The 55,151-nt window shown below is 67.9% G+C and carries 53 protein-coding genes, 1 tRNA gene and 3 pseudogenes (1 of these 57 cut by a window edge); 38 read left to right on the top strand and 19 right to left on the bottom strand.

From position 1 onward, the window contains the following. The 7 genes from nusA to C1I89_RS23205 form a co-directional block, all read left to right on the top strand. Positions 1 to 1,119: the 3' portion of a transcription termination factor NusA gene (nusA, locus tag C1I89_RS23235; RefSeq protein WP_102774819.1), read on the top strand. 360 nt of this gene lie to the left of the window's left edge; the window shows 1,119 of its 1,479 coding nt (coding positions 361-1,479); its start codon lies beyond the left edge, outside the window; the stop codon is at positions 1,117 to 1,119. Positions 1,120 to 1,215: 96 nt separating this feature from the next. Beyond that, positions 1,216 to 4,260, top strand: a complete 3,045-nt coding sequence (infB, locus tag C1I89_RS23230) for a translation initiation factor IF-2 (protein ID WP_102774818.1) — start codon at positions 1,216 to 1,218, stop codon at positions 4,258 to 4,260. 24 nt (positions 4,261 to 4,284) lie between these two features. Beyond that, complete coding sequence (rbfA, locus tag C1I89_RS23225) at positions 4,285 to 4,686, top strand: 30S ribosome-binding factor RbfA (protein WP_102774817.1); 402 nt, start codon at positions 4,285 to 4,287, stop codon at positions 4,684 to 4,686. A 37-nt stretch (positions 4,687 to 4,723) separates the two neighbouring features. After that, positions 4,724 to 5,473 (top strand): tRNA pseudouridine(55) synthase TruB, encoded by a 750-nt coding sequence (truB, locus tag C1I89_RS23220; protein ID WP_102774816.1) that lies wholly within the window; start codon positions 4,724 to 4,726, stop codon positions 5,471 to 5,473. Next, positions 5,470 to 7,293 carry a translational GTPase TypA gene (gene typA / locus C1I89_RS23215; RefSeq protein ID WP_102774815.1) on the top strand — a complete coding sequence of 608 codons (1,824 nt, stop codon included), beginning with the start codon at positions 5,470 to 5,472 and terminating at the stop codon, positions 7,291 to 7,293. The genes truB and typA overlap by 4 nt, the downstream gene beginning before the upstream one ends. Before the next feature lie 171 nt (positions 7,294 to 7,464). Then, positions 7,465 to 7,755, top strand: coding sequence for a hypothetical protein (locus C1I89_RS23210; protein ID WP_102774814.1), 291 nt, complete (start codon positions 7,465 to 7,467; stop codon positions 7,753 to 7,755). Positions 7,756 to 7,759: 4 nt separating this feature from the next. Continuing rightward, complete coding sequence (locus tag C1I89_RS23205) at positions 7,760 to 8,347, top strand: DUF6036 family nucleotidyltransferase (RefSeq protein WP_102774813.1); 588 nt, start codon at positions 7,760 to 7,762, stop codon at positions 8,345 to 8,347. On the opposite strand, the gene cynR is transcribed toward C1I89_RS23205, so the two are convergent. After that, entirely contained in the window at positions 8,344 to 9,252 is a 909-nt protein-coding gene (gene cynR / locus C1I89_RS23200; protein WP_102774812.1) for a transcriptional regulator CynR, read from the bottom strand. The genes C1I89_RS23205 and cynR overlap by 4 nt on opposite strands. 153 nt (positions 9,253 to 9,405) lie before the next feature. Then, the gene (locus C1I89_RS23195) at positions 9,406 to 10,347 is read right to left on the bottom strand and encodes a LysR family transcriptional regulator (protein ID WP_102774811.1); all 942 of its coding nucleotides are present in this window, start codon (positions 10,345 to 10,347) and stop codon (positions 9,406 to 9,408) included. A 119-nt stretch (positions 10,348 to 10,466) separates the two neighbouring features. On the opposite strand from C1I89_RS23195, the gene C1I89_RS23190 reads away from it, so the two are divergent. Together C1I89_RS23190 and C1I89_RS23185 are read left to right on the top strand one after the other, a co-directional pair. Beyond that, positions 10,467 to 11,450, top strand: coding sequence for a Bug family tripartite tricarboxylate transporter substrate binding protein (locus C1I89_RS23190; protein WP_102774810.1), 984 nt, complete (start codon positions 10,467 to 10,469; stop codon positions 11,448 to 11,450). Positions 11,451 to 11,490: 40 nt separating this feature from the next. Further along, entirely contained in the window at positions 11,491 to 12,915 is a 1,425-nt protein-coding gene (locus tag C1I89_RS23185) for a M20 family metallopeptidase (protein WP_102774809.1), read from the top strand. A 33-nt stretch (positions 12,916 to 12,948) separates the two neighbouring features. On the opposite strand, the gene C1I89_RS23180 is transcribed toward C1I89_RS23185, so the two are convergent. Beyond that, the gene (locus tag C1I89_RS23180; protein ID WP_102774808.1) at positions 12,949 to 13,575 is read right to left on the bottom strand and encodes a TIGR00730 family Rossman fold protein; all 627 of its coding nucleotides are present in this window, start codon (positions 13,573 to 13,575) and stop codon (positions 12,949 to 12,951) included. Between the two features lie 64 nt (positions 13,576 to 13,639). Here C1I89_RS23180 and polA point away from each other — a divergent pair, with 64 nt between their 5' ends. From polA to C1I89_RS23165, 3 genes are all read left to right on the top strand, one after another. After that, positions 13,640 to 16,357: a DNA polymerase I gene (gene polA, locus C1I89_RS23175; protein WP_102774807.1), complete on the top strand. Its 2,718-nt coding sequence runs from the start codon at positions 13,640 to 13,642 to the stop codon at positions 16,355 to 16,357. A 111-nt stretch (positions 16,358 to 16,468) separates the two neighbouring features. After that, positions 16,469 to 17,308, top strand: coding sequence for a ZIP family metal transporter (locus C1I89_RS23170; protein WP_102774806.1), 840 nt, complete (start codon positions 16,469 to 16,471; stop codon positions 17,306 to 17,308). Between the two features lie 49 nt (positions 17,309 to 17,357). Next, a complete protein-coding gene (locus tag C1I89_RS23165; protein WP_102774805.1) occupies positions 17,358 to 18,149 on the top strand; it encodes a dienelactone hydrolase family protein in 792 nt (263 codons plus the stop codon). Between the two features lie 155 nt (positions 18,150 to 18,304). On the opposite strand, the gene C1I89_RS23160 is transcribed toward C1I89_RS23165, so the two are convergent. After that, a complete protein-coding gene (locus C1I89_RS23160; protein WP_102774804.1) occupies positions 18,305 to 19,966 on the bottom strand; it encodes a Na/Pi cotransporter family protein in 1,662 nt (553 codons plus the stop codon). A 178-nt stretch (positions 19,967 to 20,144) separates the two neighbouring features. Here C1I89_RS23160 and C1I89_RS23155 point away from each other — a divergent pair, with 178 nt between their 5' ends. Then, positions 20,145 to 21,536 (top strand): L-serine ammonia-lyase, encoded by a 1,392-nt coding sequence (locus C1I89_RS23155; protein WP_102774803.1) that lies wholly within the window; start codon positions 20,145 to 20,147, stop codon positions 21,534 to 21,536. Between the two features lie 65 nt (positions 21,537 to 21,601). Here C1I89_RS23155 and htpX read toward each other — a convergent pair whose 3' ends face one another. Next, complete coding sequence (gene htpX, locus C1I89_RS23150; RefSeq protein ID WP_102774802.1) at positions 21,602 to 22,483, bottom strand: protease HtpX; 882 nt, start codon at positions 22,481 to 22,483, stop codon at positions 21,602 to 21,604. Between the two features lie 151 nt (positions 22,484 to 22,634). Here htpX and C1I89_RS23145 point away from each other — a divergent pair, with 151 nt between their 5' ends. Both C1I89_RS23145 and C1I89_RS23140 read left to right on the top strand, forming a co-directional pair. Then, on the top strand, positions 22,635 to 23,489 hold the full coding sequence (locus C1I89_RS23145) for a DMT family transporter (protein ID WP_102774801.1): 855 nt from the start codon (positions 22,635 to 22,637) through the stop codon (positions 23,487 to 23,489). Between the two features lie 40 nt (positions 23,490 to 23,529). After that, positions 23,530 to 24,381 carry a sulfurtransferase gene (locus tag C1I89_RS23140; protein WP_102774800.1) on the top strand — a complete coding sequence of 284 codons (852 nt, stop codon included), beginning with the start codon at positions 23,530 to 23,532 and terminating at the stop codon, positions 24,379 to 24,381. Between the two features lie 37 nt (positions 24,382 to 24,418). On the opposite strand, the gene C1I89_RS23135 is transcribed toward C1I89_RS23140, so the two are convergent. Together C1I89_RS23135 and C1I89_RS23130 are read right to left on the bottom strand one after the other, a co-directional pair. Continuing rightward, positions 24,419 to 24,988 (bottom strand): phosphonate degradation HD-domain oxygenase, encoded by a 570-nt coding sequence (locus tag C1I89_RS23135; protein ID WP_102774799.1) that lies wholly within the window; start codon positions 24,986 to 24,988, stop codon positions 24,419 to 24,421. A 54-nt stretch (positions 24,989 to 25,042) separates the two neighbouring features. Beyond that, on the bottom strand, positions 25,043 to 25,906 hold the full coding sequence (locus tag C1I89_RS23130; protein ID WP_102774798.1) for a LysR family transcriptional regulator: 864 nt from the start codon (positions 25,904 to 25,906) through the stop codon (positions 25,043 to 25,045). Between the two features lie 173 nt (positions 25,907 to 26,079). Here C1I89_RS23130 and C1I89_RS23125 point away from each other — a divergent pair, with 173 nt between their 5' ends. The 5 genes from C1I89_RS23125 (at position 26,080) to C1I89_RS23105 (ending at position 32,064) form a co-directional block, all read left to right on the top strand. Then, a complete protein-coding gene (locus C1I89_RS23125) occupies positions 26,080 to 27,153 on the top strand; it encodes a putative 2-aminoethylphosphonate ABC transporter ATP-binding protein (protein ID WP_102774797.1) in 1,074 nt (357 codons plus the stop codon). Between the two features lie 7 nt (positions 27,154 to 27,160). Next, entirely contained in the window at positions 27,161 to 28,912 is a 1,752-nt protein-coding gene (locus C1I89_RS23120; RefSeq protein ID WP_102774796.1) for a putative 2-aminoethylphosphonate ABC transporter permease subunit, read from the top strand. Between the two features lie 25 nt (positions 28,913 to 28,937). After that, entirely contained in the window at positions 28,938 to 29,759 is an 822-nt protein-coding gene (gene phnX, locus C1I89_RS23115) for a phosphonoacetaldehyde hydrolase (protein WP_440130660.1), read from the top strand. Between the two features lie 94 nt (positions 29,760 to 29,853). After that, positions 29,854 to 30,876 (top strand): putative 2-aminoethylphosphonate ABC transporter substrate-binding protein, encoded by a 1,023-nt coding sequence (locus tag C1I89_RS23110; RefSeq protein ID WP_102774794.1) that lies wholly within the window; start codon positions 29,854 to 29,856, stop codon positions 30,874 to 30,876. A gap of 57 nt (positions 30,877 to 30,933) precedes the next feature. Beyond that, on the top strand, positions 30,934 to 32,064 hold the full coding sequence (locus C1I89_RS23105; RefSeq protein WP_102774793.1) for a TIGR03364 family FAD-dependent oxidoreductase: 1,131 nt from the start codon (positions 30,934 to 30,936) through the stop codon (positions 32,062 to 32,064). 75 nt (positions 32,065 to 32,139) lie between these two features. Here the strand turns inward: C1I89_RS23105 and C1I89_RS23100 are convergent, their stop codons facing one another. The 3 genes from C1I89_RS23100 to C1I89_RS23090 form a co-directional block, all read right to left on the bottom strand. Then, positions 32,140 to 33,288: an aromatic ring-hydroxylating oxygenase subunit alpha gene (locus C1I89_RS23100; RefSeq protein ID WP_102774792.1), complete on the bottom strand. Its 1,149-nt coding sequence runs from the start codon at positions 33,286 to 33,288 to the stop codon at positions 32,140 to 32,142. 299 nt (positions 33,289 to 33,587) lie between these two features. Further along, positions 33,588 to 34,598 (bottom strand): acyltransferase, encoded by a 1,011-nt coding sequence (locus tag C1I89_RS23095; RefSeq protein ID WP_102774791.1) that lies wholly within the window; start codon positions 34,596 to 34,598, stop codon positions 33,588 to 33,590. 113 nt (positions 34,599 to 34,711) lie between these two features. Next, entirely contained in the window at positions 34,712 to 35,680 is a 969-nt protein-coding gene (locus C1I89_RS23090; RefSeq protein ID WP_102774790.1) for a Bug family tripartite tricarboxylate transporter substrate binding protein, read from the bottom strand. A 140-nt stretch (positions 35,681 to 35,820) separates the two neighbouring features. On the opposite strand from C1I89_RS23090, the gene C1I89_RS23085 reads away from it, so the two are divergent. The 13 genes and pseudogenes from C1I89_RS23085 (at position 35,821) to C1I89_RS23025 (ending at position 46,064) form a co-directional block, all read left to right on the top strand. After that, positions 35,821 to 36,675 carry an IclR family transcriptional regulator gene (locus C1I89_RS23085; protein WP_102774789.1) on the top strand — a complete coding sequence of 285 codons (855 nt, stop codon included), beginning with the start codon at positions 35,821 to 35,823 and terminating at the stop codon, positions 36,673 to 36,675. A gap of 77 nt (positions 36,676 to 36,752) precedes the next feature. Continuing rightward, positions 36,753 to 37,019 carry an exodeoxyribonuclease VII small subunit gene (locus C1I89_RS23080; protein ID WP_102774788.1) on the top strand — a complete coding sequence of 89 codons (267 nt, stop codon included), beginning with the start codon at positions 36,753 to 36,755 and terminating at the stop codon, positions 37,017 to 37,019. Between the two features lie 6 nt (positions 37,020 to 37,025). Further along, a pseudogene (locus tag C1I89_RS23075) lies at positions 37,026 to 37,895 on the top strand (polyprenyl synthetase family protein); the annotation flags it as partial. Beyond that, positions 37,895 to 38,125: pseudogene (locus C1I89_RS35780) on the top strand (polyprenyl synthetase family protein); the annotation flags it as partial. The pseudogenes C1I89_RS23075 and C1I89_RS35780, both read left to right, overlap by 1 nt. A gap of 53 nt (positions 38,126 to 38,178) precedes the next feature. Beyond that, entirely contained in the window at positions 38,179 to 40,041 is a 1,863-nt protein-coding gene (gene dxs, locus C1I89_RS23065) for a 1-deoxy-D-xylulose-5-phosphate synthase (RefSeq protein WP_102774787.1), read from the top strand. 189 nt (positions 40,042 to 40,230) lie between these two features. Then, a complete protein-coding gene (folE2, locus tag C1I89_RS23060; RefSeq protein WP_102774786.1) occupies positions 40,231 to 41,028 on the top strand; it encodes a GTP cyclohydrolase FolE2 in 798 nt (265 codons plus the stop codon). Between the two features lie 7 nt (positions 41,029 to 41,035). Continuing rightward, positions 41,036 to 41,950 carry a DUF817 domain-containing protein gene (locus C1I89_RS23055; protein ID WP_102774785.1) on the top strand — a complete coding sequence of 305 codons (915 nt, stop codon included), beginning with the start codon at positions 41,036 to 41,038 and terminating at the stop codon, positions 41,948 to 41,950. A gap of 225 nt (positions 41,951 to 42,175) precedes the next feature. Beyond that, the gene (gene rpsF, locus C1I89_RS23050) at positions 42,176 to 42,550 is read left to right on the top strand and encodes a 30S ribosomal protein S6 (RefSeq protein ID WP_102774784.1); all 375 of its coding nucleotides are present in this window, start codon (positions 42,176 to 42,178) and stop codon (positions 42,548 to 42,550) included. Between the two features lie 51 nt (positions 42,551 to 42,601). Continuing rightward, positions 42,602 to 42,925 (top strand): primosomal replication protein N, encoded by a 324-nt coding sequence (gene priB, locus C1I89_RS23045; RefSeq protein WP_102774783.1) that lies wholly within the window; start codon positions 42,602 to 42,604, stop codon positions 42,923 to 42,925. A 97-nt stretch (positions 42,926 to 43,022) separates the two neighbouring features. Further along, a complete protein-coding gene (gene rpsR / locus C1I89_RS23040; protein ID WP_006218308.1) occupies positions 43,023 to 43,295 on the top strand; it encodes a 30S ribosomal protein S18 in 273 nt (90 codons plus the stop codon). Positions 43,296 to 43,309: 14 nt separating this feature from the next. Beyond that, positions 43,310 to 43,765 carry a 50S ribosomal protein L9 gene (gene rplI / locus C1I89_RS23035; protein WP_102774782.1) on the top strand — a complete coding sequence of 152 codons (456 nt, stop codon included), beginning with the start codon at positions 43,310 to 43,312 and terminating at the stop codon, positions 43,763 to 43,765. A gap of 80 nt (positions 43,766 to 43,845) precedes the next feature. Next, the gene (locus C1I89_RS23030) at positions 43,846 to 44,685 is read left to right on the top strand and encodes a hypothetical protein (protein WP_102774781.1); all 840 of its coding nucleotides are present in this window, start codon (positions 43,846 to 43,848) and stop codon (positions 44,683 to 44,685) included. Further along, entirely contained in the window at positions 44,682 to 46,064 is a 1,383-nt protein-coding gene (locus C1I89_RS23025; protein ID WP_006388372.1) for a replicative DNA helicase, read from the top strand. Before C1I89_RS23030 ends, C1I89_RS23025 begins: the two co-directional genes overlap by 4 nt. A gap of 58 nt (positions 46,065 to 46,122) precedes the next feature. On the opposite strand, the gene C1I89_RS23020 is transcribed toward C1I89_RS23025, so the two are convergent. From C1I89_RS23020 to C1I89_RS23000, 5 genes are all read right to left on the bottom strand, one after another. Further along, complete coding sequence (locus C1I89_RS23020; protein WP_102774780.1) at positions 46,123 to 47,100, bottom strand: bile acid:sodium symporter family protein; 978 nt, start codon at positions 47,098 to 47,100, stop codon at positions 46,123 to 46,125. 111 nt (positions 47,101 to 47,211) lie between these two features. Continuing rightward, positions 47,212 to 48,192 carry a 4-hydroxythreonine-4-phosphate dehydrogenase PdxA gene (gene pdxA / locus C1I89_RS23015; protein ID WP_102774779.1) on the bottom strand — a complete coding sequence of 327 codons (981 nt, stop codon included), beginning with the start codon at positions 48,190 to 48,192 and terminating at the stop codon, positions 47,212 to 47,214. Between the two features lie 61 nt (positions 48,193 to 48,253). Continuing rightward, on the bottom strand, positions 48,254 to 48,562 hold the full coding sequence (locus tag C1I89_RS23010) for a hypothetical protein (protein ID WP_102774778.1): 309 nt from the start codon (positions 48,560 to 48,562) through the stop codon (positions 48,254 to 48,256). Between the two features lie 54 nt (positions 48,563 to 48,616). Beyond that, positions 48,617 to 49,075 carry an Lrp/AsnC family transcriptional regulator gene (locus tag C1I89_RS23005; RefSeq protein WP_102774777.1) on the bottom strand — a complete coding sequence of 153 codons (459 nt, stop codon included), beginning with the start codon at positions 49,073 to 49,075 and terminating at the stop codon, positions 48,617 to 48,619. Between the two features lie 3 nt (positions 49,076 to 49,078). Continuing rightward, positions 49,079 to 49,681 carry a hypothetical protein gene (locus tag C1I89_RS23000; protein ID WP_102774776.1) on the bottom strand — a complete coding sequence of 201 codons (603 nt, stop codon included), beginning with the start codon at positions 49,679 to 49,681 and terminating at the stop codon, positions 49,079 to 49,081. A gap of 157 nt (positions 49,682 to 49,838) precedes the next feature. Between C1I89_RS23000 and C1I89_RS22995 the strand changes: the two genes are divergently transcribed. Beyond that, positions 49,839 to 50,084, top strand: coding sequence for a hypothetical protein (locus C1I89_RS22995; protein ID WP_102774775.1), 246 nt, complete (start codon positions 49,839 to 49,841; stop codon positions 50,082 to 50,084). Between the two features lie 177 nt (positions 50,085 to 50,261). Then, positions 50,262 to 50,534, top strand: a complete 273-nt coding sequence (locus C1I89_RS22990) for a hypothetical protein (protein WP_246842550.1) — start codon at positions 50,262 to 50,264, stop codon at positions 50,532 to 50,534. Between the two features lie 13 nt (positions 50,535 to 50,547). On the opposite strand, the gene C1I89_RS22985 is transcribed toward C1I89_RS22990, so the two are convergent. Both C1I89_RS22985 and C1I89_RS22980 read right to left on the bottom strand, forming a co-directional pair. Then, positions 50,548 to 51,114, bottom strand: coding sequence for a DedA family protein (locus C1I89_RS22985; RefSeq protein ID WP_102774774.1), 567 nt, complete (start codon positions 51,112 to 51,114; stop codon positions 50,548 to 50,550). Next, positions 51,111 to 52,553, bottom strand: a complete 1,443-nt coding sequence (locus C1I89_RS22980; protein ID WP_102774773.1) for an aminotransferase-like domain-containing protein — start codon at positions 52,551 to 52,553, stop codon at positions 51,111 to 51,113. Before C1I89_RS22980 ends, C1I89_RS22985 begins: the two co-directional genes overlap by 4 nt. A 169-nt stretch (positions 52,554 to 52,722) precedes the next feature. Here C1I89_RS22980 and C1I89_RS22975 point away from each other — a divergent pair, with 169 nt between their 5' ends. Next, the gene (locus C1I89_RS22975) at positions 52,723 to 53,103 is read left to right on the top strand and encodes a hypothetical protein (protein WP_102774772.1); all 381 of its coding nucleotides are present in this window, start codon (positions 52,723 to 52,725) and stop codon (positions 53,101 to 53,103) included. A gap of 16 nt (positions 53,104 to 53,119) precedes the next feature. On the opposite strand, the pseudogene C1I89_RS22970 reads toward C1I89_RS22975, so the two are convergent. Then, positions 53,120 to 54,080: pseudogene (locus tag C1I89_RS22970) on the bottom strand (PLP-dependent aminotransferase family protein); the annotation flags it as partial. Positions 54,081 to 54,249: 169 nt separating this feature from the next. On the opposite strand from C1I89_RS22970, the gene C1I89_RS22965 reads away from it, so the two are divergent. Both C1I89_RS22965 and C1I89_RS22960 read left to right on the top strand, forming a co-directional pair. Beyond that, positions 54,250 to 54,630 carry a hypothetical protein gene (locus C1I89_RS22965; RefSeq protein ID WP_102774772.1) on the top strand — a complete coding sequence of 127 codons (381 nt, stop codon included), beginning with the start codon at positions 54,250 to 54,252 and terminating at the stop codon, positions 54,628 to 54,630. A 20-nt stretch (positions 54,631 to 54,650) separates the two neighbouring features. Further along, positions 54,651 to 54,727, top strand: a tRNA-Met gene (locus tag C1I89_RS22960). 58 nt (positions 54,728 to 54,785) lie between these two features. Here C1I89_RS22960 and C1I89_RS22955 read toward each other — a convergent pair. Next, positions 54,786 to 55,151 (bottom strand): ABC transporter permease subunit (locus C1I89_RS22955; protein ID WP_440130659.1); only part of this gene is annotated, 366 nt, incomplete at its 5' end.

Here is a 55,151-nt window from a genome sequence, read left to right as displayed (position 1 = left end):
ATCCGCGACGCCGAGCGCGAACAGGTGCTGAACGACTTCCTTGAGCGCGGCGAGACCATCGTGTCCGGCACGATCAAGCGCATGGACAAGGGCGACGCCATCATCGAGACCGGCAAGATCGAGGCGCGCCTGCCGCGCTCCGAGATGATCCCGAAGGAAAACCTGCGCGTGGCCGACCGCGTCCGCGCCTTTGTGTTGCGCGTCGACCACGCCGCGCGCGGCCAGCAGGTGATCCTGTCGCGCACCTCGCCGGAGTTCATCCGCCAGCTGTTCGAGAATGAAGTGCCCGAGATCGAGCAGGGCCTGCTCGAGATCAAGGCCGCGGCCCGCGACGCCGGCGTGAGTGCGAAGATCGCCGTGGTGGCATACGATAAGCGTATCGATCCGATCGGTACGTGCGTGGGCATGCGCGGTTCGCGCGTGACCGCGGTGCGCAACGAGCTGGGCGGCGAGCAGGTCGACATCGTGCTGTGGTCGGAAGATCCGGCGCAGTTCGTCATCGGCGCGCTGGCGCCGGCCAACGTCGAATCCATCGTCGTGGACGAAGACAAGCACGCCATGGACGTCGTGGTGGACGAGGAAAACCTGCCCAAGGCCATCGGCGCCAAGGGCCAGAACGTCCGCCTGGCTTCCGAGCTGACCGGCTGGCAGATCAACATCATGACGCCGGAAGAAAGCCTGAACCGCCAGGAAGTCGAGCGTTCGGGCCTGCGCAGCACGTTCATGAGCAAGCTGGACGTCGACGAAGAGGTGGCCGACATCCTGATCGACGAAGGTTTCACCGGTATCGAGGAAATCGCCTACGTTCCGCTGCAGGAGCTGCTGGAGATCGAGGCGTTTGACGAAGACACCATCAATGAATTGCGTGCCCGCGCCCGCAATGCGCTGCTGACCGAGGCGATCGCCCAGGAAGAGCGCCTTGAGACCGCGCAGGATTTGCTTGAACTCGAAGGCATGACGCCCGAACTGGCCGCCAAGCTGGCCGAGCGTCAAGTGCATACGCGTGACGATCTGGCTGAACTGGCCACGGACGAACTGGCGGAGATTTCCGGCCTGTCCGAACAGGAATCCAGCGACCTCATCATGCGTGCCCGCGCCCATTGGTTCGACGAAGAATAACCAAAAGGACACGGGTCTGCGGCGGATGGACGCCATCCGTCCCCGCCGCAAGTTCACGTTGTTTGTAATAGCTGCATATAGGGAAGAGAGAGCCTAATGTCGAGTAACACCGTCGCCCAGTTCGCTACCGAGCTGAAAATGCCTGCCAATGTGCTGCTGGAACAGCTGCGCTCGGCCGGCGTTGACCTCAAATCGGTGGACGATGCCGTCACCGACAGCGACAAGGCGAAATTGCTCGAATCGCTGCGCCGCGCCCACGGCGCGACCGAAGGCAAGAAGATCACCCTGACGCGACGCCAGACGTCCGAGATCCGCCAGGCAGACGCCACCGGCCGGTCGCGCACGATCCAGGTCGAAGTGCGCAAGAAGCGCGTGTTCGTCAAGCGTGATCCCTCCGAAATCGCCCTGGAGCAGGCGGCTGCCGCACGCGCCGAAGAGGAAACCGCCGCCGAAGAGGCGCAGCAGGTGTCCGCGCCGGCGGCTCCCGAGGCGCCGGCCGTGGCCGCGCCCCGCGAGGCGGCTCCCGTGCAGGCCGAGGCCGAGGCCGAGGCCCCGGCCAAGAAGGCGGAAGAGCCCGCCGCCGTAGAAGCGCCCGCGCCGGAACAAGCGCCCGCGCCCGTTGAACCCGTCGCGGCCGAAGCGCCCGCCCCCGTCGAGGCGAAGCCCGCCGAAGTCCCGGCCCAGCCTGAGCCCGAACCGACGCCGGCGCCTGCTCCTGCCGAGCCCGTGGCCCAAGAGGCCAAGCCCGAAGTCAAGACTGAATCCACCGAGCCCAAGGCTGAAGAAGCCAAGCCGGAACCCGTTGTGCTAGCTAATAAGTCCGAACCATCTTCCTCCCAGGCCTCGATGCCTGCCGCCCAGGCCCAGCCTGCCGCGAAGTCCGAACCCGCCAAGGCCGCCGCGCCGCTGCCGGCCGCGTCCCAGCCCGCCGCCAAGGCCGGCAACCGCCGCGCCGCGCCGCCGCTGGCCGCTTCCGCTTCCTCGACGGCCCGCGACGAAGCCCGCCGCGCCGCCGAGGCCGAAGCCGCCGCCCTGCGTGAAATGCTGAACCGTCCGCGCAAGGTGCTGCGCGCCCCCGAGCCGGAGGCGCCCGCCGCCGCGCCGATTTCGGGCACGCTGCACAAGCCGGCCGGCAAGCCCGGCGCCGCGCCCGGCGCCAAGAAGGACGCCAAGCCCGCCGCGCCCGGCAACAAGAAGACCATCAAGACGGCCGAAGTCGCTTCGACCTGGTCCGAGGACGCCTCGCGCAAGAAGCCTGCCGACAAGGCGGCCGCGCCGGCCAGCCGCGACGGCTGGCGCGCCGGCGGCAAGGGCGGCAAGGGCGGCGGCCGTGGCGGCCGCAACCAGCAGAACGATCGCCGCAACGAGCCGGCGCCGCAGGAATTCATCGCGCGTGAAGTCCACGTGCCGGAGACCATCAGCGTGGCCGACCTGGCCCACAAGATGTCCGTCAAGGCCGCCGAGGTCATCAAGCAATTGATGAAGCTGGGCCAGATGGTCACCATCAACCAGGTGCTGGATCAGGAAACCGCCATGATCGTGGTCGAGGAACTGGGCCACGTCGCCATCGCCGCCAAGCTGGACGATCCGGAAGCGTTCCTGGACGAATCGGCCGCCGGCACCGAAGCGGAAATGCTGCCGCGCGCCCCGGTCGTGACCGTCATGGGCCACGTCGACCACGGCAAGACCTCGCTGCTGGATTACATCCGCCGCGCCAAGGTCGCCGCGGGCGAAGCCGGCGGCATTACGCAGCACATCGGCGCCTACCACGTCCAGACCGAGCGCGGCATGGTCACGTTCCTGGACACCCCGGGCCACGAGGCGTTCACCGCCATGCGTGCGCGCGGCGCCAAGGCCACCGACATCGTCATCCTGGTCTGCGCGGCCGACGACGGCGTGATGCCGCAGACCCGCGAAGCCATCCACCACGCGAAGGCCGCCGGCGTTCCGATGGTCGTGGCCATGACCAAGATCGACAAGCCCACCGCCAACCCCGACCGCGTCAAGCAGGAGCTGGTCGCCGAGGAAGTGGTGCCGGAAGAATACGGCGGCGACGTGCCGTTCGTGTCCGTGTCGGCCAAGACCGGCGAGGGCATCGACGACCTGCTCGAAAACGTGCTGCTGCAGGCCGAAGTGCTGGAGCTTAAGGCCCCGGTCGACGCGCCCGCCAAGGGCATCGTGATCGAAGCCCGCCTGGACAAGGGCCGCGGCCCGGTCGCCACCATCCTGGTGCAAAGCGGCACCCTGCATCGCGGCGACGTGGTGCTGGCCGGCGCGAGCTTCGGCCGCGTGCGCGCCATGCTGGACGAGAACGGCAAGCCCATCCAGGAAGCCGGCCCGTCCATCCCCGTCGAGATCCAGGGCCTGACCGAAGTGCCGGCCGCCGGCGACGAGCTGATGGTGCTGGCCGACGAGCGCAAGGCGCGCGAAATCGCGCTGTTCCGCCAGGGCAAGTTCCGCGACGTCAAGCTGGCCCGCCAGCAGGCCGCCAAGCTGGAGTCCATGTTCGACAACCTGGGCGAAGGCACCCAGACCCTGGCGCTCATCGTCAAGACCGACGTGCAGGGTTCGCAGGAAGCGCTGGTGCAGTCGCTGGTCAAGCTGTCGACCGACGAAGTGCGCGTGCAGGTCGTGCACGCGGCCGTGGGCGGCATCTCGGAAAGCGACATCAACCTGGCGATCGCCTCCAACGCCGTGGTCATCGGCTTCAACGTCCGCGCCGAAGCCAGCGCCAAGAAGCTGGCCGAGACCAACGGCATCGACGTGCGCTACTACAACATCATCTACGACGCCGTGGACGAGGTGAAGGCGGCCATGTCGGGCATGCTGGCGCCCGAGAAGAAAGAAGAGGTCATCGGCCTGGTCGAGATCCGCGAGGTCTACAGCATCTCGCGCATCGGCAACATCGCCGGCTGCATGGTGCTCGACGGCATCGTGCGTCGCGATTCGCAGGTCCGCCTGCTGCGCAACAACGTGGTCCACTGGACCGGCCAGCTCGATTCGCTGCGCCGCTTCAAGGACGACGTCAAGGAAGTCAAGTCGGGCTTCGACTGCGGCCTTACGCTGCGCGGCAACAACGACATCCAGGTGGGCGACCAGCTGGAAGTCTTTGAAATCAAGGAAATCGCGCGTACGCTGTAAAGCGCACGCCAGGCATTGCTTCCAATGAGCCGTCACAAGTCCAAAGCCATCCCCGGCCGCAATCTGCGGCTGGCCGACCAGATCCAGAAGGATCTGGCCGGGATCATCCAGCGCGAGATCGACACGACCCGCGCTGGCTTGATCACGCTGTCCGGCGTGGAGCTGTCGACCGACTACGCGCATGCCAAGGTGTATTTCACGGTCCTGGGCGCCGAGCCCGAGGCCGCGACCGCCTTGCTGAACGAGAAGGCCGGCTGGCTGCACTCCCAGCTTTACAAGCTGCTGCACATTCATACTGTCCCCACTTTGCGTTTCATCCACGACGAGCAGATTGCCCGTGGCATCGAAATGTCGATCCTGATCGACCGCGCAAACCGGCCCGGCCCGCACTCGGGCGTGCCCGACGAACCTGAAGACCAGTCCTGATCGGGCTGTCGTCACTGCTTTAAACCGGATTCCGACGATGGCTAAACGACGCGGGCTTGCGCTCGACGGTGTGCTGTTGCTCGACAAACCCGTGGGTTTGTCCAGCAACCACGCCCTGCAGCGGGCCAAACGTGCCATGGACGCGGCGAAAGCCGGCCATACCGGCACCCTCGACCCCTTCGCCACCGGCCTGCTGGTGTGCTGCATGGGGCGGGCAACAAAAATTTCCGGCGCCATGCTCGACGCCGACAAGGCATATCGCGCTACGCTGCAATTTGGGTCGGAAACCGACTCGGGCGACCTGACCGGCAACGTGGTGGCCACGGCCGAACCGGGCTACGCGGTGGACGAGGCGGCGCTGCGCGCAGCGCTGTCACGTTTCTCGGGCACGATCGAGCAGATTCCGCCCATGTATTCGGCGCTCAAGCGCGACGGCAAGCCGCTGTACGAGTACGCGCGCGCCGGCATCGAACTGGAGCGCCCGCCGCGCCAGGTCACGATTTACCGCATCGAGCTGCTGTCCCTGAACGGGACGCAGGCAGAAATCGATGTGGCTTGCAGTAAAGGCACATACATCCGGACGCTGGCCCAGGACATCGGGCGCGTGCTGGGCTGTTATGCCCACCTGACGGCGTTGCGGCGCACGCACGTCGGGCCGTTTTCGCTGGAACGCGCCGTCGCGCTGGAAGCCTTGCAGGCCATGCCAGATCCCAAGCAGGCATTGCTTGCACTGAACGAATTGCCGGCGGGCTTGCTGCCCGCCACCACCATAAAGGACTCGCTATGACTCGCGCCTTGCGCAACGTCGCCATCATCGCCCACGTCGACCACGGTAAAACCACGCTGGTCGACCAGCTGCTGCGCCAATCCGGCACCTTCCGCGAAAACCAGGCGCTGACCGAACGGGTCATGGACTCGAACGACCTGGAAAAGGAACGCGGCATCACCATTCTGGCCAAGAACTGTGCCGTCGAATACCAGGGCACGCACATCAACATCATCGACACCCCGGGACACGCGGACTTCGGCGGCGAAGTCGAGCGCGTGCTGTCCATGGTCGACGGCGTGCTGCTGCTGGTCGACGCGGTCGAAGGCCCGATGCCCCAGACCATCTTCGTGACCCGCAAGGCGCTGGCCCTGGGCCTGAAGCCCATCGTCGTGGTCAACAAGGTGGACCGCCCGGGCGCGCGCACCGACTACGTCATCAACGCCACTTTCGACCTGTTCGACAAGCTGGGCGCCACCGACGAGCAGCTCGACTTCCCGGTGGTGTACGCCTCCGGCCTGTCGGGCTACGCCGGCCTGGAGCCCGACGTGCGCGAAGGCGACATGCGCCCGCTGTTCGAAGCCATTCTCGAACACGTGCCGCAGCGCGACGACGACCCCAACGGCCCGCTGCAGATGCAGATCATCTCGCTGGACTACAACAGCTACGTCGGCAAGATCGGCGTGGGCCGCATCAACCGCGGCCGCATGCGTCCCGGCATGGAAGTGGCCTACAAGTTCGGCCCCGACGGCCAGGGCGGCCGCGGCCGCATCAATCAGGTGCTGAAGTTCCACGGCCTGGAGCGCATCGTGGTCGATGAAGCCGAAGCCGGCGACATCGTGCTGATCAACGGAATCGAAGACCTGGGCATCGGCTGCACCGTGACCGACCCGGTCACGCAGGAAGCGCTGCCCATGCTGCGCATCGACGAGCCCACGCTGACCATGAACTTCATGGTCAACACCTCGCCGCTGGCCGGCCGCGAAGGCAAGTTCGTCACCAGCCGCCAGCTGCGCGACCGCCTGGACCGCGAACTGAAGTCCAACGTGGCGCTGCGCGTGCGCGACACGGGCGACGACACCGTGTTCGAAGTGTCGGGCCGCGGCGAACTGCACCTGACCATCCTGCTGGAAACGATGCGCCGCGAAGGCTACGAGCTGGCCGTGTCGCGTCCGCGCGTGGTGTTCAAGGAAATCGACGGCGTGAAGTGCGAGCCGTTCGAATCGCTGACCATCGACGTCGAAGACGCCCACCAGGGCGGCGTGATGGAAGAGCTGGGCCGCCGCAAGGGCGACCTGCAGGACATGCAGCCGGACGGCCGCGGCCGCACCCGCCTGGAATACCTGATCCCGGCCCGCGGCCTGATCGGCTTCCAGAACGAGTTCCTGACGCTGACGCGCGGCACCGGCCTGATGAGCCACATCTTCCATGAATACGCGCCCGTCAAGGAAGGCTCCATCGGCGAGCGCCGCAACGGCGTGCTGATCAGCCAGGACAACGGCGACGCCGTGGCCTACGCCCTGTGGAAGCTGCAGGACCGCGGCCGCATGTTCGTCAGCCCCGGCGAAGCGCTGTACGAAGGCATGATCATCGGCATCCACAGCCGCGACAACGACCTGGTCGTGAACCCGATCAAGGGCAAGCAGCTGACCAACGTGCGCGCCTCGGGCACCGACGAAGCCGTGCGCCTGGTTCCGCCGATCCAGATGTCGCTGGAATACGCCGTGGAATTCATCGACGACGACGAGCTGGTGGAAATCACCCCCAAGTCGATCCGCCTGCGCAAGCGCCACCTGCTGGAAAACGAGCGCAAGCGCGCTGCCCGCGAAGCCGCGATGTAAAGCGCGGCGGGGGCTCGAAGCCCTTGCATGCAGGACCAAGCCGCGCGCCTTCGGGCGCGCGGTTTTGTTTTTGATGAGTGGAAGCACAGCCCGCGTTGTCGCGATCATCGATAGGATGTAGAGTTATTGCATCGAAACCGGCAATTCCCTGTCGTGACGGAGTTTGGTTCCATGACTGCCAGAGATGCTGAATCAGCGCTGCTTGCCAGATGCTCCGTCGTCGCCCGGGAGGCCGTGCAATCGGCCCAGGACCAGCGCGAAGCCAATGTGTTCCGCCTGGCCGCGATGGTCGTCCGCTCCCGATTCCCCCGCGAGTCGATGTGTTTGATGCAGGCAAGCGATCAATACTTCGCCTCGCATCCGGACGAAAAACTGGCGCCGGCTGAGGTGGTCAGGAAAGGCTGGGTATCGAGTCTGCCTCGCCTGCGCGACATGCTGAGCCACCGGCTCTGCGGTACCTGAATCAATGGCGGCGAACCAGGCGTTCCATACCCGCACCGCGCTGGCCGAAGGCTTGCGGGAACTGTTCAAGCAGCTCGAGAAACGGCTTTCGCTGCGCAGCCCGTTGAACGTCTACCTGGCAGGGGGAATGGCCGTTCATCTCTACACGGCCAGCCGTGTCACGACGGACGTGGACGCGGAGTTCGGGGCACGTGTCTACCTGCCGAACGATTTGATGGTCGAGGTGACGCTGGAAGACGGCACCGAGCAGATCGTCTATCTCGACACCAACTACAACTCGACCTTTGCCCTGATGCATGAGGACTATCTGGACGACGCCATTCCAGTGGATCTTGGTGTGGATCAGATTCGTGTGTATGTTCTTTCGCCCGTCGATCTTGCCGTGAGCAAGATCGCCCGGTTCGCCGACAACGACAAAGAGGACATCGCGGCCCTGGTGCGCCTGGGCCTGACGAGCGCCGACGAGATCGAGCGTCGCGCGACCGACGCCCTGGTTGGCTACGTCGGCGGCCAGGCCATGCTGGAAATGAACTTGCGGGATGCCGTCGCTTTGGCTCGTGACGTTGAAGGCAAAGGAATGAGCGCGCCTTAACAGCCTCCGGCGCGGCGCCTGACCGCGTCCAGCAGCCTGGCGGCGAATTCCTGGGCTGCGCGGCTGCGCGAGGCGTCCTTGCGCCACAGGATGGCGGCGCGCCGGACGGTGGCGGGGTCGGTGAGCGCGATGCTCGCCAGGCCGGACCCCGGCGCGCCGGCGGCCTGCCGGGCCGCGTGCTCGGCGGCGATGGTGGCCAGTTCGCCAGGCCGGCACAGGTGGATCAGCGCGTCCACCGATTCCATTTCGACCCGCACGGCCGGCCTCAGCCTGGCCGCGGCGCAGGCCGCGTCTATCATCCGGCGGGTGGCGAAGCTGCGCGGCAAGAGCGCCAGCGGCACGCCGGCCAGGTCGCGCACGCGCAGATGGCGCCGCGCGGCCAGCGGGTGCTGCTCGCCCACCACCACGTGCAGGCGTTCCTCGAACAGGGGCTGGGCCTCGATTTCCCCGCGCGCCGGCGGATGGAAGGAAATGCCGAAATCCAGCCTTCCGGCGATCAGCAGGTCTTCGATGGGGCCGGCGCGCAAGTCGCGCACGTGCACCTGGACCCGGGGAAAGGCCAGGCTGAATTCGGCCACCGCGTCGGGCACGAAATGGGTCAGGAAGGTAGGGATGACGCCCAGGGTCAGCGAGCCCGATTGCAGGCCGGCCAGGTCCGCCAGCGCCATTTTCCCGGCCTCGACTTCCTGCAGCGCCCGGCTGGCGTGGCCGCGCAGCACGCGGCCGGCCTGCGACAGCCGCAGTCCGCGGCCGATGCGGTCGAACAGCGGCATGCCCAGCTCGTCCTCCAGCTGGCGCAGCCCGTGCGACAGCGTGGATTGCGTGACGTGCAGCGCATCCGCCGAACGGGTCAGATGTTCTGTCTCGGCCACGCTGAGAAAGTACCGGAGCTGGCGCATTTCCATGGGAACTCCTTTGCCGGCCGGGCGAAATCCGAAATGGCCGTCGATGGCAGTGTCGCCATTGTTCGATCCTGTCGAAGGCAAGGTACTAAACAAAGCATCGCGCGCGCATTGGAGCGCGTCCTAATCTTGCCCGGCGTCGTCCACGGCAGGACGTTATGACCGCGCCGGTCCGGCCGCCAGCAGCCAGTCCAGGAACTCCCGGCCCGGGCCATCGCCGCGGACGATGGCGCCGATGGGCTGGAACGAGCCCGCCGCCTCGATCCGCACCCGTTCGAAATGCCCGTGCTGCAGGTACCAGCTGGCCAGTGTCTGCGGCACCATCGCCAGGGCCTGCTGGGCCTGCATGATGGCGATCAGCAGCGGCATGGGCGGCGCGGCGCTGGCCAGCCGGCAGACCCGGGGCACCACGCCGGCGCGCTCGAAGAACGCGCGGAACACGGCGTGGATGGCCAGCTCGGGGCGCGGCTCGATCCAGCGCTGGGCGGCCACCTGGGCTAGCGTGGGCGCGGCGCCGGCGGCGAGCAGGGGATGGCCGGCCGCGGCCACGATCAGGGCCGCGTCCTGCTGCAGCGGCACGAATTCCAGGCCGGCCGGCACCGCTTCCGGGCGCCGGCACAGCAGCATGTCCAGGCTGCCGCCGGCCGCCTGCGGCAGCAGCTGCTCGCGGCTGCCTTCCAGCACCTCCACCTGCAGGCCGGGATGCGCCTGCATGTAGGCGGGCAGGCGCTCGGCCAGCAGGCCGCCGCTGGCCGCCGGGATGGCGCCCAGGCGCAGGCTGCCGGTGGCGCCCTGGCGCAGCGCGGCGACCGAGTCGGTGGTGGCGCGCAGCGTGGTCAGCATGGCGCGGGCGCATTCGGCCATGAGCTGGCCGCTGCGGGTGGTGCGCATGCCGCGCGCATGGCGCTCGAACAGCCGCACTCCCAGCAGCGTTTCGATGTCGGCCAGCGCGTGGGTGGCGGCGGGCTGGCTCAGGCCGATCTGGCTGGCCGCCTGCTGGATGCTGCCGAGGTCGGCGATGTTGGCCAGCAGCTGCAGGTGGCGCAGCCGGCCCTTGGCCAGCAGGCGCGACAGCAGGGTGGCGGGCGCGACGTCCATGGGCGTTCCAGGTATTCAAAATTCGAATATATCCAGGCATTAATGTATTTGAAATAAGGATATGCCCTGGCCACAATGCAGCGATTCCGTTCATCGCTTCCGTCAGGAGTGGCTGGTCCATGAAGTTCCGCTTGCTGCATGCCCTCGTCTGCGCCGCCGCCGTCGGCGCTTCCGCCTGCGCGGCCGCGCAAGGCGCATATCCGTCCCAGCCCGTGCGCCTGATCGTGCCGTTCGCGCCCGGCGGCTCCACCGACGTGCTGGCGCGCGCGGTGGCCGAGGGCATGCGCAAGGAGCTGGGCCAGAGCGTGGTAGTGGAAAACCGCGCGGGCGCCGGCGGGCTGCTCGGCACCGAGGCAGTGGCGCGGGCCGAGCCCGACGGCTATACGCTGGGCATGGCCACGGTCAGCACCATGGCCGTCAATCCCTTGCTGTACGGCACCAGGCGCGTGGACCCGGCGACCCAGCTGAAGCCGGTGGCGCAGGTGGCGACGGTGCCGGTCGTGTGGATGGTGAACCCGTCCTTCCCGGCCCAGGACTTTGCGCAGTTCCTGGCCGAGCTGCGCGCCAACCCGGGCAAGTATTCCTACGGTTCGCCGGGCGTGGGCTCGCTGGGGCACCTGAACCTGGCGGCCATGAACGCCAGCCTGAAAGTGGAGGTGCTGCACGTGCCGTACCGCGGCATGGGGCCGGCGCTGACCGCCGCGGTGGGCGGCGAGGTGCAGGTGCAGCAGGACCAGTACGCCTCGGCGCAATCGCTCATCAAGGCCGGCAAGCTGCGCGCCATCGCCGTGTCGGCGCCCGCGCGGCTGGCCGGCATGCCGGAGCTGCCGACCATGCAGGAGCTGGGCTATCCGCAGCTCAATGCGCTGGGCCAGACCTGGTTCGGACTGGTTGCGCCGGCCGGGACGCCGGACGCCGTGGTGCAGCAACTGAACCAGGCGGTGGCGCGGGCGCTGGCCGACCCGGGGCTGGTGCAGCGCCTGGCCACGCTGGGCGCGCAGCCCGACACCGGCAGCCCGCAGGCGTTCGCCGAGCGCATCGCGGGCACGCTGGCCGCCAACCGGAAAATCATCGAAACTGCCGGGATCAAGCTCGACGAGTGACGTGACCGGTTCACAGGCCATTCCCGCCACTGGAGACACTATGGGTGCCATCGACAAACTCGTGCCGTTCATCGACGCGCGCAGCGAGCGCTACGCGGAGCTGAGCGACCGCATCTGGAGCCTGGCCGAACTGCGCTACGACGAGCACAAGTCGGCCGAACTGCATATCGCCATGCTGGAGCAGGCGGGGTTTCGCGTCACGCGCGACGCCGCTGGCATTCCGACCGCGTTCGTGGCCGAGGCCGGCAACGGCGGCCCGGTGATCGGCATCCTGGGCGAGTACGACGCGCTGTCCGGCCTGAGCCAGGAAAGCGGCGCCTACGCCTGCCAGCCCTCGCCGGAAACGCCCAACGGCAACGGCCACGGCTGCGGCCACCATCTGCTGGGCACGGCCGCGCACTTCGCGGCGGTGGCGGTCAAGGAGTTCCTGGAAGCCAACGGGCTGCCCGGCACCATCCGCTTCTACGGCTGTCCCGCGGAAGAGGGCGGCTCGGGCAAGACCTTCATGGCGCGCGCCGGCCTGTTCGACGACCTGGACGCGGCGCTGACCTGGCATCCGGCCTCGCATACCGGCATCTTCCACCAGTCGTCGCTGGCCAACATCCAGGCCTATTTCCGCTTCCGCGGCATCGCGGCGCATGCGGCGAACTCGCCGCACCTGGGTCGCAGCGCGCTGGACGCGGTGGAACTGATGAACGTGGGCGTGAACTATCTGCGCGAGCACATGGTGCCGGACGCGCGCGTGCATTACGCCGTGACCAACAGCGGCGGCATTTCGCCCAACGTGGTGCAGGCCCGCGCCGAAGTGCTTTACCTGGTGCGCGCGCCCATCAACTCGCAGGCGGCGGAACTGTACGAGCGCGTGCAGAACGTGGCGCGCGGCGCCGCGCTGATGACGGGCTGCGAGCTGGAAATCGTATTCGACAAGGCCTGCTCGAACTACATCCCCAACAGCGTGCTCAACCGCATCATGTACGCCAATATGCAGGCCTTGCAGGGGCCAGCCTATACCGAGGGCGAACAGCAGGCCGCGCGCCGCATGTGGGACGCGATCTCCGAAGACGATATCGACAACGCCGGCAAGAACCTGGGCGCGGTGCTGCGCAATCCCACGCCGCTCTTTGCCGGCGTGGCGCCGTACGATCCGGACAAGACCGAGCTCACCTACGGCTCGACCGACGTGGGCGACGTGAGCTGGGTCGCCCCGACCGCGCAATGCTGGGGCGCCTGCTATGCCTACGGCACGCCGTTCCATTCGTGGCAGATGGTGGCCCAGGGCAAGATGTCCATGGCGCACAAGGGCATGGTGCACGCCGCCAAGATCATCGCGGCGACCGCCGCCGATCTGTATGTCCAGCCCGAGGCGCTGGCGCGCGCCAGGGAGGAACTGCTGCAGGCGCGGCGCGGGCAGCCTTATGTCTGCCCGATCCCGGCCGACGTGCTGCCCTCGTTCATGCGAGGATAAGAACTCCCCACGCCGCGCCTGCCCGGTGCGGGATCAGGCGGGCAGGGACGGCGCGTATTGCGCGTCGGAATTGACCTTGGCGTGGAATTCCACCACCTTGCGCACGACCTTGACGGGATCGTCTTCGATGATGAAGAGATCCAGGTCGTGTGCGCCTATCATGCCATTGCCCAGCACCTGGTCGCCCAGCCATTCCACCAGGCCGGACCAGTATTCGCTGCCCACCAGGACGATGGGAGCGGGCGGCACTTTGCCCGTCTGGATGAGCGTCAGCGCTTCGAAGAGCTCGTCCAGCGTGCCGAAACCGCCGGGCATCGCCACGTAGGCGAAGCTGTGCATGAAAAACGTGGCCTTGCGCGAGAAAAAATACTCGAACGACAGGCTGATGGTCTGGTATTCGTTGTTGTGCGCTTCGTGCGGCAGGCTGATGTTCAGCCCGATGCTGGTGCCGCCGGCTTCGAATGCGCCCTTGTTGGCTGCCTCCATGATGCCGGGACCGCCGCCGGCGATGACTGCGAAACCTGCGTCGGCCAGAGCGGCCGCGATCGCGACGGTGGTCTCATAGTGAGGGGAATTGCGGCTGACCCGAGCACTGCCGAAGACGCTGACGGCGGGCCCGATGTGCGCGAGCTTGTCTGCCGCCGTCCGTATCTCTGACATAATCAGCGGAATTTGTTTGTTGGCGGGTGTTTCCGCAGCGATTGCCATATCTGCCTTTGTAACCATGAAAAAAACCTTATTACTGGTCGACGGTTCAAGTTACTTGTACCGCGCTTTCCACGCTATGCCTGATTTGCGCAATGCGCAAGGCGAACCTACGGGTGCGCTCTACGGCGTGGTGAATATGCTGCGCAAACTGGTATCTGATCATAAGGCAGAGTATGCCGCATGTATTTTCGACGCCCGGGGTAAGACGTTCCGGGATGACATCTACCCGGAATACAAGTCGCACCGCCCGCCCATGCCCGAAGACCTGGCCGCGCAGATCGAGCCCATCCACCGCGCCGTGCGCGCGCTGGGCTGGCCGGTGCTGGCCATCGAAGGGGTGGAAGCCGACGACGTGATCGGCACCCTGGCCAGGCGCGCCGCCGAACTCGACGTGCACACCATCGTGTCCACCGGCGACAAGGACCTGGCGCAACTGGTCAACAGCCATGTCACGCTGGTCAACACCATGAGCGGCGAAACCCTGGACGAGACCGGCGTGCTGAACAAGTTCGGCGTGCCGCCGGACCGTATCGTCGATTACCTGATGTTGGTGGGCGATACCGTCGACAACGTCCCGGGCGTGACCAAGGTCGGCCCGAAGACGGCAGCCAAATGGATTACGGAATTCGGCTCCATCGAAAAGCTGATAGCAGGCGCCGAAGGCATCAAGGGCGTGGCGGGCAATAACCTGCGCGACGCGATTCCGCGCTTCCCGCTCACGCGCCAGCTGCTGACCGTGAAGTACGACTGCGACCTGGCCGGCCACGTCGACCACATCGACGACCTGACGCCGCGCCCGCGCGATATCGAGGCCCTGACCGAACTCTACGAACGCTACGGTTTCCGCACCTGGCTGCGCGAGCTGACCGGCGACGCCGAGCGCGTGCCCACGGGCGATGCGCGCATCGCCCACGACGCGCCGGCCGCGCCCACCGAGCTGGATTACCGCATCATTTCCGATTGGGCCGCCTTCGACGACTGGATGACGCTGATGGACGGCGCGCAGCTGGTCGCGCTGGACACCGAGACCACCTCGCTGGACGAAATGCAGGCCCGCCTGGTGGGCCTGTCGCTGTCGGTGGCGCCCGGCGTGGCCTGCTACATCCCGGTGGCGCACCGCGGCCCGGACGGCGCGGCCCAGCTGCCCAAGGACGAGGTGTTGGCGCGCCTGAAGCCGTGGCTGGAGGACGCATCGCGCGCCAAGCTGCTGCATCACGCCAAGTACGACACGCACGTGTTCGCCAACGAAGGCATCCGCCTGGGCGGCGTGGCCGAAGACACCATGCTGCAGGCCTATGTGCTGGAGTCGCACCGCGGCGTGGGCCTGAACGACCTGGCCCAGCGCTACCTGGGCCGCAGCGGCGTGTCCTACGAAGACCTGTGCGGCAAGGGCGCCAAGCAGATCGGATTTGACGAAGTGGCGGTCGACAAGGCCGGCCACTATGCCGCCGAGGACGCCGACTTCACCTTGCAGCTGCACCGGGTGCTGCGTCCGATGGTGGCCGCCGATGCCGGCCTGGAGCGCATCTACCGGCTGGAGATGCAGGTGTCGGCGGTGCTGACCACGATCGAGCGCAACGGCGTCAAGGTCGACGCCGCCGAGCTCGGCCGGCAAAGCCACAAGCTGGGCCAGGAAATGCTGCAGCTGGAGCAGAAGGCCTATGAACTGGCGGGCCAGCCGTTCAACCTGAATTCCCCCAAGCAGCTGGGCGAGATCCTGTTCGGCCGCATGGAGCTGCCGGTGGTGCGCAAGACCGCCAGCGGCGCGCCTTCGACCGACGAGGAAGTGCTGAGCAAGCTGGCGCAGGACTATCCGCTGCCGCAGGTGCTGCTGGAATACCGCGGCCTGTCCAAGCTGAAGTCCACCTACACCGACAAGCTGCCGCGCATGATCAATCCGGACACCGGACGGGTGCATACGCACTACTCGCAGGCCGCGGTGATCACCGGCCGGCTGGCCTCGTCCGATCCCAACCTGCAGAACATCCCGGTGCGCACCGAGGCGGGCCGCCGTGTGCGCGAAGCCTTCGTGGCCGAGCAGGGCATGCTGCTGTCGGCCGACTATTCGCAGATCGAGCTGCGCATCATGGCCCACGTCTCGGACGACGCCAACCTGCAGCGCGCCTTCGCCGCGGGCGAGGACATCCACCGCGCCACGGCCTCGGAGGTGTTCGGCGTGCCGCTGGCCGAGGTGTCCTCGGAGCAGCGCCGCGCCGCCAAGGCCATCAACTTCGGCCTGATCTACGGCATGGGGGTGTTCGGCCTGGCGTCCAACCTGGGCATCACGCGCGACGCCGCGCAGGCCTACATCGACCGCTACTTCGCCCGCTATCCCGGCGTGGCCATGTACATGGACGACACCCGCCGCCGCGCGCGCGAGCAGGGCTATGTGGAAACCGTCTTCGGCCGCCGCCTGCAGCTGCCGGAGATCCGCGGCGGCTCCGGTCCGCGCCGCCAGGCCGCCGAACGCGCGGCCATCAACGCGCCCATGCAGGGCACGGCGGCCGACCTGATCAAGATGGCCATGGTGGCGGTGCAGGACTGGCTGGACGCCGAAAAGCTGCAGACGCGCATGATCATGCAGGTGCACGACGAACTCGTGCTGGAAGCGCCCGACGCCGAGCTGGAGCTGGTGCGCAGCACGCTGCCCGGCCTGATGTGCGACGTGGCCAGCCTGCGGGTGCCGCTGGTGGCCGAGGTCGGCGTCGGCAGGAACTGGGAACAGGCGCACTAGGACGGGGCTGGCCCTAACGGGCCAGCCCAAACGGGCCGGCCCATTTCCCGTTTTGGGCTTGCAACGATATAATGTTGCGCCTTCCCGCCCACCTACTACACTCTCCCCAACATGCTACTGCTCTGGGTTCTGCTCGCCACCATCACCGGCGGGCTCATCGCGGTACTCATCGCGAGCTGGCTGGCCTACAAGGTCTTCGCCAAATACCTGCACCACATGGTGAGCCTGTCGGTGGGGGTGCTGCTGTCGGTGGCGCTGCTGCACCTGCTGCCCGAAGCCTTCGAGGCCGGCGTGGCCGACGCCCATGTGCTGTTCGCGCTGATGCTGGCCTCGCTGATCGGATTTTTCGTGCTGGAGAAGATCGCGCTCCTGCGCCACAGCCATCATCACGAGGGCGACGGCCATCACCACCACAAGGGCCATGACCGCCACGAGGCCGGCCGCGGCGGCGTGCTGATCCTGATCGGCAGCTCGCTGCACAACCTGGCCGACGGCGTGCTGGTGGCGGCGGCCTTCCTGACCGATCCGCTGCTGGGCGTGCTGACCGCCGCGTCCATCATCATCCACGAAGTGCCGCACAAGCTCGGCGATTTCGTGGTGCTGCTCAACGCCGGGCTGGCGCGCCGGCGCGCGTTCGCGCTGATCCTGTTCACCAGCTTGTGTTCAGCCGTGGGCGGCATAATAGGGTTCTTCGTGCTGCAGCAGGCGCAGGGCTGGGTGCCGTATATTCTGGTGGTGGCGGCCAGCAGCTTCCTCTACATCTCGGTGGCCGATCTGATGCCGCAAATGCACGAAAGGGTATCCCTGGCCGACGCCGTCCCGCAGTTGCTGCTGGTCGGGGTGGGCGTGGCGCTGATCTACAGCGTGACCTCGCTGATGCACCACGGGCACGACCATGGCGCCGAAGCCGGCCATGGCGCGCCGCAGGTCGAACACGTCCACCGCCACTAGGCGGGCCGCCGGGAACCCAGGCTTCGTCGACCCTACACAGGAGGTTCCCATGAGTTTTTCCGCAGCAGCCGGCAACGTCGCTCCCACGGTGATCCATACCGACGCGCAGGGGCTGGCCCACGGCGATTTCAAGCTGCCGGTGGCCGACGGCTCGATCGACGCCTACTACGCCGCGCCCGAGGGCGCGCGCGACTTGCCCATCGTGCTGGTGGTGCAGGAAATCTTCGGCGTGCACGAACACATCAAGGACCTGTGTCGCCGCGTCGCCAAGGCCGGCTACCTGGCCGTGGCCGCCAACCTGTACGAACGCCAGGGCGACGCCTCCGCCTATACCGACATTCCCAAGCTCATTTCGGAACTGGTCAGCAAGGTGCCGGACGAACAGGTCTACGCCGACCTGGACGCCAGCGTGGCCTGGGCCGCGGCGCACGGCGGCGACGCCAGGCGGGTCGCGGTCACCGGATTCTGCTGGGGCGGCCGCCTGACCTGGATGTACGCGGCGCACAACCCGGACGTCAAGGCCGCGGTGGCCTGGTACGGCAAGCTCAGCGTGGGCCACGGCCCGCTGATCAAGCGCGTGGCCTTCGACGTGGTGGACGAACTGCACGCGCCGGTGCTGGGCCTGTACGGCGGCAAGGACGCCAGCATCCCCCTGGCCGACGTCGAAACCATGAAGGGCAAGCTGGCCGCCTCCGGCAACGAAAACGCCCGGCGTTCCGAGTTCGTGGTGTACCCGCAGGCCGACCACGCTTTCATGGCGGACTACCGCGCCAGCTACCAGGCCGAGGCGGCCAAGGACGGCTGGGGGCGGATGCTGGATTGGTTCAAGCGGTATTTGTGAGGTTTTTTGCGGGTGATGGGTTTCGCGCGCTCGCGCTGCACCCATCCTACGGGACGCGACGAATGCCGTAGGATGGGTGCAGCGCGAGAGCCCTTAAGCAAGAACACCGATCGCGAGCGCGCGAAACCCATCAGGCGCCACCACCCGCCATCCGTTCAATTCCCCGCTTCCCGCAGCCGGCTCGGCAGCAGCTCCCCGTGCCGCGCCAGCAGCGGGTAGGCGGCGGCGCCCACCAGGTGCGAATTGATGCCCTTCATGTCGCGCAGGATATCCAGGTAGAGCGCGCCGACTTCGGCCGCGTCGACCTGGCCGGCCTTGATCTTCTGCAGGTGCGTGTCCGCGGCGGCGGTCTCTATGGTGCGAAAGCGCGCCTTTTCCTCCGCCAGCGAACGCGCCTGGCGCAGGTCGTCGTTGACGAACAGGGCGGCGGCGGTGCGCTGGTTGGCGATCAGCTGGCCCAGCGTCTCGTCCAGGCTGGCGCGCTGTTCCGGCGAGAAGGTCCAGCCCTGCTTGCGCAGCTTGGCGATGTGGCCGAGCAGGCCGTGGTGGGCGATGTCGCCGGCATGACCGACATTGCTGATGAAGGCCAGGATGTCGTCCAGGCGCTGCAGGTCTTCGCGCGTCATGTTCTCCTGGTCCAGCGTGGCCAGGTAGGTGGTGATGGCGTTCTCCAGCTTGTCCAGCGCGCTGTCGAGCTGGCGCGCCTGCACCATGCGGTGGCGGTTGTCGCGCTTGAAGCCGGCGCGCGCGTACAGCAGCAGCGTCTGCAGCATGTCGGCCATGCGCAGGCCTTCGCGCGCGGCGTTGCCCAGCGCCACGGCCGGCACGTCGTGGGCCCATTCGTCCAGGTACTGGGGACGCGACGGGTCGTTCGGGTCGGCGCGCTTGGGCAGCCAGCGGGTGAGCAGGGCGGCGTAGGGCGTCAGCAGCGGCAGGAACACCACGGCGATGACGGCGTTGAACAGCGTGTGGAAGTTGGCCACGGCGCGGGCCGGGTCGTCGGCCAGCTCGCTCATCATCGGCTGCAGGTAAGGCAGCAGCATCAGCCCGGCCAGCACGCCGATCACGCGGGTCAGCAGATTGCCCAGCGGCAGGCGGCGCGCGGCGGGGTCGTCGCCGGTCACGCCCTCGATCATGGGATTGATGGCGGTGCCCAGGTTGGCGCCCAGCACCAGCGCGAACGCCACGTGCGGCGCCACCATGTGGTGCGTGGCCAGCGACATCACCAGCACCACCACGGCCACGCTGGAATGCGCCGCCCAGGTGAAGGCGGCCGACAGCAGCACGGCGGCCACCGGCTGGGTCGCCAGCGCGTCCAGGATCAGGCCCAGCATGGGCGCGGTCTGGAACGGCTGGAACAGCTGCACCAGCTGGTGCAGCGACAGCAGCAGCAGCCCCAGGCCGATGAAGACGCGGCCCAGGTCGCGGGTGCGGCCCGGCGGGTAGCGGCGGAACATCCAGACCCCGGCCAGGATCAGGATGGGGGCGAGCGAGGTCAGGTCGAACGACAGCAGCTGGACGATGAGGGTGGTGCCGACGTTGGCGCCCAGCATGGCGGCCAGGGCCGGCGCCAGGCTCACGACCCCGCCAGCGGCGAAGCCGGTGATCATCAGGCCGGTGGCGGTGCTGCTCTGCAGCGCGGCGGTGATGCCCAGGCCGGCGGCGAAGGCCCGCAGCCGGGTTCCGAGAGCGCGGCCCAGCGCCGCGCCCAGGGCCGCGCCGAAGGCGCGTTGCACGCCGGTCTGGACCATGTGCACGCCCCACAGGAGGAGGGCGACGTAGCCCGCAAAATCAAGCAGCGTGATGAGTCCGGACATCCTGGGGTGTTTCCATTCTTTTTATGACAAGAAATAATTCTGTAATGATCGCATGCGCGGGCCAGGCTGGGGAGCCTGTCCCCACAATACAGCATACGCCTGTCGGGGCCTTTGCTGCGCGCCGCGGGGGCAGCGCGTATCATTGCCTCACCATTCGTCAGATGCACTGGAGTTTTGCGTGGCGGTTTCCGTTTTCGATCTGTTCAAGATAGGCATAGGCCCGTCCAGTTCCCACACCGTGGGACCCATGCGGGCGGCGCTGCTGTTCGCCCAGGGGCTGGAGCGCGACGGGCTGATGCCGCGCGTGGCGTCCGTGCGCGCCGAACTGTACGGATCGCTGGGCGCCACCGGCAAGGGCCACGGCACCGACAAGGGCGTGCTGCTGGGCCTGATGGGCGAGGCCCCCGACACCGTGGATCCCGCGGCCATCGCCGGCATGATCGCCTCGGTGCGGGCCAGCCGCCAGCTGCCCCTGCTGGGGCGCTACCCGGTGGCCTTCGTGGAAAAGGAACACATGCTGTTCTACCGCCGCGAAGCCATGGCCGAACATCCCAACGGCATGAAATTCCACGCCTTCGACGCCGAGGGCGAGCGGCTGCGCGAAGCGCGCTACCTGTCGGTCGGCGGCGGTTTCGTCGTGACCGCGGGGGCCTCCAACAGCCAGGTCATCGCCGCGCATGACCAGCTGCCGTATCCTTTCCGCATGGGCCGCGAGCTGCTGTCCATGTGCCGCGACAGCGGCCTGTCGGTGGCCCAGCTCATGATGAAGAACGAGCTGACCTGGCGCGACGAGGCCGAGGTGCACGCCGGGCTGGACCGCATCTGGCAGGTCATGCAGGACTGCGTTTCGCGCGGCTGCGGCATCAACTACCCCGAGGCCGACGGCGAGCTGCCCGGCCCCTTGCGCGTGCGCCGCCGCGCGCCCGAGATGTACCGCAACCTGACGCAGCGCGCCGAGCGCACGCTATCCGACCCGCTGTCCGTGATGGACTGGGTCAACCTGTACGCCATGGCGGTCAACGAGGAAAACGCCGCCGGCGGCCGGGTGGTCACGGCGCCGACCAACGGTGCGGCAGGCATTATCCCGGCCGTGCTGCACTATTACGACCGTTTCGTGCCCGGCTCCAACCGCGACGGCGTGCGCGATTTCCTGCTGACGGCGGCGGCCGTGGGCCTGCTCTACAAGTACAACGCCTCGCTCTCGGGCGCCGAGGTCGGCTGCCAGGGCGAAGTCGGCGTGGCCTGCTCGATGGCCGCCGGCGGCCTGGCCGCGGCGCTGGGCGGCACGGTGGAGCAGGTCGAAAACGCCGCCGAGATCGGCATGGAGCACAACCTGGGCCTGACCTGCGACCCGGTCGGCGGCCTGGTGCAGATCCCCTGTATCGAGCGCAACGCGATGGCCTCGATCAAGGCCGTGAACGCGGCGCGCATGGCGCTGCGCGGCGACGGCCAGCACTACGTGTCGCTGGATTCGGTCATCAAGACCATGCGCGAGACCGGCGCCGACATGAAGACCAAGTACAAGGAAACGGCGCGCGGCGGCCTGGCGGTCAACATCGTCGAATGCTGAGCGCGCAATGAAAAAAGCCGCCAGGCCCCTGCGGGCCTGGCGGCTTTTTGCTGCCTTCGGCGGCGTCAGATCACGCGGGCGTTCTGCAGCGCGGCGATGCGGGCCGGAATCGGCGGGTGCGAGGCGAACATGGCCGCGATGCCGCCGCGGCCGGTGATGCCCGAGGCCTCGAAGGACTTGGGCAGGTCGCCGGGCTCCAGCCCGCCCAGGCGGGCCAGGGCGCGGATCATCGGCTCGCGCGCGCCCATCAGGTGGGCGGAGCCGGCGTCGGCGCGGTACTCGCGCTGGCGCGAGAACCAGGCCACGATGATCGAGGCCAGCACGCCGAAGATGATTTCACAGACCAGCACCGTGATGTAGTAGCCGGGCCCCACGCCGCGTTCGTTCTTGAACACCGCGCGGTCGATGAAGTAGCCGACGACCCGGGCCAGGAACACCACGAAGGTGTTGACCACGCCCTGGATCAGGGTCAGCGTGACCATGTCGCCGTTGGCGATGTGGGCCACTTCGTGGGCCAGCACGGCGGCGACTTCCTCTTCGCTCATGCTTTCCAGCAGGCCGGTCGAGACGGCCACCAGCGAATCGTTCTTGAACGCGCCGGTGGCGAAGGCGTTGGGCGCGCCTTCGTAGATGGCGACCTCGGGGCGGCCGATGCCGGCGCGGTCGGCCAGCTGGTGCACGGTGTCGACCAGCCAGGCCTCGCGCTGGTTGCGCGGCGAATTCGGGTCCAGCACGTGGGCGCCGGTGCTCCACTTGGCCATGGGCTTGCTGATCAGCAGCGAAATGATGGCGCCGGTGAAGCCGACCACCAGCGAGAAGATCAGCAGGGCGTTCAGGTTCAGGCCATTGGCGGTGATGTAGCGGTCTACGCCCAGGATGCGCAGCGTGGCCGACAGCACCAGCATGACGGCCAGGTTGGTGACGACGAATAGGATGATGCGTTTCATGTTTTTTTGTTTCCTCTGCGAGCGGGAATTGCCCGAATTCGACCCGGCGGCGGCCCGCCAGTTCCCCGAGCCGGCGGCGCCTCCGCGGTGACGAAGAGTATAGTATCGCTTTCCCTTAGTCCTACTCACCTTTCCCTTAGCGCAGATCCCCATGCAGGCTCTCTGGATGTTAGTGGCGTCCGCCATGTTCGCCGCCATGGGATCGTTCGTGAAGCTGGCCACCGAGCATGGCGCATCGCTGCCGCAGGTCGTGCTGTTTCGCGGGCTGCCCTCCGTAATCCTGCTGCTGATCTGGGCGCGCGCCGGACGCCAGTCCATCGTCCCGAGTAGCTGGAAGCTGCACCTGTGGCGCAACCTGTCGGGCGTCACCTCGATGTGGCTGGGTTTTTTCGCCATTTCCCACCTGCCGCTGGCCACCGCCACCAGCCTGAACTACACGGCCCCGCTGTTCATCGCCTGTTGGATGCTGGGCTGGGGCGGCGCGCAGCGCGACGCCGTGCGCATTATTGCGGTGGCGCTGGGCTTTCTGGGGGTGATCGCCGTGCTGCGCCCCAGCATCAACGAGGACCAGTGGCTGGCCGCCCTGCTGGGCATGGGGGCGGGCGCCATGTCGGCCATCGCCATGCTGCAGATCCGCCAGCTGGGCCGCATCGGCGAACCGGAATGGCGCACCGTGCTGTTTTTCTCGGTGGGGGTGTGTCTGTCGAGTATCGGCGGAATTGCGTATGAAGGCTGGGGCCAGGCCGACTGGAGCGGTTATCTTTCACTGGTCGGCGTGGGCGTGGCGGGCCTGTTCGGCCAATTGGCCATGACGCGCGCGTTCGGCGTGGGTTCGGCGCTGCTGACGGCGGCGCTGCAGTACAGCACCATTATTTTCGCGGCGCTCCTGGGCATGGGCCTGTGGGGCGACCGGCTCGACGCCCTGGCCTGGGCCGGCATGGGCCTGATCATATTCGCCGGCCTGCTGTCGGTGTGGCGCACCATGCGCGACCCCAAGGCGGCATGAGTCCGGCGGGCCGTCTCTATCTCTTACAGGAGCACAGCGCATGACGATGACACTGATTTCCGCCGCCGACCTGGCCAAGCGCCTCGATTCGCCCGACGTCCGCGTATTCGACGTGCGCCACGACCTGACCAACCATGCGGCCGGCCGCCAGGCCTACGAGGCCGGCCACATCCCCGGCGCCCGCTACCTGGACCACGAAACCGAACTGGCGGCGCCGCGCACCGGCGCCAACGGGCGCCATCCGCTGCCTTCGCGCGCGGACTTCGGCGCGCTGATGGCGGCCCACGGCGTCACGCCGCAGACCCTGGTGGTGGCCTACGACGCCAGCGGCGGCATGTATGCCGCCCACCTGTGGTGGATGCTGCGCTGGCTGGGCCACGACCAGGTGGCGGTATTGGACGGCGGCTGGCAGGCCTGGACCGCGGCCGGGCTGCCGACCACGACCGAGGCGGCCCCCGCCGTGCAGGCCGGCCAGCCGGTGGAACCGGGGCCGTCGCTGGCCGCCACGGTGGACGCCCGGACGGTGCTGGACAATATCTCCCGCCCCGCATTCACTGTGATCGACGCGCGCGCGGCCAACCGCTACCGCGGCGAGGTCGAGCCCATGGACCCGGTGGCCGGCCACATTCCGGGCGCCCTGAACCGCCCCAACGGCGAGAACCTGCAGGCCGACGGCCGCTTCAAGCCGGCCGCGCAGCTGCGCGAGGAATTCGCCGGCCTGCTGGCCGGCCGCGATCCCGCCGCCATCGTGCACCAGTGCGGCTCGGGCATCACCGCCTGCCACAACCTCCTGGCCATGGAGATCGCCGGCCTGTCGGGCTCGCGCCTGTATCCGGGGTCCTGGAGCGAGTGGTGCAGCGACCCGTCGCGTCCGGTGGCCAAGGGCGCCTAGGCGTCCCCGCCAGTCGGGCATGGCTTGCCAGCCAGCCCTACCACGCGGCCGTCAGCTTGACCCGTTCCGAGGCGGCCTCGGCGATTTCCAGGAAGTGATCCAGGGGCGGCGTCGCCAGCCCCGGCACCTTGGCCTGGTCGTCCCAGCGCCTCAGGCGGATCGCGTCCGGCGCGCCCCGCAGGCTGGCGAAATCCACCGCCTGGCCCGCATCGAAGCTACCGCCCTGTAGCGCCAGGCTGCGTCTGGAATCCTCCGACAGCGACGCTTCATAGTGCGGTTCCACATAGCAGAGGTAGCGCTTGGCCTCGACGTGCAGCCGGATCGGCTCCAGCACGGGCGGGCCGAACAGGCCGCGCAGAAAGGGCAGCACGAAGTACTGGTGCTTGTCGTCGATGCCGCGCAGGGTCGGCGTGCCGGGCCGGTCGGCGATGAGGTGGCCCAGGTCGTGCAGCAGGCAGGCTGTGATCAGGTGCGGGCCGGCGCCGTTGCGCTCGGCCAGCGCCGCGGTCTGCAGCGCGTGCCGCAGGTGGCTGACGGACTCGCCGTCATAGGAGCGGTGTCCGCGCTCCAGGAAGATCTGTTCGATGTCTTGCAGGGTCAAGGCCATGGTTGTCTCCGGATTGGCCGCAAGGGGGAGGGGGCGCAGCGGGGCTGCGGGCGGTCAGCCGGCGGCCGGCGCCATCTCCAGGAAGCGCGCGATGAGCTGCACCGGTTGGCGCTCGCGCAGGCAGTACAGGTATTCGTGCATCAGGATGTCGGCGCCCTGGATATTCAGCGCCGCCAGGTCCGGGTGCGACGGGATCTCGCGCGAGGGAATCAGGCTGACCCCCAGCCCGCACAGAATGGCCTGGCGGATCGATTCCCGGCTGCCGATCTCCAGCGTGCGCCGCACGGTCACGCCGGCCTGCTGCAGCGCGTCTTCGGTTAGCTGGCGCGTCATGGAGCCGGGCTCGCGCACCAGCAGCGCGTGGTCGGCCAGCTCGGCCAGGCGCACCTCGCTGCGGCGGGCCAGCGGGTGGTCGCGATGCGTGACCACCCGGATGGGGTCGGCGGCGATCATGCGCCGGTACAGGTGCTTGTCATCCATCAGCAAGGACGATGTGGCAATCTCGATGCGGTAATCGTGCAGCGCCTGCAGCATGCTTTGCGAATTGCCGATGGTGAGGGTCAGGTCGATGCCGGGATAGCGCTGGTTGTAGGTGCGCACCGTGTCCATGATGTAGTAGGGGCCGGTGGCGCCGATGCGCAGATTGCCTTCGCGCAGGTCGCTGGCGTCGCGCAGGCGGAAGTCGATCTCGGTTTCCTGCTGGACCAGTTTCTCGACCATGGGCATCAGGCTGTGGCCGGCGTCCGACAGCCGCATGCCGCGGCCCTGGCGGTGGAACAGTTCGACGCCGTAACGCGATTCCAGCTGGCGCAGTTGCCCCGTGACCGTGGGCTGGCTGACGCCCAGTTGGGCGGCGGCCTTGGTGACGGTGCCGCAGCGGGCGACGGCATAGAAGGATTTGAGTTCGGCGACGAGCACGGGGCAAGGGGGGGCGGTAAATGGGGGCGGCACTGGGCGCGGCAGGGGCCCAATGCACGAGACCGCCAGTACACCAAAATAATTTGATGTTTTTATTACTGCATTTGCGCGAAGTGTCATAAACACTCAATACGCGCCTTCCATACTGCGAGCGTTCCCATACCGGAGGCCCCATGGCCGAACGCGACAACGCATTTCTCTCTGTCAGGCATCTCGTGAAGCGCTTCGGCAGCCACACCGCGCTGTCGGACGTCTCGCTGGACATCCGCGCCGGAGAGCTGGTGTGCCTGCTGGGCCCGTCGGGCTGCGGCAAGACCACCCTGCTGCGCGCCATCGCGGGCTTGGAGCGCCAGGACAGCGGCGCCATCGTGCTGTCCGGCCGCGACATCTCCCACGCCGAGCCGCAGGCGCGCGACTACGGCATCCTGTTCCAGTCCTACGCCCTGTTTCCCAACCTGACCGTGGCCCAGAACGTGGCCTACGGGCTGAGCGGCAAGCGCGCCCACCGCAACCACGTCGCCAACCGCGTCGAGGAAATGCTCACGCTGGTGGGCCTGGCGGGCGCGGCCGACAAATACCCCGGGCAGATCTCCGGCGGCCAGCAGCAGCGCGTGGCCCTGGCGCGCGCGCTGGCGCCTTCGCCGTCGCTGCTGCTGCTGGACGAACCCATGTCCGCGCTGGACGCCCGCGTGCGCGAACACCTGCGCATCGAACTGCGCGCGCTGCAAAAGCGCCTGTCCATCACCACGCTGATGGTGACGCACGACCAGGAAGAGGCCATGGTGATGGCCGACCGCATCGCCGTCATGAACGGCGGCGTCATCGAACAGTACGGCACCCCCACCGAGCTCTACCGCCAGCCCCGCTCGGCCTTCATCGCCGACTTCGTGGGCGAGGCGAACTGGCTGCCGTTCGAGCGCCTGGACGCCCACCGCGCCCGCGTCGGCCGCCAGGAACTGGCCGTGGACGAGGCGCTGGACGCCGCCAGCGGCCGGCTCTTCGTGCGTCCGGAGGCGGTGCGCGTGAGCACCGCCCGCCCGGAGCAGCCCAACGCCATGCTGGCCGACGTGCTCGACGGCGTGTTCCTGGGCCGCGGCTACCGCCTGGCCCTGCGCCTCGAAGGCGTGCCCGGCGCCACCGTGCATTCCGTCGTATCCCCCGAAATCGGAGACGCCCTGCTGGGCCCTCACGCCGCCAGCCGCTGCTGGGTGGAGCTGCCGCGCCATGCGATACGCGCCTACGCTTGATCCGGCGATGACCCGTTCCGCTTCCCCCGCGCCGGCGGTCTGCGCCGCGCCCGCGCCGTCCCTGGGCCGGCGTCCCTTGCCCGCCTGGGTCGGCGCCGCCGGCCTGGCCGGCGGGCAGGGCGCGCTGGCGCTGTGCCTGCTCTTGTTCCTGGCGCTGCCGCTGGCGGCGATCCTGGTCAAGTCCGTGACCGACGGCGACGGCGCCTGGGCCGGGCTGTCGGTGGTCGCCGGCATCATCGGCGGCGAAGGCTTCCTGGGCATGGTCGGGCGCAGCCTGGCGGTCGGCGCGGTGACCATGCTGCTGGTCGTGCCCTGCGCCTACGGATTCGCCTACGGCCTGACGCGCACGCGCCTGCCGGGCAAGGGGCTGCTGCGCACCGTCGCGCTGCTGCCGCTGCTGGCGCCGTCGCTGCTGCCCGGCATCGCGCTGGTGTACCTGCTGGGCAACCAGGGCCTGCTCAAGGACCTGTTCGGCGGCGCCACCATCTACGGCTTCTGGGGCATCGTGGCGGGCGAGGCGTTCTATACCTTCCCGCACGCCCTGATGATCCTGCTGACCGGCCTGACGCTGGCCGACGGCCGTCTCTACGACGCCGCCCGCGCCATGGGCGCCGGCCCCTGGCGCACCTTCCTCACCGTCACCCTGCCGGGCACCCGCTACGCCGTGTTCTCGGCGTGCTGCGTGGTGTTCACCCTGACCGTCACCGATTTCGGCGTGCCCAAGGTCGTGGGCGGCGACTACAACGTGCTGGCGATGGAGGCCTACAAGGCCGTGGTGGGGCAGCAGAACTTCCCCAAGGGGGCGGCCATCGGCATCCTGCTGCTCCTGCCCGCGGTCCTGACCTTCGCGCTGGACCGGCGGCTGCGCGCCCGCCAGGGCGCCCAGATGAGCGGCCGGGCCCAGCCCTACGCCGCCGGCCCCGACCCTCGCCGCGACGCCGCGTTCCTGGCGCTGGCGGGCGCGGTGGCCGCGTTCCTGCTGCTCATCATCGGCGTGGCGGTATGGGCCTCGTTCGTCAAGATGTGGCCGTACAACCTGTCGCTGTCGCTGCGTTCCTACGACTTCGACAACATGGACGGCGGCGGCTGGCTGGCCTGGCGCAACAGCCTGCAGCTGGCGTTCTGCACCGCCGTGGCCGGCACCGCCGTGGTCTTCACCGGCGCCTGGATGGTCGAAAAAGTGCCGGCCCGCGGCGCGCTGGCCCGTGGCCTGCGCGGCATGGTGGGCATGCTGGCGCTGGTGCCGATGGCGGTGCCGGGCCTGGTGCTGGGCCTGGGCTACATCTTCTTCTTCAACAGCCCGCTCAATCCGCTGAACGTGCTGTACGGCACCATGCCGCTGCTGGTGCTGTGCACGGTGGTGCACTTCTACACCAGCGCGCACCTGACGGCGGCCACGGCGCTCAATGCGCTGGACCCGGAGTTCGAAGCCGCTTCCGCGTCGCTGAAGGTGCCGCGCCTGACCACCTTCCTGCGCGTGACGCTGCCGATGTGCCTGCCGGCCGCCCTGGACGTGGCCCGCTACCTGTTCGTTTCCGCCATGACGACGGTGTCCGCCGTGGTGTTCCTGTACAGCCCCTCCACGGTGCTGGCCGCGGTGGCCGTGCTGAACATGGACGACGCCGGCTTCATCGGCCCGGCCGCCGCCATGTGCACCGTGATCATGGCCAGCTCGGCCGTGGCGGCCCTGGCCCTGCATCTGGCGAGCCGCGCGCTGGTGGCGCGCAGCCAGGCCTGGCGCCGCCCGGCGGCCCATTGACCGATTGTTCTCAAGGATGACCCCCATGACAGTTTCCCCTTTGCCCGTCCGCCTGGAAGCGGTGATCTTCGACTGGGCCGGAACGCTGGTCGATTTCGGTTCCTTCGCGCCCACCAAGGTTTTCGTCGATGCGTTCTCCCAGTTCGGCATGGACGTGTCGCTGGAGCAGGCCCGCGGCCCCATGGGCATGGGCAAGTGGGACCACATCCGCACGCTGTGCAACGAGCCTGCCATCGCCAGCCAGTACCACGAACGCTTCGGCCGCCTGCCCACCGACGACGACGTGACCGCCATCTACGAGCGCTTCCTGCCCATGCAGCTGGAGAAGGTCGCCCAGTATTCCGCGGCCATACCCGGCGCGGCCGAACTGCTGCGCGCGCTGCGCCAGCGCGGCCTGAAGATCGGTTCGTGCTCGGGCTACCCCGACAGCGTCATGCGCCGCGTGGTCGAGCGCGCCGCCGCCGAGGGCCTGGAACCCGATTGCATCGTGGCCAGCGACGACGTGCCGCGCGCCCGTCCGGCGCCCGCCATGGCGCTGAAGAACGTGGTCGAGCTGGGCCTGTCGGACGTGGCCGCCTGCATCAAGGTCGACGACACCGCGCCCGGCATCGAAGAGGGCCGCCGCGCCGGCATGTGGACCGTGGGCCTGCTGCTTTCCGGCAATGCCGCCGGCCTGACCCTGGAGCAGTACCTGAGCCTGGACGAGGCCGGGCGCCAGCAGGTGCGGGCCAGGGCCAGCGCCGAGCTTTCCCCGGCCGCGCCGCACTACCTGATCGACACCGTCGCCGACCTGCCCGGCGTGATCGCCGATATCGAATCCCGCTTGTCGGCAGGCAAGCGTCCCTGACCCTTCACCGCCCCGCGTTCGCTGCACACGGGACCGGCTTGCGCCGGCCCCGCGGGGTTTTGCAGCCTTTTTCCGCCTACCAACGGAGTACTCCATGAATCGCTACAAGCTGCTTGCACTGGCCGCCGCCCTGACGGGCGTGATGGGCACCGCTTCCGCCGAGACCACCCTGACCGTCTACACGGCGCTGGAAGCCGACCAGATCAAGGCCTACCAGGCCGCCTTCGAAAAGGCCCATCCCGACATCAAGATCCAGTGGGTGCGCGATTCCACCGGCATCATCGCCGCCAAGCTGCTGGCCGAGAAAAGCAATCCCAAGGCCGACGTGATCTGGGGCCTGGCCGGTACGGCCCTGGGCCTGATGGACAAGGAAGGCATGCTGCTGCCGTACGCGCCCAAGGGCCTGGACCAGATCGCGCCCAACATGCGCGACGCCAAGGCCGAGCCCTCGTGGGTCGGCATGGACGGCTACGCCGCCGCCATCTGCTTCAACACCATCGAAGCCGAAAAGCAGAAGCTGCCCAAGCCCACCTCGTGGCAGGACCTGACCAAGCCGGTCTACGCCGGCAAGATCGTGATGCCCAACCCGGCCTCCTCGGGCACGGGTTTCCTGGACGTGAGCGCCTGGCTGCAGATCTTCGGTGAAGAAAAGGGCTGGGCCTATATGGACGCGCTGCACAAGAACATCGGTTCGTACACGCATTCCGGCTCCAAGCCTTGCAACCTGGCCGCCGCCGGCGAATTCCCGATCGGTGTGTCGTTCGACTACCGCGCCGCCAAGCTGAAGGCCGACGGCGCGCCGGTCGAGGCCGTGTTCCCGTCGGAAGGCCTGGGCTGGGAAGTCGAGGCCACCGCCATCGTCAAGGGCACCAAGCACCTCGAGGCCGCCCGCAAGCTGGCCGACTTCTCGGCCAGCCGCGAAGCCAACGAGCTGTACAAGGCCAACTTCGCGGTGCTGGCGATTCCCTCGGTGGCGACCGTCAACCCCAACCTGCCGTCCGACCTGACCAAGCGCATGATCAAGAACGACTTCGTGTGGGCCGCCACGAACCGCGAACGCATCATCGCGGAATGGACCAAGCGCTACGACGGCAAGTCCGAGCCGAAGAAGAAGTAAGCAGCGTTATCGGGGCCGCCGCAAGGGTGGTCCCCAATTCTTTCCAGTGGTCCAGAAATGAAGAACTTTGACGTAATCGTGGTGGGCGCGGGCATGCTGGGCATCGCCCACGCCTGGGCGGCCGCCAAGCGCGGCCTGTCGGTGGCCGTGATCGAGCGCAGCCGCCAGGCGCATGGCGCCACGGTCCGCAATTTCGGCCAGGTGATCGTGACCGGCCAGGCGCCGGGCACGATGCTGTCGCACGCCCAGCAGGCGCGCGAGCTGTGGCTGGACCTGGCGGGCAAGGCGGGTTTCCACGTGCGGGCCAACGGCGCGCTGGTGCTGGCGCGCAACGCCGACGAGGCGGACGTGCTGCAGGAATTCGCCGAAACCCGCATGCGGCAGGAAGGCTATCGCGCCGAACTGCTGTCGGGCCGCGAGGTCGCGCGCCTGTACGGCGGGCGGTTGGCGCATCACTGCGCCGCGCTGCAAGGCCATGACGACCTGCAGATCTATTCGCGCGAGGCGCTGCCGGCGATCACGCGCTACCTGGCCGAGTCGCTGGGCGTCACCTTCATCACCGGCACGCTGGCGCGCGCCGTCGAAGGCGGCCGGGTCTGCACGTCGGCCGGCGAATTCCAGGGCGGGCACGTGTTCGTCTGCCCCGGCCACGATTACCTGACCCTGCTGCCGGAACTGTTCGCGCCGCTGAACCTGGAGGTCACGCGCCTGCAGATGCTGCGCGCCGCGTTCGAGGCCGATCCCATCGCGCTCGACCGGCCGCTGCTCACCGGCCTGTCCTGCGTGCATTACGGCGCGTTCTCCGACCTGCCGTCGGCGCTGGCGCTGCGCGAAGTGATCCAGGCGCGCACGCCCATGCTGCTGGAAAACGGCATCCACCTGCTGATCAGCCCCACGCCCTACGGCGAACTGATCATCGGCGATTCGCACCGCTACGGCCAGGATGCCCCGCCGTTCAACGACGAGGCCGTGGACGACGCGATGCTGGACCTGGCGTCGCAGGCCCTGGCCGCGCGGCTGCGGGTGCTGGAGCGCTGGCAGGGCGTGTACGGCGCGCACGGCCCGGCGCCGTTCTCGGTGATGGCCGTGGATGCGGCCACGACCGTGGCGGTGATGCACTCGGGCGTGGGCATGACGGTGGGGCTGGCCATCGGCGAGCGCGCCGTGGCCGGGACGCTCGGCCGCTGATCCGCGCAGCCCGGCCCACCGGCCAAAAAAAAGCCTTGCGGGCAAGCAAGGCTTTTTTGTTTGCACGGCAGGGCCTCAGACCCGGTCCTGCATGATGCGGCGATACCATTCGTGGAAGTGCTGCATGCCGTCTTCCATGGGCGACTGGTAGGGGCCGGTTTCGTTGACGCCGCGCTGCATCAGGGCCTTGCGGCCGGCGTCCATGCGTTCGGCGATCTCGTCGTCCTCGATGGCCGTCTCCATGTAGGCGGCGCGCTGCGCCTCGACGAATTCGCGCTCGAAGGCGGCGATTTCCTCAGGGTAGTAGAACTCGACCACGTTCACGGTTTCCTGCGGGCTCTTGGGATACAGCGTGGAGAGCACCAGCACGTGCGGATACAGTTCGATCATGTGGGTCGGGAAATACGTGACCCAGACCGCGCCGAAATCGGGCGCGTCGCCTTCGCGGAACGCCAGCAGGCGGTCATGCCACTGCTTGTAGACCTCCGAGCCCGGCTGCGCCAGCGCGTTGTGCACGCCGACGCGCTGCAGGCTGTACCAGTCGTTGAACTCCCAGCTCAGGTCGTCGCAGGTGACGAAGCGGCCCAGGCCGGGGTGGAACGGACCGACGTGGTAGTCCTCGAGGTAGACCTCGATGAAGGTCTTCCAGTTGTAGTTGCACTGGTGCACCTCGACGTGGTCCAGCACGTAGTCGCCGAAGTCGAACTCGGGCCGCGCGAACAGCGGCGCCATGTCGGCGGCCGGGTCGCGCGGGCCTTCGAACAGCAGGCCGTGGCAGTCGCGCAGGCGGAACTTCTGCAGGTTCATGCAGGGCGTGGTGTCGAACTGGGGCGCGCCCAACAACTCGCCCTTGTTGTTGTACGTCCAACGGTGCAGCGGGCACACGATGTTGCCGCCGGTCGCCTTCAGGTTGCCCTTGGTATTGCAGTTGCCGGCCACGTTGCCGGCTTCGCCGCCAAGCATCAATGCCTGCCGGTGGCGGCAGACATTTGAGATGAGTTCGACGCCTTGCTGGTTGCGGACCAGCAGGCGACCTCCGTTTTCCTGGACCAGCGTGCGCCAGTCCCCGACCTCGGGCACCAATTTCTGGTGGCCGACGTATTGCGAGGATTGCTTGAAAATGAGTTCTTGCTCGCGGGCAAAGAGGGCTTCGTCAAAATATGCGCTGACGGGTAGCTGGGTGCGAGCTGGCACTACATGTGCCATCCGACCGATGTCGGTCATGATTCCCTCCGCTCGGATAAAAAAGCCAGGACGGTTGAGCTGTCGCCGAGCAGCTTTGCCTGGTGGCTCGCCCGGCGTGCGCGGCAATCTCGTCCGGCCGGGCCTGATGGCCTGGCCAAATCCGCCGCCTGAATTCCGCTGGGCAAGTCCGCCAAGTGAAATCCGCTGGGTGAATTCCGTTCTGGCGCGAAGAAAAATCGGTGTCTGGCCGATCAAATAAGCCGTGAATTGTACCCCAAGGGCCAGACCCGCGCCCGCGATGATACGCAAGCACGGACGAAGTCCTGGCGCCGCAGAATTCAGACCAGTCTGCGGGTGGCTGGATGCCTCCTCAGCAGCCAGCTGCTGGCCGCCGACAATGCGAATACGGCGGCCGCCAGCAGCGGCACCGCCCACGCGTCGCTGCGCGCGCCCGTGATCGCGCCGGCCCGGCGCGCCACGTCCAGGAACAGCGGATGGATCAGGTAGACCCCGAAGGTCAGCGGGGCCAGCGAGGCCAGCCGCGGCAGGCGCGGCGACGACACGATGCACTGGAAGGCAGCCAGCGACATGAACGGGACGGTCAGACTGAAATAGTCATAGAAATACGTGTCCAGCGTGCGGCTGTTGGACATGGCATACACGCCCAGCGCGGTCGCGGCCACGCTGGCCGCCAGCATCAGGCGCGGACGCGGCACCCGCATCTGGCCGTCGAAGATCAGGCGGCCGGCCACGAAATAGCCCAGATACGGCAGGAACCAGGTCAGGAAGAAGCCGGCGGGCGCGCCCAGCGCGCGGCGGTACAGGGAGTCCAGGATCGCCACGCCCAGGATGCCGACCACCCACAGCGCGCGCGCCCGCGGCGTGCTGCGCGCATACAGCAGGCGGATCAGGGGCGCGAACAGGTACAGCCCCACGATCATGTACAGGTACCACAGGTGGTAATAGGGCTCGCCCTGGGCGACCTTGCGCGGCCAGAACGAAAAATCGATGCGGCCGTCGTCCCACCAGTCCAGCCCGGTGCGCCAGGCCAGGTAGAACAGCGTCCAGAACAGCAGCGGCGCGCAGATCCGCGCCATGCGCCGGCTGTAGAACTGGCGCGCGTCCTGGGGCTTGTCGGGGTCCAGCAGCAGGGCGCCGCTGACCATGACGAAGACGGGCACGCACCAGCGCGCCGCCGAATCGTACAGGTTGGCGGCCAGCCACGCGCCGCCGCCATAGGCGGCGGGATTGCTGACGATCATGGCTGCGCTGTGCAGCAGGACGACGGCCAGGGCCGCCAGCCAGCGCGCAGCGTCCAGCCGTGCATATCTTTCTTCGAGGTACGGCATCGGGCATTCGCTATGGGGTTTGTTTCACCATAGCAGCCGGGCCGGCGGGGCCGGTGTATCCAGGCGTTAGGGCCTGGTAACAGGGGCTGACAACAAGGGTCCGCCCCGTGTATTTACTGCGGCGCCATGTTGGCCTGTTTGACCAGCTGCGCGACGATGGGCTGTTCGCTCGCGATCTGGCGGTCCAGTTCGGCCGGCGTGCCCGAGCGCGGGTCTATGCCCATTTCAAGCATGCGCTTTTTGATCGCCTCGTCCTGCAGCGTCTCGGCCAGGGCCTGGCGCAGCTTGTCCATGGCGGGGGCGGGCGTGCCCTTGGGCGCCACGAAGCTGAACCAGGCGGTCAGGTCGAAATCCGGATAGCCCTGTTCGGCCATGGTGGCCAGTTTGGGCTGGGTGGGCAGGCGCGTGGGGCTGGTGATGGCGAAGACCTTGACCTTGCCCGCGTCGGCCTGCGGCATGCCGGTGGCCACCATGTCGAAGAACAGGTCCACTTCGCCGCTGATGAGCGCCGGCAGGGCCTGGGTGGCGCCCTTGAAGGGCACGTGCAGGATGTCGATGCCGGCGCGCTTCTTGAACAGCTCGCCGGCCAGGTGCGACGAGGTGCCGGGCCCGAACGTGGCGAAGGTCAGCTTGCCCGGGTGCTGCTTGGCGTAGGCCACCACGTCCTGCGTGCCGGCGAAGGGCCGCTTGGGGCTGGACAGCAGCACCAGCGGCCCCACGCCCACCATGCCGATGCGGGCGAAGCTGTCGGGATCGTAGGGCAGGTCCTTGTACAGGTAGCGGTTGGTCACCAGCGTGGAGTTGGTGGCCATCAGGATGGTGTAGCCGTCGGGCGCCTCGCGCGCCACGAACGCCGCGCCGATGGAGGTGCCGGCGCCGGCCTTGTTCTCGACGATCATGGGCTGGCCCAGCGTCTTGGCCATGCGCTCGGCCAGCACCCGGGTCAGCACGTCGGTGGCGCCGCCGGCCGGGAAGGGCGAGATGACCTTGATGGGGCGGGACGGATAGGTGTCGGCCTGGGCGCTCAGTGCGGCGGCGCCGAGGACCAGGGTAGCCAGCAATTTGAAGCTCGTGCGCATCATGTGTTTCCCCTTGGTTCGCGTACGGGTGTGGATGGCCGGCCGCGGGCCCGCTTGTCATCCGGGCCGGCATGCTTTAAATTCCGAACTATGGAATTTTATTTTGTTATTCGAAATAAACTATAAAAACGAAGCGAATAGAAATGCAATCTTTTTCTGACGCCAGGCGTATCGCGCATCCCGCCGCCAAACCCGACGGCAAGGTCGAGCTCAGCCTGCCCGCGCGCCGCAAGCGCGCCGCCGGCGCAGGAGAGGGCGCCAATTCGCCGGACTTCATCACCGCCCTGGCGCGCGGGCTGGAGGTGCTGCGCTGCTTCCGCCACGGCGTGACCGCGCTGGGCAACCTGGACCTGGCGCGGCTGACCGGCCTGCCCAAGCCCACCATCAGCCGCATCACCTACACGCTGACCGAGCTGGGCTATCTGCGCTATCACCCCGACACGGGCAAGTACTCGCCCGGCTACGGCGTGCTGGCGCTGGGCTTCGGCCTGCTGGCCGGCCTGGAGGTGCGCGAACTGGCCAAGGCCTCCATGACGGAGCTGGCCCGCGCCACGGGCGCGGCCGTCGCCCTGGGCGCCTTCGACGGCGACGCCATGACCTACGTCGAGGCCATCCACGGCTCGTCCGCGCTCTATCTGCGCCTGCCGGTCGGCTACCGGGCCAGCCTGGACAGCGCCATGGGGCGGGCCTACCTGGCCAGCCTGCCGGCGCCGGCCTGCGACGAAGCGCTGGCGCGGCTGGGCGAGGCCGCGCCGCCGGCCGCCGCCATCGAGCGCGCCCGCGCGGAACTGCGCGAGTCGGGCTGCTGCTACGCCATCGGCGAGTGGCAATCGGGCATCCACGCGGCCGCGGTGCCGTTCGCCTCGGTCACGGGCGAGGGCGTGTTCGTCATGAGCTGCGGCGGCCCGGCCGGCCTGCTGCCCGAGGCGCAGCTGCGCACGCAGGTGGCGCCCCTGCTGCGCGCCGCCGTCGCGGGGCTGGCCGGAACCCCCGCCTGAAATGCGTGCCGCGACAGGGTTTGGGTATCTCGTACAATTCACGGATTGATCCACCCCTAGCGTCCTCGGAGACCCGTTTGGCCCACTCCCCACAAGCCGACCCGCAGGTCGATGACTCCTCCTTGCCCCAGGATTTCGAAACGGCGCTGGCCGAACTCGAAGCGCTGGTCGCGGCCATGGAAGACGGGTCGTTGCCGCTCGAGCAATCGCTGGCCGCCTACAAGCGCGGCGTGGCGCTCACGCGGGTCTGCCAGGAGCGTCTGGCGCAGGCCGAGCAGCAGGTGAAGGTCCTGGAGGGCGACCTGCTGCGCCCGCTGGACCCGGCGGCGCTGGATGACGAATAAGAACCGATGAAGCAAATACAACTCCCCTTCCCGGAGTGGCTGCAGGGGCGCGTGCGGCACGTCGAAGACGTGCTGGACGATCTGCTGCCGCCCGCGGACGCGCTGCCGGCGCGCCTGCACGAAGCCATGCGCTACGCCGTCCTCGGCGGCGGCAAGCGGGTGCGGGCCGCGCTGGTCTATGCGGCGGGGCAGGCCTGCCCGGTCAGCGGCAGCGTCCTCGCCATTGAGGCTTCGCTGGACCGCGCCGCCGCGGCGGTCGAACTGATCCACGCCTATTCGCTGGTGCACGACGACCTGCCCTGCATGGACGACGACACGCTGCGCCGCGGCCGGCCCACCACCCACGTGCAGTTCGACGAGGCCACCGCCATGCTGGCCGGCGACGCGCTGCAGCCGCTGGCGTTCGACCTGCTGGCTTCCATGCCGATCGCGCCGGCGCTCATCGTGCAGGCGACCCAGTCGCTGGCGCGCGCCGCCGGCAGCCAGGGCATGGCGGGCGGCCAGGCCATCGACCTGTTCAGCGTCGGGCGCGCGCTGTCGCGCGACGAGCTCCAGACCATGCACAGCATGAAGACGGGCGCCATGCTCGCGTGCAGTGTGGCGCTGGGCGGCATCGTGGCGGGCGCCAGTTCGGCCACGCGCCAGGCGCTGGACGCCTATGCGCAGGCCGTGGGCCTGGCGTTCCAGGTGGTCGACGACATCCTCGACGTCACCGCCGACAGCGCCAGCCTGGGCAAGACGCCGGGCAAGGACGCGGCCGAGAACAAGCCCACCTACGTATCGCTGCTCGGGCTTGACGAGGCGCGGGCATTTGCTGAAGCATTGCGCGAGGACGCGCTGGCCGCGCTGGCGCCGCTGGGCGAGGGAGGCAANAGGTGGTCGACGACATCCTCGACGTCACCGCCGACAGCGCCAGCCTGGGCAAGACGCCGGGCAAGGACGCGGCCGAGAACAAGCCCACCTACGTATCGCTGCTCGGGCTTGACGAGGCGCGGGCATTTGCTGAAGCATTGCGCGAGGACGCGCTGGCCGCGCTGGCGCCGCTGGGCGAGGGAGGCAAGCGCCTGGCCGAGCTGGCCGACTTCATCGTCCTTCGGGACCGCTGAGCCGAGACTAGCCCGGACGGCAGGCAGTCCGGGCCAACGAACCGAATAAAAGCATGACGACAGATTTACTGGACCGCATTCAATCCCCGGCAGACCTCAAGCGCCTGGATCGCCGCGAGCTGAAAAAGCTTGCCGAGGAGCTGCGGGGCTTCGTGCTGGAATCGGTATCCAAAACGGGCGGACACCTGTCGTCCAACCTGGGCACCGTCGAGCTCACGCTGGCGCTGCATCAGGTGTTCGACACGCCCCATGACCGCATCGTCTGGGACGTGGGCCACCAGTCCTATCCCCACAAGATCCTGACCGGCCGCCGCGCCGGCATGGCCCGCCTGCGCCAGCAGGGCGGCATCTCGGGCTTCCCCAAGCGCAGCGAGTCCGAGTACGACGCCTTCGGCACCGCGCACTCGTCGACCTCCATCTCGGCTGCGCTGGGCATGGCGGTGGCCTCGCGCAACGCCGGCGTGCAGCGCCAGCACATCGCCGTCATCGGCGACGGCGCGATGTCGGCCGGCATGGCCTTCGAAGCCATGAACAACGCCGGCGTCACGCCCAACATCAACCTGCTGGTGATCCTGAACGACAACGACATGTCGATCTCGCCGCCGGTCGGGGCGCTGAACCGCTACCTGGCCCGCCTGATGTCGGGCCGCTTCTACGCGGCGGCCAAGAACGTCGGCCGCGCGGTGCTGCAGCACGTGCCGCCGGTTCTTGAGCTGGCGCGCCGCTTCGAGGAGCACGCCAAGGGCATGGTCACGCCGGCCACGCTGTTCGAGGAATTCGGCTTCAACTACGTCGGCCCCATCGACGGCCACGACCTGGACGCGCTGGTGCCGACCCTGCAGAACCTCAAGGCCCTGCAAGGCCTGCAGTTCCTGCACGTGGTGACGCGCAAGGGGCAGGGCTACAAGCTGGCCGAGGCCGACCCGGTGCTGTATCACGGCCCGGGCAAGTTCGACCCGGCCGTCGGCATCCAGCAGTCCAAGGCGCCCGGCAAGCGCACCTTCACCCAGGTGTTCGGCCAGTGGCTGTGCGACATGGCCGAGCAGGACACCCGCCTGGTCGCCATCACGCCGGCCATGCGCGAAGGCAGCGGGCTGGTGGAATTCGAAAAGCGCTTCCCGCAGCGCTATTTCGACGTCGGCATCGCCGAGCAGCACGCCGTGACCTTCGCCGCCGGCATCGCCTGTGAAGGCCAGAAGCCGGTGGTCGCGATCTACTCCACCTTCCTGCAGCGCGGCTACGACCAGTTCATCCACGACGTCGCCCTGCAGAACCTGGACGTCACCTTCGCGCTGGACCGCGCCGGCATCGTCGGCGCCGACGGCGCCACCCATGCCGGCAACTACGACATCGCGTTCCTGCGCTGCGTGCCGAACATGGTGGTGGCCACGCCTTCGGACGAAAACGAAACGCGCCTGCTGCTGTCGACCTGTTACCAGTATCCCGGCCCAGCATCGGTGCGCTATCCGCGCGGCGCGGGCTGCGGCGCCGAGCCCGCGCCCGGCCTGGACACCGTCGAGCTGGGCCGCGGCGTGGTGCGCCGCGAGGGCGCCCGCATCGCCATCCTGGGTTTCGGCACGCTGGTGCAGGCCGCGCTGGGCGCGGCCGAGAAACTGGACGCGACCGTCGCCGACATGCGCTTCGTCAAGCCCATCGACCGCGACCTGGTGCTGGACCTGGCGGCTCGCCACGATGCATTGGTCACGATCGAGGACGCCTCCGTCATGGGCGGGGCCGGCAGCGCGGTGCTGGAAACGCTGAGCGCCGCCGGGGTGCAGATTCCGGTGCTGCAGCTGGGCCTGCCCGACGAATTCATCGACCACGGCGAGCAGTCGGCGCTGCTGGCCGGCATCGGCCTGGACGCGGCCGGCATCGAACGCTCGATCCGCGCGCGCTACGCCGACCTGCTGGGCTGAAGCCCGGCCCGCGGACCGGGGCGGCATGCCCGGGTCCGCGGATGAAACACTCTGTTCCGGCCCCGTCAACCTACCCGGCAAAGGGTTTTCACTGGCGAATGCGGCCTTATGGGCGATAATGGCCCCCTTCATCTAGATTCCCAGGCTCCCAGCATATTGACGGCTGTACGCCTGGACAGGTAAGCCGAAATGAATTCTCCGATCGACCCCGCCATCGTGATGCCCGACGTCCAGAGCTCGGCGGACACCCGGCACATCCCGATCCAGCGCGTGGGTATCCGTGGCGTGCGCCACCCCATGCTGATCCAGGGCGGCGATGGCGCGCCCCAGGGCACCGTGGCCAACTGGACCCTGACCGTGGCGCTGCCCGCCGAAGAAAAGGGGACGCACATGTCCCGCTTCGTGGCGCTGCTGGAAAAATACCGCAGCACCCCCATGACGCCGGCCCTGTTCCGCGCCATGGCGGCCGACATGCTGCCGCTGCTGCACGCCGAGCGCGGCGACATCACGGCGGCCTTCCCGTACTTCATCAACAAGTCCGCCCCGATTTCCGGCGTGCAGAGCCTGTTGGACTACGAAGTCCAGTGGATCGCCCGCGCCCAGGGCGCGGAGGTCGAGTTCGAACTGGTCGTGCAGGTGCCCGTCACCAGCCTCTGTCCGTGCTCCAAGGCCATTTCCGAATACGGCGCGCACAACCAGCGCTCACACGTCACCGTCTCGGCCATCCTGGACGGCGACCTGAGCATGGACAGCGTCATCCGCCTGATCGAAGAAGAGGGCTCGTGCGAACTGTGGGGCCTGCTCAAGCGCCCCGACGAGAAGTTCGTCACCGAACGCGCCTACGACAATCCCAAGTTCGTCGAGGACCTGGTGCGCGACGTGGCGGCCCGCCTGAACGCCCATCCCGGCATCGCGCGCTACCGCGTCGAGGCCGAGAACTTCGAATCGATCCACAACCACTCGGCCTACGCCGTCGTCGAAGGCTGAGCCTGCCGTGCGCCATCCGGCGGCCCACGACTGGCCGCTCATTGCGCGGCTGCAGGGCTGGGAATCGCGGCTGGCCGGCAACCTGGCCGGCCGCGGCCGTTTCGGCGTCGCGCTCTACGAGTTCTTCCGCTTCGGCGTGAAACAGGCCTGGGCCTGCCTGTTCGGCGGCCTGATGTGCGCGCTGCTCCTGGCGACCTACTGGTGGTACCCCAAGGACGTCTGGCTGGCCCGCTACGACTTCCTGACCCTGGCCGCGCTGGGCATCCAGGCGGCGCTGCTCGCGCTGCGCCTGGAAACCTGGAGCGAGGCCCGCGTGATCCTGATGTTCCATGTGGTGGGCACGGCGATGGAACTGTTCAAGACCGCGGCCGGCTCCTGGATCTATCCCGAGGCCAGCGTGCTGCGCATCGGCGGCGTGCCGCTGTTCACGGGCTTCATGTACGCGGCCGTCGGCAGCTATCTGGCGCGGGTCTGGCGCCTGTTCGACTTCCGCTTCCGGGCGCATCCGCCGCTGCCGGCCACGCTGGCGCTGTCGACGCTGATCTACGTGAACTTCTTCGCCCACCATTTCATCGCCGACTTCAGGCTGCTGCTGTTCGCGCTGACGGCGGTGCTGTTCGCCCGCTGCTGGGTGTACTTCCGGATCTGGCGCGACTACCGCCGCATGCCGCTGCTGCTGGGATTCACGCTGGTGGCGCTGTTCATCTGGCTCGCCGAGAACATCGGCACCTTCGCCCATGCCTGGCGCTACCCGAACCAGGCGGCCGGCTGGGAGTGGGTGTCCATCGCCAAGCTGGGCTCGTGGTTTCTGCTCATGATCATCAGCTACGTGATGGTCAGCGTGGTCAACCGGCCGCGGGAAATCGAGGCGGCCGACGCCGGTCCGGCCGCCGCCGCTGTCGGTGAAATGGCCCGTCCCTGATTGTTCACAGCAGGGCGGCTTGATTCCAGCCGCCCAATCGGCGATAATCGAGAGCTTTCTTGCTCGACCGCTGGGTTGGTTTTAAAAAACCCCCTGGCAGCGGGCTGCCCCTTGCGGGCCGGCATATCCCTTTTTTTGAAAGAAAAAAAGCCTTCGTGGTGGAAAGCGCGGAGGTGCGGAAGTGGGGGTTACCGGCCAGCGAGACATCCTCAAGGAGTTTTACTCATGCGTCACTACGAAGTAGTGTTTATCGTTCACCCCGACCAGAGCGAGCAAGTGCCCGCCATGGTCGAGCGTTACCAAACGCTGGTCACGGGTCAAGGCGGCACCGTCCACCGCCTGGAAGACTGGGGTCGCCGTCAACTGGCCTACCCGATCCAGAAGCTCGTCAAGGCTCACTATGTCTGCCTGAACATCGAGTGCGGCCAAGCCACGCTGGATGAGCTGGAACACTCGTTCCGCTACAACGACGCCGTGCTGCGCCACCTGGTCATCAAGACCAAGAAGGCCCAGACCGCTCCCTCGATCATGATGAAGTCGGTCGAGCGCGAAGAAGCCCGCAAGGCTTCGGCGGAAGCGGCCGCGGCTCAGGCCGAGTAAGCAGGGCTCACGCAGAGCTCGTTCCATCTGGTCCCCCCGGTGCCTGGCAGGATGAACAAACTGGAACTCAGCGCCCGCGTTCTCGAATGCGAGCCTTTGCGCCACACTCCCGCCGGATTGCCAGCGCTGGAAATGCTGCTGGCGCACGAGTCCGAAGTCATCGAAGCCGGCCTTGCGCGCCGTGTGGAACTGACGATCGCGGCCGTGGCGTTGGGCGATCTGGCGCTGCTGTTGAAGGACACCGCCTTAGGGTCCGAATTGCTGGTGCAGGGGTTTCTGGCCCCCGTGCGCAAGGACTCGGTGAAACTCAAGCTGCATCTGCAGCAGGCGCGCAGGATAGCCGGCAGCGCAGGGCGCGACCCGCTGGTGGCCTGAAGGGAATGAGCAAGGGGCGCGATGAGCGCCTTCTGAAAACGGATAGGTTATGGGGATGCGGGCAAGGCCCGGCCCCTCAAACAAAAAGGCACATATCATGGCTTTCTTCGGAAAACGCAAGGAAAAACGCAAATTCACGCAGCAGAACCCGCTCTTCAAGCGCCGCAAGTTCTGCCGCTTCACCGCCGCCGGCGTGGAAGAGATCGACTACAAGGATCTGGACACCCTGCGCGACTTCGTGCAAGAAAACGGCAAGATCATCCCGGCTCGCCTGACCGGCACCAAGGCAATCTACCAGCGCCAGCTGGACACCGCCATCAAGCGCGCGCGCTTCCTGGCCCTGTTGCCTTACACCGATAACCACAACTAATCCGGGGCACTGAAATGCAAGTTATTCTGCTCGAAAAAGTCGTCAACCTGGGTAACCTCGGCGAAGTCGTGCGCGTGCGCGATGGCTACGCCCGTAACTTCCTGATCCCCCAGAAGAAGGCCCGTCGCGCAACCGACGCCGCCATGAAGGAATTCGAAGCCCGCCGCGCCGAGCTGGAAAAGGCCCAGGCTGAAAAGCTGGCCGCCGCTCAAGCCCTGGGCGAGCGCCTGTCCGGCTTCCAGCTGAAGGTCGTCCAGAAGGCCGGCGTCGACGGCCGCCTGTTCGGCTCGGTCACCAACGCCGACGTCGCCGACGGCCTGCGCAAGGCTGGCTTCGACGCCGTCGAAAAGGCCCAGGTCCGCATGCCCAACGGCCAGCTGAAGTCGGTCGGCGAGTTCCCGGCCCAGATCGCCCTGCACGCCGACGTGCTGGTCGACGTGACGGTTCTGGTCGAAGGCGAACTGTCCTAAGCCGGTACCGCAGTGACAAAAAGCCGGCCCGCGCGCCGGCTTTTTTTTTCCCGGCGCGAACCTTTCCTCAGAGGCCTTTTTTGACCCAGCCACCCGTTCACCAGAACGCCCCTGCCGGCCTGCGAGCCTGGCTCGACAGCGTGGATGCATCGCGTGAACCGTCGGTGCGGGACGTGACCATAGACGGCGTGCGCTGCATCATCAAGCGCCGCCACCCCAGCCTGGGCCGGGGCCTGGGCTACGTGGCGCGCTATGTCCGCGCCCTGTTCCTGGGTGTGGGCTGCAAGCTGTTCCTGGGGGAGTTTCCGCGCCCCGGCGTGCTGCTGCGCAATGGCCTGGCGCACGAGTCGCAGCGCCTTGCGCAGCTGCTGCAGGCCGGCTGCCGGGTGCCCGAAGTGTGGTGGCAGGAGCAGGATCTGCTCGTGCTGGAATACGTGGGCGAGGACCTGGCCGACCTGATCCGCAACGAGGATTCGACCGCGCGGCTGTGGCTGGCGCGCGCGGCGGCGGCCGACCTGGCCGCGTTCCATGTGCGCGGCATGTGGCACGGCGGCGCGCAGATCCGCAACGTGACGTTGCGCGACGGCGAGCTGTGGCGCATCGATTTCGAAGAAAACATAGGCTCGACCCTGTCGCGCCCGCTGGCCCAGGCCTATGATCTGTTCCAGATGCTGGCCTCGCTGGCGTCGCTGCGCAAGCTGCCGGACGACGACGCCCGCACGCTGGGTAAACTGGCGCTCCAGGTCTACTTCGAACACAATCCGGACCCCGAAGTCAGGGCCCGCCTGACGCGGCTGGCGCGGCTTCTGTGCAGCATCGCCGCGCCCCTGCGCACCGTGCTGGCGCGCCTGCCCTCGCGCGATGTACAAGGGTTCTTCCGCGTCGCGGACATCCTGCAGCCGTTACTATTGAAGCCATGAACACACCCGCCGATTCCCAGCTCGAATACCTGCGCGTTCCTCCCCATTCCATCGAGGCGGAACAATCGGTCCTGGGCGGCCTGCTGCTGGACAACGCGGCCTGGGACCGCATCGCCGACGTGCTGGTCGAAGAAGACTTCTACCGCCACGACCACCGGCTGATCTGGCACCACATCGCCCGCCTGATCGGGCTGGCGCGCCCGGCCGACGTCATCACCGTGCACGAGTCGCTGGTCAGCGCCGGCAAGGCCGAGGACGCCGGCGGCCTGGCCTACCTGAACGCGCTGGCGCACAACACGCCGTCGGCCGCCAACATCCGCCGCTACGGCGAAATCGTGCGCGAGCGCGCCATGCTGCGCAAGCTGGTGTCGATCGCCGACGAAATCTCCTCGGCCGCCATGAACCCGCAGGGCAAGGAAGCGCGCCAGCTGCTGGACGAGGCCGAGTCCAAGGTATTCCAGATCGCCCAGGAAGGCGCGCGCGGCGCCGCCGGCTTCCAGGAGATCCAGCCGCTGCTGACCCAGGTGGTCGAGCGCATCGACGAGCTCTACCACCGCGAAAGCACGTCCGACGTGACCGGCGTGCCCACCGGCTTCACCGACCTGGACAAGATGACCTCGGGCATGCAGGGCGGCGACCTCATCATCGTGGCCGGCCGCCCGTCCATGGGCAAGACCTCGTTCTCCATGAACATCGGCGAGCACGTGGCCATCGAGGAAGGGCTGCCGGTGGCGGTGTTCTCCATGGAAATGGGCGCGGTGCAGCTGGCGATGCGTATGCTGGGTTCGGTCGGCCTGCTCGACCAGCACCGCATGCGTACCGGCAAGCTCATCGCCGAGGACTGGCCGCGCGTGACCCACGCGGTCCAGCTCATGCAGGACGCCCAGGTCTACATCGACGAGTCCCCCGCGCTCAGCCCCATGGAAGTGCGGGCGCGCGCGCGCCGCCTGGCGCGCCAGTGCGGCCAGCTCGGCCTCATCATCATCGACTACCTGCAGCTCATGTCGGGCAACGGCTCGGGCGAGAACCGGGCCACCGAAGTGTCGGAAATCAGCCGTTCGCTCAAGGGCCTGGCCAAGGAGCTCAACTGTCCGCTGATCGCGCTGTCGCAGTTGAACCGCAGCCTGGAACAGCGTCCCAACAAGCGTCCCGTGATGAGCGACCTGCGCGAATCCGGCGCCATCGAACAGGACGCGGACGTGATCCTGTTCATCTACCGCGACGAGGTCTACAACCCCGATTCGCCGGACAAGGGCACGGCCGAGATCATCATCGGCAAGCAGCGTAACGGCCCCATCGGCACGGTGCGCCTGACCTTCCAGGGATCGAGCACGCGCTTCTTGAACTTCTCCGGCGCGCAGCCGCGCGACATGTACTGATCCTCCGCACCAACAAAAAACGCGCCTCGGGCGCGTTTTTGTTGGGCTGCCGCGGCGTTCAGTCCTTGCCTTCGGGCCGCTTGCCGAAGCGCGCGGCCAGCACGCCGCAGACCATCAGCTGGATCTGGTGGAACAGCATCAGCGGCAGCACGATCGCGCCCACGGCGTGGCCGGCGAACAGCACCTGCGCCATCGGGATGCCGCTGGCCAGGCTTTTCTTGGAGCCGCAGAACAGCAGCGTGATGCGGTCCTCGACGTTGAAGCCCAGCACCTTGCCGGCCAGGGCCGACAGGCCCAGCGCCAGGGCCAGGATCACCGCGCAGCACACCAGCAGGCCGAGCAGGGCCGGAATCGGCGTGGCGCTCCACAGGCCTTCGTTGATGGCCTCGGAGAAGGCCGTATAGACCACCAGCAGGATCGAGCCCTGGTCGACGAACTTCAGCATGGCCTTGCGCTTGTGGACCCAGGCGCCGATCCAGCGGCGCGCGAACTGGCCCAGCACGAAGGGCAGCAGCAGCTGCAGCATGATCTTGCCGACCGCGTCGAACGAAATCGGCGCGCTGCCGGCGTTGGCCACCACCGCGCCCACCAGCAGCGGCGTCAGGAAGATGCCCAGCAGGCTGGAGGCCGAGGCGCTGCACACCGCGGCCGGCACGTTGCCGCGCGCCATCGAGGTGAAGGCGATGGCCGACTGCACCGTGGCCGGCAGGCAGCACAGGAACAGGATGCCGAGGTACAGCTCGGGCGTGACCAGCGGCTCCAGCACCGGCTTGAGCGCCAGGCCTAGCAGCGGAAACATCAGGAAGGTCGCCGAAAAGATGGTCAGGTGCAGCTTCCAGTGCGTCAGCCCCGCGATGACGGCCTCGCGCGACAGGCGCGCGCCGTGCAGGAAAAACAGCAGGCCCACCGCGATATTCGTGATCCAGCCGAACACGGCCACGCCCTGGCCGTGGGCGGGCGCGATGCTGGCGATGATGACGGTGCAGATCAGGTAGAGCGTGAAGCGGTCGGGAAACAGGCGTGCGAGGCGTGACATGAGGGGGATGGGAAGACGGACGAAAAGCGCCGCGGGGGCGCTGGAAACGGGGCGTATTGTAGTCCCGGGCCGTCCGGCTTTCCTGACAGCCAGGTGTCGGCCCGGCGCGCCTCAGGGCGTCATCGCCAGCGCCAGGTCGAATGCCGCCACCAGCGAGGCCTGGTCGGCCACGCCCTTGCCGGCGATGTCGAAGGCCGTGCCGTGGTCCACGCTGGTGCGCACGAAGGGCAGGCCCACCGTCACGTTGACGCCGTGGTCCAGCCCCAGGTACTTCACCGGGATCAGGCCCTGGTCGTGGTATTGCGCCACCACGATGTCGAACTCGCCGCGGCGCGCGCGCATGAATATCGTGTCGCCGGGCCAGGGGCCGCTGGCGTCTATGCCTTCGGCGCGCGCGGCGGCGATCGCCGGCTCGATGATGTCGACGTCCTCGCGGCCGAACTTGCCGCCTTCGCCGGCATGCGGGTTCAGGCCCGCGACCGCCACCCGCGGATGGGCGATGCCCATCTGCCGGCAGGCCCGGTCGGCCAGGCGCATGGCCCGCAGCTCCGCTTGCGGCGTGATGCGCGCGATCACGTCGGCCAGCGCCACGTGTATGGTCACCAGCAGCACGCGCAGCTCGTCGTTGGCCAGCATCATCGCGAAGTCGCGCGTGGCCGAGCGGTCGGCCAGGATCTCCGTGTGGCCCGGATAGTCGATGCCGGCGGCGTGCATGGATTTCTTGTTCAGCGGCGCGGTGACGATGGCGCGGATGCGGCCGGCCTGCGCATCGTCGATGGCCGCGCAGACGTAGTCGTAGGCGCCGCGCCCGGCGGCCGCATGGACCTGGCCCAGCGGCAGGTCGGCGGGCAGGGCGGGGCTGCATGCGATGACGTCGATGTGTCCTGCCGCGGCGCTGGCCTGGCCGACCTCGGCGATTTCCTTGATCGTCAGCCTGGCGCCCAGCTGGGCCGCGGCGCGGCGCAACTGGGCCGCGTCGCCATACACCACGCAGGGCGCGCCCAGGCCTTGCGCGCAGGCCTTGACGACGATTTCGGGGCCGATGCCGGCGGCATCGCCCATGGTGATGCCCACGGGCAGGGAGGGGTTCACGGTGCTGGGAATGGGATTGCGTTGCGGATAATGCTACACCCGTTCGCGGGCGCGGCCGGGCTTACTGCTTGCCGTTTTTCGGCGGTTCGATGACGCCGCATTCGAAGGTGACCGTGGCGCGCTTGGAGCCCAGGCCGGTGGCGTGGTTGGAGGTGATCTCCGGCTTGAGCAGCTTGCGTCCCATGGATTCGCAATGCTGCTCGGCGCGCTGCAGCGCCTGGTTCTTCAGCTCCACCCAGGTCAGCAGCTGGCTGCCGGAGCTGTAGGTGACGCTGTAGGTGTCCTTGTCGACCTGCTTGACCTCGCTCATGCTGGAGCAGGCTGCCAGGACGGCGAGCAGGGCGGCGGCGGGGACTAGGCGTACGAGCATGGAAAATCCTGAAATCGGGGCAATCGTCGGAGCAATCGTCATTACACCATTATTTCAGGGCGCGGCGACGGCGCTGCGCCGGTCCAGCTTGCGGCTCAGGACGATGGAAGTCTGCGTCTGCTTGACGCCGTCGATCAGGCCGATGCGGTCCAGCAGCTCATCCAGCTGCTCATGGGTTTCGCAGCGCAAAAAAATCAGGTAGTCGTAGGGGCCGCTGACGGAGGAGACTTCCTCGACCTCGGGCATTTTCTCGAGTTCGCGGATCACGGCGGCAGGGGTCTTGGGCAGCACGCTGATGAAGCAGTAGGCGCGCACCGCGGCCTCTTCCAGTAGGCGTCCCAGGCGCACGCCGTAGCCGCTCACGATGTGCTCGCGCTCCAGCCTTGCGATGCGCGCCACCACCGTGGTGCGGGCCAGCCCCAGCTTGCGCGCCAGGATCGCCGCGGGTTCGCGCGCGTTGGCTTGCAGCAGGCTCAGCAGTTTGCGGTCGATGTCATCCAGTCTCTGGTTCATGGCCTAACCGTCCGACTCCGGAGGAATGCCGCCCTGATAGATGCGCCCGTCGAATTCGAAGCGCGTGATGGTCTTGCGCGCCGCGTCGAAAATGCGGTCGCGGCTGGCGGCGTCCAGGTCGTCGTGGTCGGCGAAGCTGAAACGGCAGAGGTCGATGTCGCTGTCATAGAAGGCGGAGTGCACGTGGCGGCTGACGCCGAGTTCGTGCGCGAAATGCGCGAACTCGCGCAGCTGCTCCATTTCGTGGAAGGCGCCGTTGCGGCTGACCAGCAGCATGCCGAACTTGCGTTCCTCGTCGGCCACCGGTTCGGGGGCCGGCTGCGCGGCGCCGGCGGGTTCGGCGTAGTCGAAGCCCGCGCCCAGCTCGGCCATGCAATCCAGCACGCGCTGCCAGGCCGCTTCGTCCAGGGCCAGGCGCGCGGCCACGAAGAACAGCCGCTGGCGGCCCAGCGCACGCGGCTCGGGCCCGCCGACATAGCTGGACCAGGGCGCGGCCGCATCCAGGCCGGCCAGTTCGGTCATGCGCGCGTCGCTGTATCCCAGCCTGTCCTGCAGGCGCTGCAGGGACTGGGCCGGCGGGGGAACGTAGTTCTGAATGGTCTTCATGAGCGCGCTCCGTTTTGCTCCAGGCGCCGCGCACGCGCGGCCTGCGCCGATTGGGACTACGCTTCATGCTAGCGTGCCGCGCCTGGCTTGCCTAGCGCCAGGGCGCGAGGGGCCATGCTAGGATTTGCGCCGACTTTTTTCGCCAGGAGGCTTACCCATGGATGTCCAGGAACAAATCGCCGTTATCGTCCACACCATCTCGCACCAGGGCGGCCGCATCGACGCGCTGAACGCGACCCTGATGTCGATGCTGCACCTGGCCAAGGCTTCGCCCGGCCTGCGCGAAGCCATCGAGGCGCAGCTGGAGCAGAACTATTCCAGCCTGCTGGCCCGTTCCGAGAACCCGCAATACGTGGCCGGCTTCGAGAGCGTGCGCGACATGGTCAACGCCGCCCTCAAGTAAGGGCCGCGCGCCGGCGCAGTTACCCACAACTTCTGTGGACAAGCCTTGGGATAGCGCGCGCATAGCTGCGCAAATTCCTTTGATTACAAGGGCTTGCCCGCAGCGGTCAAAAGCCGCTCCAGCCGCGTGGCGGCGCCGCAACGCGGCGATCGTCCAAGCCGGGTAATATGCGCCCCCATGCGGAATCAGTATTCATCGGAACGCCGGAGCGCGGCCATTGCGCAACGCGTCTCGGAAGCGGCAAAACTGGCGGCGTTCGACCCCGGCAAACTCTCGCCCGAAGCGCGCGAGAGCTGGGAACGCATGGGGCATGGCTTCAAGGCCTGGCACGACTTCGACCAGCGCCATCCCATCCTGCGCCGCCTGGCGCGCCTGCCGCTGGTGGGCGCCTGGTATCGCAAGGCGCGCCGCCGCCACGTGCTGCGCGCCAGCGGCCAACTGGTGTTCTGAGCCGCGCGCCGCGCTACTTGCGCCGCCGCCTGGCGTACAGGTGGTAGGCCAGCGCGATCAGCGCGCCGATGGCGAGGGCCACCGCCAGCTTGGTCTCGGCGCCGTGCAGCCGCCCCAGCATCGACTCGATGGTCTGCCCGAACGCATAGCCCAGCACGCTGAAGCACAGCGCCCAGATCGCGGCGGCCACCGCGTTGAGCACCAGGAACCGCAGCGCCGGCACCTGCGACACGCCCAGCGCCACCGGTCCCACCGTGCGCAGGCCATACAGAAAGCGCAGCGTCAGGATGAAGCCGTGGGGATAACGCTCGACCAGGTCCAGCGCCTTGCCGAAGGCCGGCTGCGCGCGGACCCGCGCCACGTAGCGGTGCTCCCGGTAGCGCCGTCCCAGATAGAACAGCAGCTGGTCGGCGGCGAACGAGCCGGCGAACGCGCACAGCATCACGTCGGGCAGGCGCAGCAGGCGCTGGTGCGCCAGAAAGCCCGCCAGCACCACCACGCTCTCGCCTTCCAGAAAGGTGCCGGCCAGCACCGCCCACAGGCCGTAGTCGGCGATGAGCTGATGCAGCGTCGGGTTCATTTGCGCGGCCGCTCGGCCACGATGCGCGCCAGGGTCTGCAGCGCGCGCGTGATCTCGGGCGTGGTGCGCTGCCCGCAACTGATGCGCAGGAAATGCTCGTAGCGCGTGCTGTTGGAGAACATGGCGCCGGGCGCGACCCGTATGCCCTGGCGCAGCGCGCTTTCGAAAACCTCCATGCCGCTGCGCCCGTCCGGCATCTCGACCCACAGCAGCATGCCGCCGCGCGGCATGCTCAGGCGGGTGCCGGCCGGGAAGTGCGCGGCGATGGTCTCGGCGGTCTGGTCGCGCTGGGCCTTGAGATGCCGGCGCAGCCTGGACAGGTGGCGGTCGTAGGCGCGCGAGCCCATGAACTCGGCCGCGGCCATCTGCGCCAGCGGCTCGTTGGGGCGGCTCTGCGCGAACTTGAGCATGGCGATGCGGGCCTTCCAGCGCCCGCCGATCAGCCAGCCCAGGCGCATGCCCGGCGCCAGCGTCTTGTGCATGGACGAGCAATAGATGACGTTGCCGGTCGCGTCCCAGGACTTGGCCGCCGGCAGCGGCGTGTCGTCGTCGGTCAGCGCGCCGTAGGTGTCGTCCTCGATCAGCGGCACCTGCTGGCGCTCGCACAGCGCCACCAGCCGGGCTTTCTCGGCCTCGGGCATGACGCAGCCCAGCGGGTTCTGGAAATTCGGCACCACCACCACCGCGCGGATGTTGCCGTGCGTCTGGAAGGCCAGGTCCAGCGCCTCGATGGACAGGCCGTGCTGCGGGCTGGTGGGGATCTCCAGCGCCCGCATGCCCAGGCTCTCCAGCACCTGCAGCAGGCCGAAGTAGGCCGGCGATTCGACCGCGATGGTGTCGCCCGGCCTGGCCACGGCGCGCAGCGCCAGGTTCAGGGCCTCGATGCAGCCATGCGTGACGATGACGTCGTCGGGCGTCGCATTGATGCCATTGGCCAGCGCCCGCCGCGCCAGCACCGCGCGCAGCGCCGGATGTCCCTGCGGCGGGACCGGATCGACCAGCGCGCGCGGCGACTGGCGCAGCGCGCGCATCATGGCCTGCTTCAAGGCTTCCATGGGATAGGCCTCGGGCACCGCCGCGGCCAGCGCGAAATTGGCGCTGACCGGGTGGGCCTCGCACTTGGCGACGAAGTCCGAGACGCGGTCGTGGATGCCCACGTATTGCGCGGTTCCCAGCGTCTGGCGGATATCCGGCTCGTCCACCGGCGGCATGCTCGCGCGCCGCGGCTTCAGCACGAAATAGCCGGAACGCGGCCGGGCCTCGATCAGGCCGTCGTCCTCCAGCTGGCGGCAGGCCTGCAGCGCGGTGGAAAGGCTGACGTGATGGGTGCGCACCAGCGTGCGCACCGAGGGCATGCGCTGCGCCGGGGCCAGTACGCCGGTCTGGATGGCGCGCCGGTAGTGGTCGGCCAGGCGTAGATAGAGCGGTTGCGGGTCCATGCGCCGATCATGCTCCCCGAGGTCGGATGGTAGGTAGGCACAGATTCGCCAAAAGTACACCATAACAGCGGCAAAATCGAGGATCTGCTTCGATACAGAAACCCGGGATGTGTGGCTGTTGCGCATAGCAGCGGGCGCGTAGCCTGTCATGGTGTCACAGGAGATGCCCATGACCCCGAATTCCGTTGCGGATATCCAGGCCAGCCGCTGGTCGCTGGCCGCCGGCGCGAGCCGCCAGGTGGTGCTGCGCGCCTGCGCCACCGTGGTTTGCGTAAGCGGCAGCGTGCGCGTGGACGAGCCGGTCACCGGCCCGCAGGCCCCGGACGGCCTGCCTCTGGCCATGTCGGCCAGGCTCCACGCCGGCGAGGGCCACGGCCTGGCCTATGGCGGCGTGGCGCGCATCACCGCCATCGATGCGGCCGAAGTGATCTGCCTGGATCGCCCCGGCCTGGCGGCCCGGCTATGGCGACTGGCGAGCGCGTTTTTGGGGTCGCGGATGGCGCAAAAGCAAAAAAATTCGCTGGGTGCGCTGCACAAGATTTCAAAATGATGTATGATTCACACANCGCCAGCGTCTTGTGCATGGACGAGCAATAGATGACGTTGCCGGTCGCGTCCCAGGACTTGGCCGCCGGCAGCGGCGTGTCGTCGTCGGTCAGCGCGCCGTAGGTGTCGTCCTCGATCAGCGGCACCTGCTGGCGCTCGCACAGCGCCACCAGCCGGGCTTTCTCGGCCTCGGGCATGACGCAGCCCAGCGGGTTCTGGAAATTCGGCACCACCACCACCGCGCGGATGTTGCCGTGCGTCTGGAAGGCCAGGTCCAGCGCCTCGATGGACAGGCCGTGCTGCGGGCTGGTGGGGATCTCCAGCGCCCGCATGCCCAGGCTCTCCAGCACCTGCAGCAGGCCGAAGTAGGCCGGCGATTCGACCGCGATGGTGTCGCCCGGCCTGGCCACGGCGCGCAGCGCCAGGTTCAGGGCCTCGATGCAGCCATGCGTGACGATGACGTCGTCGGGCGTCGCATTGATGCCATTNNNCCAGCACCGCGCGCAGCGCCGGATGTCCCTGCGGCGGGACCGGATCGACCAGCGCGCGCGGCGACTGGCGCAGCGCGCGCATCATGGCCTGCTTCAAGGCTTCCATGGGATAGGCCTCGGGCACCGCCGCGGCCAGCGCGAAATTGGCGCTGACCGGGTGGGCCTCGCACTTGGCGACGAAGTCCGAGACGCGGTCGTGGATGCCCACGTATTGCGCGGTTCCCAGCGTCTGGCGGATATCCGGCTCGTCCACCGGCGGCATGCTCGCGCGCCGCGGCTTCAGCACGAAATAGCCGGAACGCGGCCGGGCCTCGATCAGGCCGTCGTCCTCCAGCTGGCGGCAGGCCTGCAGCGCGGTGGAAAGGCTGACGTGATGGGTGCGCACCAGCGTGCGCACCGAGGGCATGCGCTGCGCCGGGGCCAGTACGCCGGTCTGGATGGCGCGCCGGTAGTGGTCGGCCAGGCGTAGATAGAGCGGTTGCGGGTCCATGCGCCGATCATGCTCCCCGAGGTCGGATGGTAGGTAGGCACAGATTCGCCAAAAGTACACCATAACAGCGGCAAAATCGAGGATCTGCTTCGATACAGAAACCCGGGATGTGTGGCTGTTGCGCATAGCAGCGGGCGCGTAGCCTGTCATGGTGTCACAGGAGATGCCCATGACCCCGAATTCCGTTGCGGATATCCAGGCCAGCCGCTGGTCGCTGGCCGCCGGCGCGAGCCGCCAGGTGGTGCTGCGCGCCTGCGCCACCGTGGTTTGCGTAAGCGGCAGCGTGCGCGTGGACGAGCCGGTCACCGGCCCGCAGGCCCCGGACGGCCTGCCTCTGGCCATGTCGGCCAGGCTCCACGCCGGCGAGGGCCACGGCCTGGCCTATGGCGGCGTGGCGCGCATCACCGCCATCGATGCGGCCGAAGTGATCTGCCTGGATCGCCCCGGCCTGGCGGCCCGGCTATGGCGACTGGCGAGCGCGTTTTTGGGGTCGCGGATGGCGCAAAAGCAAAAAAATTCGCTGGGTGCGCTGCACAAGATTTCAAAATGATGTATGATTCACACATCAGACGCGGGGTGGAGCAGTCTGGCAGCTCGTCGGGCTCATAACCCGAAGGTCGTAGGTTCAAATCCTGCCCCCGCAACCAGTTTCAACAAAAAAGCCGCACTCGAAAGAGTCGCGGCTTTTTTGTTTTTGCGCCCGCTTCAGCGCCGCCCCAGCGCGCGCGAGCGCAGATTGTCCAGGAACACCGCCAGCAGCAATATCACGCCGCGCACGATGTACTGGTAGAAGGCCGGGATGTTCAGCAGGTTCATCGCGTTTTCGGCGATGCCCATGATCATCACCCCCACGATCACCCCGGTCATCGTCGCCCGGCCGCCGGCCAGCGAGACGCCGCCCAGCACGCAGGCCGAAATCACCGCCAGCTCCAGCCCCACCGCGGCGTTGGGCTGCCCCGAGGTGATGCGCGACGCCAGCAGGATGCCGGCGATGGCGCAGACCAGCCCCTGCAGCGCGAAGATGCAGATGCGGCTGCGATCGACCCTGACGCCGGCCAGCCGCGACGCTTC

It is taken from the genome of Achromobacter pulmonis (assembly GCF_002885955.2).
In the GTDB taxonomy this organism is placed as follows: Bacteria; Pseudomonadota; Gammaproteobacteria; order Burkholderiales; family Burkholderiaceae_B; genus Achromobacter; species Achromobacter pulmonis_A.
The sequence above is the reverse complement of the archived record's forward strand: the minus strand, read 5'-3'. Positions and strand labels throughout refer to the sequence as shown.

Bases quoted from the DNA above. Each gene is read 5' to 3' on its own strand.
- truB (WP_102774816.1), top strand. From the start codon at position 4,724: ATGGCTAAACGACGCGGGCTTGCGCTCGACGGTGTGCTGTTGCTCGAC.
- C1I89_RS23090 (WP_102774790.1), bottom strand. From the start codon at position 35,680: ATGATGCGCACGAGCTTCAAATTGCTGGCTACCCTGGTCCTCGGCGCC.
- C1I89_RS23140 (WP_102774800.1), top strand. From the start codon at position 23,530: ATGACGATGACACTGATTTCCGCCGCCGACCTGGCCAAGCGCCTCGAT.
- priB (WP_102774783.1), top strand. From the start codon at position 42,602: ATGAACAAACTGGAACTCAGCGCCCGCGTTCTCGAATGCGAGCCTTTG.
- C1I89_RS22965 (WP_102774772.1), top strand. From the start codon at position 54,250: ATGACCCCGAATTCCGTTGCGGATATCCAGGCCAGCCGCTGGTCGCTG.
- C1I89_RS23165 (WP_102774805.1), top strand. From the start codon at position 17,358: ATGAGTTTTTCCGCAGCAGCCGGCAACGTCGCTCCCACGGTGATCCAT.
- C1I89_RS23180 (WP_102774808.1), bottom strand. From the start codon at position 13,575: ATGTCAGAGATACGGACGGCGGCAGACAAGCTCGCGCACATCGGGCCC.
- C1I89_RS23125 (WP_102774797.1), top strand. From the start codon at position 26,080: ATGGCCGAACGCGACAACGCATTTCTCTCTGTCAGGCATCTCGTGAAG.
- C1I89_RS23095 (WP_102774791.1), bottom strand. From the start codon at position 34,598: ATGCCGTACCTCGAAGAAAGATATGCACGGCTGGACGCTGCGCGCTGG.
- C1I89_RS23205 (WP_102774813.1), top strand. From the start codon at position 7,760: ATGGCGGCGAACCAGGCGTTCCATACCCGCACCGCGCTGGCCGAAGGC.
- rpsR (WP_006218308.1), top strand. From the start codon at position 43,023: ATGGCTTTCTTCGGAAAACGCAAGGAAAAACGCAAATTCACGCAGCAG.
- C1I89_RS23020 (WP_102774780.1), bottom strand. From the start codon at position 47,100: ATGTCACGCCTCGCACGCCTGTTTCCCGACCGCTTCACGCTCTACCTG.
- C1I89_RS23160 (WP_102774804.1), bottom strand. From the start codon at position 19,966: ATGTCCGGACTCATCACGCTGCTTGATTTTGCGGGCTACGTCGCCCTC.
- C1I89_RS23135 (WP_102774799.1), bottom strand. From the start codon at position 24,988: ATGGCCTTGACCCTGCAAGACATCGAACAGATCTTCCTGGAGCGCGGA.
- rbfA (WP_102774817.1), top strand. From the start codon at position 4,285: ATGAGCCGTCACAAGTCCAAAGCCATCCCCGGCCGCAATCTGCGGCTG.
- C1I89_RS23110 (WP_102774794.1), top strand. From the start codon at position 29,854: ATGAATCGCTACAAGCTGCTTGCACTGGCCGCCGCCCTGACGGGCGTG.
- dxs (WP_102774787.1), top strand. From the start codon at position 38,179: ATGACGACAGATTTACTGGACCGCATTCAATCCCCGGCAGACCTCAAG.
- rpsF (WP_102774784.1), top strand. From the start codon at position 42,176: ATGCGTCACTACGAAGTAGTGTTTATCGTTCACCCCGACCAGAGCGAG.
- C1I89_RS23120 (WP_102774796.1), top strand. From the start codon at position 27,161: ATGACCCGTTCCGCTTCCCCCGCGCCGGCGGTCTGCGCCGCGCCCGCG.
- C1I89_RS23010 (WP_102774778.1), bottom strand. From the start codon at position 48,562: ATGCTCGTACGCCTAGTCCCCGCCGCCGCCCTGCTCGCCGTCCTGGCA.
- C1I89_RS23185 (WP_102774809.1), top strand. From the start codon at position 11,491: ATGGGTGCCATCGACAAACTCGTGCCGTTCATCGACGCGCGCAGCGAG.
- folE2 (WP_102774786.1), top strand. From the start codon at position 40,231: ATGAATTCTCCGATCGACCCCGCCATCGTGATGCCCGACGTCCAGAGC.
- C1I89_RS23000 (WP_102774776.1), bottom strand. From the start codon at position 49,681: ATGAAGACCATTCAGAACTACGTTCCCCCGCCGGCCCAGTCCCTGCAG.
- cynR (WP_102774812.1), bottom strand. From the start codon at position 9,252: ATGGAAATGCGCCAGCTCCGGTACTTTCTCAGCGTGGCCGAGACAGAA.
- C1I89_RS22995 (WP_102774775.1), top strand. From the start codon at position 49,839: ATGGATGTCCAGGAACAAATCGCCGTTATCGTCCACACCATCTCGCAC.
- htpX (WP_102774802.1), bottom strand. From the start codon at position 22,483: ATGAAACGCATCATCCTATTCGTCGTCACCAACCTGGCCGTCATGCTG.
- C1I89_RS23100 (WP_102774792.1), bottom strand. From the start codon at position 33,288: ATGACCGACATCGGTCGGATGGCACATGTAGTGCCAGCTCGCACCCAG.
- rplI (WP_102774782.1), top strand. From the start codon at position 43,310: ATGCAAGTTATTCTGCTCGAAAAAGTCGTCAACCTGGGTAACCTCGGC.
- phnX (WP_440130660.1), top strand. From the start codon at position 28,938: ATGACAGTTTCCCCTTTGCCCGTCCGCCTGGAAGCGGTGATCTTCGAC.
- C1I89_RS23025 (WP_006388372.1), top strand. From the start codon at position 44,682: ATGAACACACCCGCCGATTCCCAGCTCGAATACCTGCGCGTTCCTCCC.
- C1I89_RS23085 (WP_102774789.1), top strand. From the start codon at position 35,821: ATGCAATCTTTTTCTGACGCCAGGCGTATCGCGCATCCCGCCGCCAAA.
- C1I89_RS23105 (WP_102774793.1), top strand. From the start codon at position 30,934: ATGAAGAACTTTGACGTAATCGTGGTGGGCGCGGGCATGCTGGGCATC.
- C1I89_RS23210 (WP_102774814.1), top strand. From the start codon at position 7,465: ATGACTGCCAGAGATGCTGAATCAGCGCTGCTTGCCAGATGCTCCGTC.
- typA (WP_102774815.1), top strand. From the start codon at position 5,470: ATGACTCGCGCCTTGCGCAACGTCGCCATCATCGCCCACGTCGACCAC.
- C1I89_RS22985 (WP_102774774.1), bottom strand. From the start codon at position 51,114: ATGAACCCGACGCTGCATCAGCTCATCGCCGACTACGGCCTGTGGGCG.
- C1I89_RS22980 (WP_102774773.1), bottom strand. From the start codon at position 52,553: ATGGACCCGCAACCGCTCTATCTACGCCTGGCCGACCACTACCGGCGC.
- infB (WP_102774818.1), top strand. From the start codon at position 1,216: ATGTCGAGTAACACCGTCGCCCAGTTCGCTACCGAGCTGAAAATGCCT.
- C1I89_RS22990 (WP_246842550.1), top strand. From the start codon at position 50,262: ATGCGGAATCAGTATTCATCGGAACGCCGGAGCGCGGCCATTGCGCAA.
- C1I89_RS22975 (WP_102774772.1), top strand. From the start codon at position 52,723: ATGACCCCGAATTCCGTTGCGGATATCCAGGCCAGCCGCTGGTCGCTG.
- polA (WP_102774807.1), top strand. From the start codon at position 13,640: ATGAAAAAAACCTTATTACTGGTCGACGGTTCAAGTTACTTGTACCGC.
- C1I89_RS23190 (WP_102774810.1), top strand. From the start codon at position 10,467: ATGAAGTTCCGCTTGCTGCATGCCCTCGTCTGCGCCGCCGCCGTCGGC.
- C1I89_RS23145 (WP_102774801.1), top strand. From the start codon at position 22,635: ATGCAGGCTCTCTGGATGTTAGTGGCGTCCGCCATGTTCGCCGCCATG.
- C1I89_RS23195 (WP_102774811.1), bottom strand. From the start codon at position 10,347: ATGGACGTCGCGCCCGCCACCCTGCTGTCGCGCCTGCTGGCCAAGGGC.
- C1I89_RS23005 (WP_102774777.1), bottom strand. From the start codon at position 49,075: ATGAACCAGAGACTGGATGACATCGACCGCAAACTGCTGAGCCTGCTG.
- C1I89_RS23170 (WP_102774806.1), top strand. From the start codon at position 16,469: ATGCTACTGCTCTGGGTTCTGCTCGCCACCATCACCGGCGGGCTCATC.